The 57,407-nt window shown below is 69.3% G+C and carries 49 protein-coding genes, 1 tRNA gene and 4 pseudogenes (1 of these 54 running past the window's edge); 28 read left to right on the top strand and 26 right to left on the bottom strand.

The annotated features are described in order from the left end of the window. The 6 genes from BM228_RS05470 to BM228_RS05445 form a co-directional block, all read right to left on the bottom strand. Positions 1-784, bottom strand: the 5' portion of a protein-coding gene (locus BM228_RS05470) for an ABC transporter permease (protein ID WP_092037968.1). The gene continues 188 nt to the left of window position 1, outside the view; 784 of the gene's 972 nt are visible here — the first part of the coding sequence; the start codon lies at positions 782-784; its stop codon lies beyond the left edge, outside the window. A gap of 10 nt (positions 785-794) precedes the next feature. After that, complete coding sequence (locus BM228_RS05465) at positions 795-1,775, bottom strand: ABC transporter permease (protein WP_092037967.1); 981 nt, start codon at positions 1,773-1,775, stop codon at positions 795-797. 9 nt (positions 1,776-1,784) lie between these two features. Then, entirely contained in the window at positions 1,785-3,401 is a 1,617-nt protein-coding gene (locus tag BM228_RS05460; RefSeq protein ID WP_092037965.1) for an ABC transporter substrate-binding protein, read from the bottom strand. 343 nt (positions 3,402-3,744) lie between these two features. Continuing rightward, on the bottom strand, positions 3,745-6,915 hold the full coding sequence (locus BM228_RS05455) for a multidrug efflux RND transporter permease subunit (RefSeq protein WP_092037963.1): 3,171 nt from the start codon (positions 6,913-6,915) through the stop codon (positions 3,745-3,747). An 18-nt stretch (positions 6,916-6,933) separates the two neighbouring features. Next, positions 6,934-8,172, bottom strand: a complete 1,239-nt coding sequence (locus tag BM228_RS05450; RefSeq protein WP_208611992.1) for an efflux RND transporter periplasmic adaptor subunit — start codon at positions 8,170-8,172, stop codon at positions 6,934-6,936. Positions 8,173-8,454: 282 nt separating this feature from the next. Then, positions 8,455-8,922: a hypothetical protein gene (locus BM228_RS05445; protein WP_092037960.1), complete on the bottom strand. Its 468-nt coding sequence runs from the start codon at positions 8,920-8,922 to the stop codon at positions 8,455-8,457. A 71-nt stretch (positions 8,923-8,993) separates the two neighbouring features. Between BM228_RS05445 and BM228_RS05440 the strand changes: the two genes are divergently transcribed. From BM228_RS05440 to BM228_RS05415, 5 genes are all read left to right on the top strand, one after another. Further along, on the top strand, positions 8,994-9,239 hold the full coding sequence (locus tag BM228_RS05440) for a hypothetical protein (RefSeq protein WP_092037959.1): 246 nt from the start codon (positions 8,994-8,996) through the stop codon (positions 9,237-9,239). Continuing rightward, entirely contained in the window at positions 9,236-9,601 is a 366-nt protein-coding gene (locus BM228_RS05435) for a DUF6883 domain-containing protein (RefSeq protein ID WP_092037957.1), read from the top strand. Before BM228_RS05440 ends, BM228_RS05435 begins: the two co-directional genes overlap by 4 nt. Before the next feature lie 171 nt (positions 9,602-9,772). Further along, positions 9,773-10,333, top strand: coding sequence for a L,D-transpeptidase (locus tag BM228_RS05430; protein ID WP_092037955.1), 561 nt, complete (start codon positions 9,773-9,775; stop codon positions 10,331-10,333). 846 nt (positions 10,334-11,179) lie between these two features. Next, positions 11,180-12,136, top strand: a complete 957-nt coding sequence (locus tag BM228_RS05420; RefSeq protein ID WP_092037952.1) for an antibiotic biosynthesis monooxygenase — start codon at positions 11,180-11,182, stop codon at positions 12,134-12,136. Positions 12,137-12,321: 185 nt separating this feature from the next. Then, positions 12,322-13,491, top strand: coding sequence for a hypothetical protein (locus BM228_RS05415; protein WP_244537027.1), 1,170 nt, complete (start codon positions 12,322-12,324; stop codon positions 13,489-13,491). Here the strand turns inward: BM228_RS05415 and BM228_RS05410 are convergent. The 3 genes from BM228_RS05410 to BM228_RS05400 form a co-directional block, all read right to left on the bottom strand. Next, positions 13,484-14,461 (bottom strand): helix-turn-helix domain-containing protein, encoded by a 978-nt coding sequence (locus tag BM228_RS05410; RefSeq protein WP_092037950.1) that lies wholly within the window; start codon positions 14,459-14,461, stop codon positions 13,484-13,486. The two genes, BM228_RS05415 and BM228_RS05410, sit on opposite strands and share 8 nt — an antisense overlap. Positions 14,462-14,552: 91 nt before the next feature. After that, the gene (locus BM228_RS05405; RefSeq protein WP_092037948.1) at positions 14,553-14,807 is read right to left on the bottom strand and encodes a hypothetical protein; all 255 of its coding nucleotides are present in this window, start codon (positions 14,805-14,807) and stop codon (positions 14,553-14,555) included. A 57-nt stretch (positions 14,808-14,864) separates the two neighbouring features. Next, positions 14,865-16,265: an MFS transporter gene (locus tag BM228_RS05400; protein WP_244537026.1), complete on the bottom strand. Its 1,401-nt coding sequence runs from the start codon at positions 16,263-16,265 to the stop codon at positions 14,865-14,867. 284 nt (positions 16,266-16,549) lie between these two features. Between BM228_RS05400 and BM228_RS05395 the strand changes: the two genes are divergently transcribed. Beyond that, the gene (locus tag BM228_RS05395; protein WP_092037945.1) at positions 16,550-16,795 is read left to right on the top strand and encodes a DUF6894 family protein; all 246 of its coding nucleotides are present in this window, start codon (positions 16,550-16,552) and stop codon (positions 16,793-16,795) included. A 37-nt stretch (positions 16,796-16,832) separates the two neighbouring features. Continuing rightward, entirely contained in the window at positions 16,833-17,453 is a 621-nt protein-coding gene (locus BM228_RS05390) for an outer membrane protein (protein WP_092037943.1), read from the top strand. A gap of 135 nt (positions 17,454-17,588) precedes the next feature. Here BM228_RS05390 and BM228_RS05385 read toward each other — a convergent pair whose 3' ends face one another. The 3 genes from BM228_RS05385 to BM228_RS05375 form a co-directional block, all read right to left on the bottom strand. After that, a complete protein-coding gene (locus tag BM228_RS05385; protein WP_092037941.1) occupies positions 17,589-18,161 on the bottom strand; it encodes a GNAT family N-acetyltransferase in 573 nt (190 codons plus the stop codon). 316 nt (positions 18,162-18,477) lie between these two features. Then, positions 18,478-19,521: a MaoC family dehydratase gene (locus BM228_RS05380; RefSeq protein ID WP_092037940.1), complete on the bottom strand. Its 1,044-nt coding sequence runs from the start codon at positions 19,519-19,521 to the stop codon at positions 18,478-18,480. Positions 19,522-19,533: 12 nt separating this feature from the next. Then, positions 19,534-19,836 (bottom strand): YggT family protein, encoded by a 303-nt coding sequence (locus BM228_RS05375; RefSeq protein ID WP_007567711.1) that lies wholly within the window; start codon positions 19,834-19,836, stop codon positions 19,534-19,536. Between the two features lie 123 nt (positions 19,837-19,959). Between BM228_RS05375 and BM228_RS05370 the strand changes: the two genes are divergently transcribed. The 10 genes and pseudogenes from BM228_RS05370 (at position 19,960) to BM228_RS05330 (ending at position 30,882) form a co-directional block, all read left to right on the top strand. Next, positions 19,960-20,035 (top strand) — tRNA-Ala (locus BM228_RS05370). Between the two features lie 1,020 nt (positions 20,036-21,055). Then, positions 21,056-22,768: pseudogene (locus tag BM228_RS35990) on the top strand (TerB N-terminal domain-containing protein); the annotation flags it as partial. Then, positions 22,737-22,943: pseudogene (locus BM228_RS35790) on the top strand (hypothetical protein); the annotation flags it as partial. The pseudogenes BM228_RS35990 and BM228_RS35790, both read left to right, overlap by 32 nt. A gap of 9 nt (positions 22,944-22,952) precedes the next feature. Continuing rightward, positions 22,953-23,963: a tellurite resistance TerB family protein gene (locus BM228_RS35270; protein ID WP_244537043.1), complete on the top strand. Its 1,011-nt coding sequence runs from the start codon at positions 22,953-22,955 to the stop codon at positions 23,961-23,963. 54 nt (positions 23,964-24,017) lie between these two features. Next, entirely contained in the window at positions 24,018-24,575 is a 558-nt protein-coding gene (locus tag BM228_RS35265; protein WP_244537025.1) for a tellurite resistance TerB C-terminal domain-containing protein, read from the top strand. Next, positions 24,572-25,945: an ATP-binding protein gene (locus BM228_RS05355; RefSeq protein ID WP_208611989.1), complete on the top strand. Its 1,374-nt coding sequence runs from the start codon at positions 24,572-24,574 to the stop codon at positions 25,943-25,945. The genes BM228_RS35265 and BM228_RS05355 overlap by 4 nt, the downstream gene beginning before the upstream one ends. Beyond that, positions 25,942-28,197: a DEAD/DEAH box helicase gene (locus tag BM228_RS05350; protein ID WP_092037938.1), complete on the top strand. Its 2,256-nt coding sequence runs from the start codon at positions 25,942-25,944 to the stop codon at positions 28,195-28,197. The genes BM228_RS05355 and BM228_RS05350 overlap by 4 nt, the downstream gene beginning before the upstream one ends. A gap of 863 nt (positions 28,198-29,060) precedes the next feature. After that, complete coding sequence (locus BM228_RS05340) at positions 29,061-29,624, top strand: hypothetical protein (protein WP_092037934.1); 564 nt, start codon at positions 29,061-29,063, stop codon at positions 29,622-29,624. Between the two features lie 755 nt (positions 29,625-30,379). Beyond that, a complete protein-coding gene (locus BM228_RS05335; RefSeq protein WP_092037932.1) occupies positions 30,380-30,631 on the top strand; it encodes a hypothetical protein in 252 nt (83 codons plus the stop codon). A gap of 17 nt (positions 30,632-30,648) precedes the next feature. Further along, a complete protein-coding gene (locus tag BM228_RS05330; protein ID WP_092037931.1) occupies positions 30,649-30,882 on the top strand; it encodes a hypothetical protein in 234 nt (77 codons plus the stop codon). 113 nt (positions 30,883-30,995) lie between these two features. Here the strand turns inward: BM228_RS05330 and BM228_RS34505 are convergent, their stop codons facing one another. Further along, positions 30,996-31,145 carry a hypothetical protein gene (locus BM228_RS34505; RefSeq protein WP_167367663.1) on the bottom strand — a complete coding sequence of 50 codons (150 nt, stop codon included), beginning with the start codon at positions 31,143-31,145 and terminating at the stop codon, positions 30,996-30,998. A gap of 208 nt (positions 31,146-31,353) precedes the next feature. On the opposite strand from BM228_RS34505, the gene BM228_RS05325 reads away from it, so the two are divergent. From BM228_RS05325 to BM228_RS05290, 6 genes are all read left to right on the top strand, one after another. Then, positions 31,354-32,118, top strand: a complete 765-nt coding sequence (locus BM228_RS05325) for a Crp/Fnr family transcriptional regulator (RefSeq protein WP_092037929.1) — start codon at positions 31,354-31,356, stop codon at positions 32,116-32,118. A gap of 3 nt (positions 32,119-32,121) precedes the next feature. Next, entirely contained in the window at positions 32,122-32,388 is a 267-nt protein-coding gene (locus BM228_RS05320) for a hypothetical protein (protein ID WP_092037927.1), read from the top strand. Positions 32,389-33,227: 839 nt separating this feature from the next. After that, positions 33,228-33,710, top strand: a complete 483-nt coding sequence (locus tag BM228_RS05305; protein WP_092037921.1) for a PAS domain-containing protein — start codon at positions 33,228-33,230, stop codon at positions 33,708-33,710. Positions 33,711-33,961: 251 nt separating this feature from the next. Further along, positions 33,962-35,674, top strand: coding sequence for a putative bifunctional diguanylate cyclase/phosphodiesterase (locus BM228_RS05300; protein WP_425284905.1), 1,713 nt, complete (start codon positions 33,962-33,964; stop codon positions 35,672-35,674). Positions 35,675-35,705: 31 nt separating this feature from the next. Then, entirely contained in the window at positions 35,706-36,629 is a 924-nt protein-coding gene (locus BM228_RS05295) for a BLUF domain-containing protein (RefSeq protein ID WP_092037918.1), read from the top strand. Between the two features lie 70 nt (positions 36,630-36,699). Beyond that, positions 36,700-37,743, top strand: coding sequence for an HD-GYP domain-containing protein (locus BM228_RS05290; RefSeq protein ID WP_092037916.1), 1,044 nt, complete (start codon positions 36,700-36,702; stop codon positions 37,741-37,743). 99 nt (positions 37,744-37,842) lie between these two features. Here BM228_RS05290 and BM228_RS05285 read toward each other — a convergent pair whose 3' ends face one another. From BM228_RS05285 to BM228_RS05265, 5 genes and pseudogenes are all read right to left on the bottom strand, one after another. Continuing rightward, entirely contained in the window at positions 37,843-38,163 is a 321-nt protein-coding gene (locus tag BM228_RS05285; protein WP_092037915.1) for a hypothetical protein, read from the bottom strand. 33 nt (positions 38,164-38,196) lie between these two features. Next, entirely contained in the window at positions 38,197-38,841 is a 645-nt protein-coding gene (locus BM228_RS35115) for a methyl-accepting chemotaxis protein (protein ID WP_208611988.1), read from the bottom strand. A gap of 2 nt (positions 38,842-38,843) precedes the next feature. After that, positions 38,844-40,328 (bottom strand): methyl-accepting chemotaxis protein, encoded by a 1,485-nt coding sequence (locus BM228_RS05275; protein ID WP_092037913.1) that lies wholly within the window; start codon positions 40,326-40,328, stop codon positions 38,844-38,846. 777 nt (positions 40,329-41,105) lie between these two features. Continuing rightward, a pseudogene (locus BM228_RS05270) lies at positions 41,106-41,591 on the bottom strand (IS110 family transposase); the annotation flags it as partial. A 167-nt stretch (positions 41,592-41,758) separates the two neighbouring features. Beyond that, the gene (locus BM228_RS05265) at positions 41,759-42,676 is read right to left on the bottom strand and encodes a LysR family transcriptional regulator (protein WP_092037912.1); all 918 of its coding nucleotides are present in this window, start codon (positions 42,674-42,676) and stop codon (positions 41,759-41,761) included. Between the two features lie 156 nt (positions 42,677-42,832). Between BM228_RS05265 and BM228_RS05260 the strand changes: the two genes are divergently transcribed. From BM228_RS05260 to BM228_RS05250, 3 genes and pseudogenes are all read left to right on the top strand, one after another. Next, on the top strand, positions 42,833-43,555 hold the full coding sequence (locus BM228_RS05260; RefSeq protein WP_092038302.1) for an amino acid ABC transporter permease: 723 nt from the start codon (positions 42,833-42,835) through the stop codon (positions 43,553-43,555). Between the two features lie 46 nt (positions 43,556-43,601). After that, positions 43,602-44,294, top strand: a complete 693-nt coding sequence (locus tag BM228_RS05255; protein WP_092037910.1) for an amino acid ABC transporter permease — start codon at positions 43,602-43,604, stop codon at positions 44,292-44,294. A 159-nt stretch (positions 44,295-44,453) separates the two neighbouring features. Then, positions 44,454-45,179: pseudogene (locus BM228_RS05250) on the top strand (amino acid ABC transporter ATP-binding protein); the annotation flags it as partial. A gap of 226 nt (positions 45,180-45,405) precedes the next feature. Here BM228_RS05250 and BM228_RS05245 read toward each other — a convergent pair. From BM228_RS05245 to BM228_RS05215, 8 genes are all read right to left on the bottom strand, one after another. Further along, complete coding sequence (locus BM228_RS05245) at positions 45,406-46,839, bottom strand: tyrosine-type recombinase/integrase (protein ID WP_092037907.1); 1,434 nt, start codon at positions 46,837-46,839, stop codon at positions 45,406-45,408. Between the two features lie 443 nt (positions 46,840-47,282). After that, positions 47,283-48,230, bottom strand: a complete 948-nt coding sequence (locus tag BM228_RS05240; RefSeq protein ID WP_092037905.1) for a ribonuclease H-like domain-containing protein — start codon at positions 48,228-48,230, stop codon at positions 47,283-47,285. A gap of 55 nt (positions 48,231-48,285) precedes the next feature. Then, on the bottom strand, positions 48,286-48,603 hold the full coding sequence (locus tag BM228_RS05235) for a hypothetical protein (RefSeq protein ID WP_092037903.1): 318 nt from the start codon (positions 48,601-48,603) through the stop codon (positions 48,286-48,288). 45 nt (positions 48,604-48,648) lie between these two features. After that, a complete protein-coding gene (locus BM228_RS05230; RefSeq protein WP_092037900.1) occupies positions 48,649-49,530 on the bottom strand; it encodes a hypothetical protein in 882 nt (293 codons plus the stop codon). Between the two features lie 503 nt (positions 49,531-50,033). Then, positions 50,034-52,079 carry an AAA family ATPase gene (locus BM228_RS05225; RefSeq protein WP_092037895.1) on the bottom strand — a complete coding sequence of 682 codons (2,046 nt, stop codon included), beginning with the start codon at positions 52,077-52,079 and terminating at the stop codon, positions 50,034-50,036. 1,333 nt (positions 52,080-53,412) lie between these two features. Further along, the gene (locus BM228_RS34500) at positions 53,413-53,580 is read right to left on the bottom strand and encodes a hypothetical protein (protein ID WP_167367662.1); all 168 of its coding nucleotides are present in this window, start codon (positions 53,578-53,580) and stop codon (positions 53,413-53,415) included. 271 nt (positions 53,581-53,851) lie between these two features. Beyond that, a complete protein-coding gene (locus tag BM228_RS05220; RefSeq protein ID WP_167367661.1) occupies positions 53,852-54,739 on the bottom strand; it encodes a helix-turn-helix transcriptional regulator in 888 nt (295 codons plus the stop codon). A gap of 270 nt (positions 54,740-55,009) precedes the next feature. Beyond that, entirely contained in the window at positions 55,010-55,444 is a 435-nt protein-coding gene (locus BM228_RS05215; RefSeq protein WP_092037888.1) for a hypothetical protein, read from the bottom strand. 384 nt (positions 55,445-55,828) lie between these two features. Here BM228_RS05215 and BM228_RS33600 point away from each other — a divergent pair, with 384 nt between their 5' ends. Further along, positions 55,829-56,104, top strand: coding sequence for a hypothetical protein (locus BM228_RS33600; RefSeq protein WP_139234045.1), 276 nt, complete (start codon positions 55,829-55,831; stop codon positions 56,102-56,104). A 310-nt stretch (positions 56,105-56,414) separates the two neighbouring features. Beyond that, positions 56,415-57,407 carry an IS481 family transposase gene (locus tag BM228_RS05210; protein ID WP_092037876.1) on the top strand — a complete coding sequence of 331 codons (993 nt, stop codon included), beginning with the start codon at positions 56,415-56,417 and terminating at the stop codon, positions 57,405-57,407.

Raw genomic sequence — 57,407 nt, 5'->3', positions numbered from 1 at the left:
ACGACAGGGTCGCCTCGGTGATGATCGCCAGCGCCAGGTTGATCGTCGCGATGACGAAGACCGGGCCGGTGACGTTCGGCAGCACGTGGCGCACCAGGATCACCGGGGGCGTCAGGCCGATCAGCCGGGCCGCCTGAACGTAGTCCTTGCCCTTCTCGACCATCACGGAGGAGCGGACCGTGCGGGCGTACTGGACCCAGAAGGACAGGCCGATCGAGATCACGATCAGCCCGATCAGCGGCCCGACATCGAGGGCGCCGCCAAAACTCGCCCGGGCGACGCCGTCCACCACCAGGGCGATCAGGATCGCCGGGAAGGTGAGCTGCACGTCGGCGACGCGCATGATCAGCGTGTCGAGAGCCCCGCCCGCGTAGCCGGCAACCAATCCCAGGGCGATGCCGAGGACGCCTGAGGTGATCACCCCAAGCACCCCAACGATCAGCGACAGGCGCAGGCCGTAGAGCACCGCCGAGAGCACGTCCCGACCCTGGTCGTCGGTGCCGAGATAGAACGGCGCCTGCCCGTCCGCCTGCCAGATGGGCGGCAGGTTGGAGTTGATCAGGTCGAGCTGGGCCGGGTCGTAGGGGTTCTGGGGCGAGATTAGGGGGGCTGCGACCGCGAGCCCGACCATCAGGACCGTGGCCAGAAGCGCCGCCATCGCGGTCTTCGAGCCCAAAAAACTCGCCAGCAGGTCGGAGTCGCGCCAGCGCGCGAGCCGGCCGGGCGACGCCACCTGCAGCGGGACCGGCGGGGCGTCGCCGACGTCGATATCGCGTCCGCTCATCGGCTCACCCTTACGCGGTCCGGGGGGACGAGAGCCGCAGGCGCGGATCGACCACGGTGTAGAGGATGTCGACCACGAGATTGATGGTCACGAAGATCAGCGCGACGAGCAGCAGGTAGGCGGACATGATCGGGATATCGACGTTCTGCACGGCCTGGACGAACAGCAGGCCCATGCCGGGCCACTGGAACACCGTCTCGGTGATGATCGAGAAGGCGATGACCGAGCCGAGTTGGAGCCCGGCGATGGTGATCACCGGCACGAGGGTGTTCTTGAGGGCGTGGCGCAGGTGGACGGCGCGGGTGGAGAGGCCCCGCGCCCGGGCGAAGCGGATGTAGTCGGTGCGCAGCACCTCCAGCATCTCGGCGCGGACCAGCCGCATGATCAGCGTCATCTGGAACAGGCCGAGCGTGATGGAGGGCAGGATCAGCGCCTTCAGGCCGGACCAGGTGAGGAAGCCGGTGGTCCACCAGCCGAGCCGCACCGTGTCGCCGCGCCCGTAGGACGGCAGCCAGCCCAGCGTCACCGAGAACAGGTAGATCAGCAGGATGCCGATCAGGAAGGTCGGCAGGCTGATGCCGATGAGCGAGACCGCCTGGAACAGCCCGGCGAGCCAGGAATCCCGGCGCAGCGCGCAGAAGACCCCCATCAACACGCCGACCACCAGGGCGAAGACCGTGGCGCAGAAGGCGAGCTCCAGGGTCGCCGGCATGCGCTCGGCCAGGAGCTGCGAGACCGGCTGGCGGAACTGGTACGAGATCCCGAGCCGGCCCCGCACCACGTCGCCGGCATAGCGGGCGAACTGGACCAGCACCGGATCGTCGAGGCCGAGGCTCTTGCGGATCTCGGCCCGCTCGGAGGCGGGGGTGTCGGGCCCGACGATCTGGTTCACGGGGTCGCCCGCGAACCGGAACATCGAGAACGCGATGAGCCCAACGACCGCGAGCACCGCGGCCGCCTGGATCACCCGGCGCAGCAGGAAGGCGAGCACGCCCCGCCCCTACTGCGGGTCTTTCGAGACCCAGTAGAGCAGCAGCAGGTTATCGGCGCGCTGAGTCAGGTGGACCTTCTTCGAGACGCCCCAGGCTAGGGCCTGCTGGTGCAGCGGGATGTAGCCCCAGTCGGCGTTCAGGGTCTCGAAGCCCTCCTTGATCAGGGCATCGCGCTTGGTCTTGTCGGTCTCGCCCTCGACCTTGTCGGCGATCTCATCGATCTTCGGGTCACAGTAGCCGGCAAGGTTCCAGCTGCCGCGTCCCGACTTGTCGCCGGGCTTCCGGCAGCCGACGATCTCGAAGAGGATGTTGTGGCTGTCCAGCGAGGACGGCGTCCAGCCGAGCAGGTAGAACGAGGTGTCGTAGTTCGGCGCCAGCACCTTGGCGAAGTACTTGGCCTTGGGCTGGGCGTTCAGGTTCACCTTGACGTTGATGCGGGCGAGCATCGAGACCACCGCCTGGCAGATCGCCTCGTCGTTGACGTAGCGGTCGTTGGGGCAGTCCATGGTCAGTGTGAACCCGTCCGGGTAGCCGGCCTGGGCCATCAGCTCCTTGGCCTTCTTCAGATCGGTGGCCGGGCGCTTGATCTCGCTGGCGCGGTCGTAGAGCGCGGGGGCGATCATCAGGGCCGAGGGCACGGCCTGCCCGCGCATGACCCGCTTGGCGATCGTCTCCTCGTCGATGGCGAGGTAGAACGCCTCGCGCACCTTGATGTCCTTGAACGGGTTCTTGCCCTTGACGGAGGAATCCTTCAGCTCGTCTCGGTCCTGGTCCATGCCAAGGAAGATCGTGCGCAGCTCCGGCCCTGCCATCACGATGGCGGTGCCGCTGGCGTTCACCCGCTGCTGGTCCTGGAGCGGCACCGGGTCGATCCAGTCGACCTCGCCGGACAGGAGTGCGGCGACGCGGGTCGCCGGGTTGGCGATCGTGGTCAGCACCGCCTCGTCGAGGTTCGACTCGGCCTTGCCCCAATAGCCGTCAAACTTCTTGAACACCGTCTTCACGCCGGGCTGGTGCTCGGCGATCACGAACGGGCCGGTGCCGTTCTCGTGCAGGGTGGCGTAGCTCGGGCTGGTGGCGTTGGCCGGGGTGGGCTGGGCGGCGCCGTTCTTCTCGGACCACGCCTTCGACATGATCAGCCAGGTCGGGAACTGCGCGAGGGCGATGGGGTTCGGCTTCTTCAGCACCATGTCGACGGTGTAGTCGTCGACCTTCACGAATTCGGCGTCGGATGGGACGTTGGTGGTGAAGTTGGAGCCCGAGGCCCGGACGCGCTGAGCGGAGAAGAGCACATCGTCGGCGGTGAAGGGCGTGCCGTCATGGAACTTGACGTTCTTGCGCAGGTGGAAGCGCCAGCGGGTCGGCTCCGGCGTCTCCCAGGATTCGGCGAGTCCGGGGGCGAATTTCAGGTTCTTGTCGAGGGTGACCAGCGACTCGTAGGCCGCCTGCTGCATGCCCTCGGTAAAACTCTCCTTGAGGGAGTACGGGTCGAGGGATTTGAGATCACCCTGGAAGGCGAAGCGGAACACGTTGGCGGCCTGGGCGGGCAGGGCCGCCAGCGCGAAGGTCGCGACCGCGCCTGCGGCCACGCCGCGGGCGAGGATCTTCAGGGTCGAACGGGACAAGCGGATCTCCGGAGCCGTGGAAGTTGATGGCAGGCCGCCATCACCAGCGCAGGGGTTGAGCCTAGGCCGAGCGCCGCGCGCGAGCAAACCGCATCGGCCACACACCCACAGCAAGGTTCAGACCATCCGTATGCAAAATACGGGTTTGAGCGGGTGCCGTGTTCATACATCGGCCTGCTCAAGGCGCGCCGCGCTCTCCTCCCCCTTGTGGGGAGGAGTTGGAGGTGGAGGTGGTTCAGGAGGCACCGCCGCGCTCGACCCTGCAACACCCCCACCCCTGACCCCTCCCCGCAAGGGGGAGGGAAAACGCGTGGTGGTTCAGGCGCTTGTTGTCCCCTCGCTCCTACTCGGCCGCCGCCGCATGGTGAGGCTGCCGGGCTGACGCCTCGTCCGCCCCCCCCCCCCGCTCGCCCTCAGCCACGGCCTTGCGCCGGAACAGGCGCATCACGACGACGAAAAAGACCGGGACGAAGAACACCGCCAGCACGGTGGCGGTGATCATGCCGCCCATCACGCCGGTGCCGATGGCCTGCTGGCTCTTCGAGGCGGCGCCGGTGGCGATGGCCAGCGGCACCACGCCGAAGATGAAGGCCAGCGAGGTCATCACGATCGGCCGGAACCGCAGCGTTGCCGCATCGACCGCGGCGCGCACCACCGAGGTCCCGGGCTTCCAGAGGTCCTTGGCGAATTCCACGATCAGGATCGCGTTCTTGGCCGAGAGGCCGATGATCGTGATCAGGCCGATCTTGAAGTACACGTCGTTGGGCATGCCGCGCAGGTGCACCGCCGCCACCGCGCCGATCACGCCGAGCGGGATGACGAGCAGCACCGAGACCGGGATCGCCCAGCTCTCGTAGAGAGCGGCCAGGCACAGGAACACGATCAGCACCGAGAGCGCCAGCAACAGGGTCGCCTGGCTGCCGGCCTGCTTCTCCTGGAACGACTGCCCGGTCCAGGCATAGCCGAACCCCTTGGGCAGCTGGAGCATCAGCCGCTCCATCTCGGCGATGGCGTCGCCCGAGGTGTAGCCGGGATTGGGCTCACCGGTGATGCGCACCGACTGGTAGCCGTTGAAGCCGACGATCTGGCTCGGCCCCATGCCCCATTTCAGCTCCGCGAAGGACGACATCGGCACCATCGTGCCGGAGGCGTTCTTCACCGCGTAGTTGAGGATGTCGGAGGCGTTCATGCGCTGCAGCTGCTCGGCCTGCACGTAGACCCGCTGCATCTTGCCCCGGTTGGGGAAGTCGTTGGTGTAGACCGAGCCGAGGTTGAGCTGGATCGTGGCGTTGACGTCCTCGAACTTCACGCCGAGCGCCGCGGCCTTCTCGCGGTCGACGATCAGCTCCGCCTGCGGGGTCGGCGGCAGGCCCTCGATCTTCACCTTCTGCAGGATCGGGCTGCTTTGCGCGAGCTTGATCAGCTGATCCTGGGCCGAAAGCAGGGCCGCGTAGCCACGGTTCGCCCGGTCCTGGAGGCGGAACGAGAAGCCGGCGGCGTTGCCGAGGTTGTCCACCGGCGGCGGTTCCTGGGCGTCGACGGTGGCGTCGCGGTAGGTGCTGAGCGCCGCGTTGGTGCCGGCCACCAGGGCGGCGGCCGAGTTCTTCGCGTCGCGCTCGCTCCAGGGCTTGAGGGTCACGAAGGCCTGGCTGGTGCTCGGCGCCTGGCCGGAGAACGAGAAGCCGTTGAGCATGGTCACGGTGGCGACGCCCGGCTGCGCCAAGAGGTGCTCCTCGACCCGGCGGTTGGCCTCCTGGGTGCGGTTGTAGGAGGCGCCGGGCGGCGTCTGGATGTCGACCGTGAAGAAGCCCTGGTCCTCCACCGGCAGGAAGCCTTCCGGCAGGCTGATGAAGGCGTAGGCCGTGCCCGCCACCAGGGCGAGATAGACCAGCATGACCCGGCCGGATTTCCGGATGGCCCAGGCGGTGCCGCGGCCGTAGCGGGCGGTCTCCCGGTCCACGAAGCGGTTGAACATCCCGAACACGCCGCCCTTGGCGTGGCCGTGGCCCTTCTCCACCGGCTTCAGGAAGGTCGCGCAGAGCGCCGGCGTCAGCGACAGGGCGAGCAGCGCCGAGAACGCGATGGAGGTCACCATGGCGATCGAGAACTGCCGGTAGATGATGCCCACCGAGCCCGGGAAGAACGCCATCGGGATGAACACCGCCATCAGCACCAGGGTGATGCCGATGATCGCCCCGGTGATCTGCTCCATGGCCTTGCGGGTGGCCTCCTTGGGCGGAAGGCCCTCCTCGTTCATGATCCGCTCGACGTTCTCCACCACCACGATGGCGTCGTCGACCAGGATGCCGATGGCCAGCACCATGCCGAACATGGTGAGCACGTTCACCGAAAAGCCGGAGATCCACATCACCGTCACGGTGCCCATCAGGGCGATCGGGACGACGATGGTGGGAATCAGGGTGTAGCGGATGTTCTGCAGGAACAGGAACATCACCAGGAAGACCAGCACCACCGCCTCGACCAGGGTGTGCAGCACCTTCTCGATCGAGGCCTTCACGGCCGGGGTGATGTCGTAGGGGATGTCCCACTTCAGGTCCGGCGGGAAGAACTGCGACAGCTCCTCCATCTTGGCGCGGATCGCCTTGGCGGTCTCGAGCGCGTTGCCGTCAGGGGCCAGCGTCACCGAGATGCCGGCGGCCGGGCCGCCGTTGAGCCGGGTGGAGAACTGGTAGGCGTCGCCGCCGAGCTCGATCCGGGCGACGTCGCGCAGGCGCACGTTCGAGCCGTCGGAATTGGCGCGCAGCACGATCGCGCCGAAATCCTCGATAGTGCCGAGCTGGCCCTTCACGATGATCGGCACGGTCACCGCCTGCTTGGTCGGGCTCGGCTGGGCACCGACCGAGCCGGAGGCGACCTGGATGTTCTGGTTGCGGATCGCCTGGGTCACGTCCTCGGCGCTGAGCGACAGGCCGCGCAGCTTGTCGGGATCGACCCAGACCCGGAGCGAGCGCTCGGTGGAGTAGAGCGTCGCGCGCCCGACGCCGGGAATGCGCCGGATCTCGTTGATGACGTTGCGGATCAGGAAGTCGCCCAGACCCACCTCGTCCATCGACCCGTCCTTGGAGATCAGGGTGATGATGTTGAGGGTGGCGGCCGAGGCCTCCTCCACCAGGATGCCCTGCTGGCGGACTTCCGCGGGCAGGCGGGCCTCCACGCGCTTCAACCGATTCTGCACCTCCACGGAGGCCAGGGCCGGCTCGGTGCCGGGCAGGAAGGTCGCGGTGATGTTGACCGAGCCGAACGAGTCGGTGGTCGACTCGAAGTTCATGATGTTGGCCGCGCCGTTCAGCTCATCCTCGATGAGCCGGGTCGTGCCGACATAGAGGCTGTCCACCGAAGCGCCGGGATAGGCCGTGGACAGGGCGATCTGGGGCGGCGCGATGACCGGGTACTGCGCCACCGGCAGGTTCGGGATCGCCAGGGCGCCGCCCAGGCAGATGAACAGGGCCACCACCCAGGCGAAGACCGGGCGGTCGATGAAGAAGCGTGCCATGGTCGGGGTCTCCCGGGCTCAGTGGCGATTGACCGCGGCGGCGCGCGGGGCGGCGTCCGCCTTGTCGCCGGGCTTTTGGTCACCCGGAGCATCGGGGGCCTCGTCGGCATCGTGCTTCGGGCCCGCCTCGCCGTGGGCCGGAGTCTGGTCCACGGGCTTCACTTTCGCGCCCACGGTGATCTTCTGGACGCCGTCGATCACGACCTTCTCGCCGCCCTTGAGCCCGTCGCGGATCAGCCAGTTCTGCCCGACCACCGGCCCGACCTCGACGGGCTGGCGCATCACCGTGTCGTCGGCGCGCACCAGCCAGACCTCGGCGCGGCCGTCCTCGGTGCGCTGGATCGCCTGCTGGGGCACCGCGATGGCGTCGGAATCGATGCCCTGCTTGATCCGGGCGCGGACGTACATGCCGGGGAACAGCTCGTCATGCGGGTTGGGGAACTGCACCCGCAGGGTCACTTGGCCGGTGCTCGGATCGGCGGTGACGTCCGAGAACAGCAGCCGGCCGGCCAGCGGGTAGAGGGAATTGTCGTCCATGATCAGGTGGACGTTGGCGGTGTTGTCCTCCAGCCGGGCGAGCTCGCCGCTGGCGAGATCCCGGCGCAGGCGGTTCAGCTCGCCCACCGACTGGGTGATGTCGACGTAGATCGGGTCGAGCTGCTGGATCGTGGCGAGCGCCCCCGTGGAGCCCGGCTCGATCAAAGTCCCCTCGGTGAGCAGCGCCCGGCCGATCCGGCCGGTGATCGGCGCGCGCACGTCGGTCCAGCCGAGGTTGAGCTGCGCCCGGTCCCGAGCCGCCTTGGCGCCGGCGACCTCGGCCTCCGCCTGCTTCTTGCCCGCGAAGGCGGCGTCGTACTGGGCTTGGCTGGCGGTGGCCCGGGTCAGCAGCTGCTCGAGCCGGTCGGCCTGCTGCCGGGCCAGCACCAGGGCGGCCTCCTGACGGGCGAGCGCGGCCTCGGCGCTGGCGAGCTCGACCTCGTAGGGAGCCGGGTCGATCTTGTAGAGGATGTCGCCTTCCTTGACCTGGCTGCCCTGTTCGAACAGGCGCTTGACCACGAGGCCCGAGACCCGCGACCGGACCTCGGCGATGCGCATCGGCGCCACGCGGCCGGGCAGGTCGCGCAGGTAGGGAATCGCCTGCGGGGTCACCGTGACGAAGCCGACCTCCGGCACCGGCGGCGTCGGCGCGGCCGTCTGCTTCGGGTTGCAGGCCCCCAGCGCCAGGGCCAGCAGGGCGGCCGATCCCAGAAGGCGCACGCGGCGCCGGACGGGGAACGGGGTGGGGGCGGACGAGGTGCGGGTCACGGGTTCCGACGCTCCTGGAAAATCATGCGTCTGCAGAGGCCGGCGCGGAGCGAGGGCCGCGCGTCGTCGAGGCGGATCGCGCATCATCCCGAAAAGCGGTTTCCGGACCCCGGAACCCGAAGGATGCACGATCGAGACTTGAAGTCCTTGTCCCGGAAACGCGTCGGGGACGAGGCTGTTGCGCCTATACGGCGGCGTTCGGGGCGCCCAGCCGGACGGATCCGGCGGCGCGGATCAGGCCGCCCGGGGTGGCCGGTGCAGGGCCTCGTCCGGCCCGGAGGCCGGCGCGGCGACCGTCTGATAGAAGTAGGTTGCGGCAGCGGCGTGACGGGGCCGCTCCGCCTCGACCGGACGGCGCGGTAGCCCGAGCTCGCTGACGATCTCGATATCGGCCGGGCACAGGTCGGTGCCGTCGAACAGCGACCGGCGGGCCTCGGGGGCAGCTTTACGCGCATCGAGCTTGCGCGCATCCGACAGGACGGCCACAGCCTGGCTTACCACCGAACAGGCCGGACCCGCCGCGGGCGCGGCCCGAGCCGGCCGGGGCGCGGCCATCAGCGCAGCCGCCGCGACGACGAGCACCGCCAGCACGGCGAGGCTCCGGACGAGGCGGTCCGGCGAGCCCGCAACGCAGCGGGCCAGAAGGGCGGCGGATCGGATCACGAACCCGAGATAAGCATGGCTGTCCCCCGGCGCAATCACCCACGGCGTCGCGCCGGCTCCACCGGGTCCCGCGGCTTGCGGAAGATCAGGGCGCGGGCCAAATTACCGGCATGTCGGTCGAGACGATATATACCCTGCGTCGCGCCGAGCCCGTTTTCCGGGACCTCGATAGCGTCGTGCTGCGCGCGGAGGCCGTGACGGATGACGGCGACACGATGCCGGCCGGTGCCGCGGGCACGATCGTCTACGTGGCGCCGGACATGCAGACCCTCATCGTGGAATTCGCCGAGCCCGAGGGGGCGCTGGTGACCATCCCCGCCTCGGCAGTGATTCCCGCCGCCGTCCGCGCCAAGTGACCACGCGGCCGATTCCCGAGACGCTCGCCATCCCGGGCGAGAAGATCGGCGGCTATCTTCTGAAGCTCGATCACCCGAGTGGCGGGTCGAAGGCCAAGTTCTTCCTCGGCGTCGGCTTCAGCGCAGCCGATCCCGTCGGGTTCGCCGACGCCGTCTTCGCGCATGTCGACAATCCGGACACCGAAATGACGTTCATCGCAAGCGGCGGCCTGACCAAGATGGTCTGCCAGGGACCGCTCCGCACCCCGACAGGACGATGGACCCGCATCCGCAGCGTGTGGGTGGTGACCGGCCCCGACGAGGCGCAGCTCGTCACCGCGGTACCGTCGCGGCATCGCCCCAGGACGCCAGAAACCCGCTGACGGCCGATTCCCGGTGTTGCCCGGAGCCCACAGGGGCGGCCGGAATCGCGCCCATCACCCCACCGGCCTCAACCTTGCCGCGAAGTCCGGGCCGGTTCGCCGGAGGATCGCGGCCCACCCGCGACTACCGACGCCATCGGCAAGAACCGGCACGTGATGAGGATGAAGACCATGTCGAGACGGATCGCGATGCTCGCGCTGGCGGGCGCCCTGCTGGGGAGCGCGCCTGCGTCCGCCAGCCCGCTGGATAGCGGGCCGCTCGCGGATTTCCTGAACGTCTTCCGCAGCCAGGCGATCCCGCGCGAGACGATCGGCTGGAACAGCACCGAGAAGCCCGGCACCATCGTGATCTCGACCCGCCAGCGCCGGCTCTATTACATCCTTGGGAACAGCGAGGCGATCCGCTACGGCGTCGGCGTCGGCCGGCAGGGGTTTTCCTGGTCCGGCACTAAGACCGTGACGATGAAGAAGGAATGGCCGGCCTGGCGCCCGCCGCAGCAGATGCTGGCCCGCCGCCCCGACCTGCCGCGCTACATGGCCGGCGGCCAGGACAACCCGCTCGGCGCCCGCGCCCTCTATCTCGGCTCGTCGCTCTACCGAATCCACGGCTCGAACGAGCCCGAGACCATGGGCGCCGCGGTCTCCTCGGGCTGCATCCGCATGACCAACAAGGACGTGGTCGACCTCTACGACCGGGTCCGGGTCGGCACCAAGGTGGTGGTGCGCGACTGAGCGCGACGCCCGACGGCCGCGGCGGAAAGCCGGGTCTTCGGGCCGCTTCCTGCGCAGGTCGGGTTTCGGATCGCCCGAGGCCCGACCGGACCCTATCGGTCCGGCGATAACACACCTCTCTGGACGAGGCTGACGGATTGGCGCGGAACTGAGGGCATCTCGCCCCGCCCTCCGAAAACGATGCAGACGCTCCCTCGCAAAGCGTGGAGCTGGAGCGGCCTGCGTCCCCGGCTGCCGCCCTCATGCGAGGCGATATTCGCATCCCCGTACCGACCCGCGCGGGCGCCCCCCCGGTGGAGCGGCGGGGATTTTTGTTGTCGGTCCGTCTCACCGGCGCCCGTCGCGACCTCTCGCGTCACAGCATCGACGTCCAGGATCGCCCTAAACCCGCAGTTCGCAGTGCGTTTTATTTGTCGTTGCCGAGCATCATGATCTATTAGATTGTCTTATGGTGTATTTACATAATACAGTCCATAGTCCACAGATATTGCATTGACCGACATCAAATTCATATGCTTACTGCACGACAATTCCAGATCGCCGCTGGAAATTCGGCAGGGGCACGATGCACAACGATTCGCTCGATGTTTCGGCGTGGGCGAACGCCGAGCCCCAAGTCAGCGCAGATCGCATCGACGGCGGCGTGACCGGTCCCAACCGCGTGGCGCCGGCTGCGGCCTGGACTGGCAGCGCCAGGTTGATCTCCGAACCGCCGGGGGCGATGGAGAGGCGGATCGGCCGCGCGGGTCGCTGCCGGATCGCGGAACGAGTCGCCTTCGTGGGGCCGGCAGCCCGGCGGGTCCTGCCATTCGGCCCGGATCGCCAATCCGACAAGCGCGCCGCCCGATGAGCGCGCCCGCGGTGAGCGTCAGCATCGTCACCCAGACCACCGTCCGGCCGGAGAGCGCCGACGCCTTCGCCCGGTGGCAGGGCGATACCAGCGCGGTGGTAGCGACCTTTCCCGGTTTCATCGAGCAGCGGCTGATGCCGCCGCATCCGCCCCTGCAGGTCGATTGGGTGATCCTCCAGCGCTTCGACAGCCTGGACCATGCCCGGCGCTGGCTGACCTCGCCCGAGCGGCAATCCCGGATCGAGGGTACCGCCACGATGCTGGTCGGCCGCGACGACGTCCACATCGTCACCGACGATGCCAGCGCCGCCCGCACGGCCCCGGTCTCGGCGGTGATCAGCACCCGGGTGAAGCCCGGCCTGGAGGCCGCCTATCTCCGCTGGGAGCAGAAGGTCGCGGCGGCCCAGTCGAAGGCGCGCGGTCTGCAGGGCTACCGGTTCGAGCCGGCGGTGCCGGGGGTGCAGGAGGATTTCGTCGCGATCCTGCGCTTCGACTGCGACGCCAACCTGCAGGCCTGGCTCGATTCCCCCGAGCGCCAGGCCCTGATCGAGGAGGCGGCGCCGCTGACCGCGGAATTCCACACCCGGAAGGTGCAGAGCGGCTTCGAGCAATGGTTCCGGGACACGACCCCGGCGGGCGCGCCGCCGCCCCCGGCCTGGAAGATGAACATGATCGTCCTCCTGACGCTCTACCCGACGGTGTTCCTCTGGGGCCTGCTGATCGGCACGCCGCTGCTGACGCAGGTGCTGAAGCTCGATTTCCCCGTGGCCCTGTTCGTCGGCAACGTGGTCAGCGTGCTGATCACGTCGCGCCTGGTGCCCTGGGCGGCCAACCGGATGCGCTGGTGGCTGGACCCCGCCGAGGGCCAGCGGCGGGCGATCGACATCCAGGGCGCCGCGTTGCTGGCGGCGGCCTATGCCGGCCTGATCCTGGTGTTCTGGAAAGCGCTGTGACCGGCGCCGGCGCCTCGGGCGCGCGTCCGTCCTGCCCCGTGGACGACCGGATTCACCCGGCATTGCCGGAAGACAACAGCGGCCAGACCCACGCGCGTCTCCCTCCCCCCTCTGCGGGGGAGGGTGGGCCTCGCGTCAGCGAGGGTCGGGAGAGGGGAACCCGTCCTCCGGAAAAAGCAGAGCAGATGTGCAGGCCGGCGCTTCAATCTGCACCGCTGCGCCCCTCTCCCGACCCCCTTCAGGGGCCACCCTCCCCCGCAGAGGGGGGAGGGAGCGGCGCATCTCCCCGATCACTGCGGGCGGTTCTGCTGACCGCGGCCTCCCTGCTGGCGCAAGCGCATCTCGTCGGCCCCGCCCGGGCCATCGACGAGGCCGCCGCCCCGCCGAAGCCCCCGGAGGCCGGGGTGCCGCTGGCCGCCGCGACCGTGATGGCCGCGCCGCCGCCGTCATTCTTCTCCTTCTCGGACACAGTGGTCAGCTACCGCTTCCAAGGCCCCTCCGCGGAGCCCGGCCTCACCGTGCCGCGGCAGGACGGCACCGCGAAGGGCCGGCAGGTGGCCCGCGAGGTCCCCAAGAACGTGGTCAACCTATTCCACGCCAATTCCTGGGCCTACGGCACCAACCTGATCTCGCTGGACATCCTCCGGTCCGGATCCCAGGATCCGGCCGGCGACAAGCGCGTCCCGTTCAAGGATTACGGCGCCACGGAGGTCTACCTGATCTACCGGAGCGTGCTCAGCCCGAACAAGATCTTCGACACGACGGTCTTCGCCATCCCGGGCCTCGTGAAAGATATCGGACTGTCGTTCGGGGCCGACATCAACACCAAGGACACGAAGTTCGATTCCGAGAAGCGTGCCGGCACCTTCGGCCTCAGCTTGGCCTTCGACGTGCCGGCCGGGTTCGTGAACCTGAAGGTCCAGGGCTACAAGGAATTCTCCCGCAACGGCTTCGCCGGAACGGCCCCGAGCAAGGAGTCCGGCCTACCGGTCATTCTGGGCTTCGATTACGCGCATTTCCGCAGCGTCGAGTACAAGATGACGCCGGAATTCGAGTTGACCTACACGATCCCGCTGGCCTTCACCGGCCTGCCCCTGGCGCTGGCGGGCTTCAACACCCTGATCCTGCCCAAGGGCCGCTACGGCCAGATCAACGAGAACCGGACGCAGGTGGAATTCGTCTCGCAGACCAACCTCGTCCTGGATATCGGGCAGCTGATCGAGAACGCCCCCAACCGGGTCGAGGCGTTCGTCGGCTTCCAGTACTGGCACAACAAGTTCGGCGGCGATCCGCGGCGCACCCCGAACACCGAGGAGAAGGCGCTGATCGCCGGCGTCGCCTACCACCTCAAATAGGCGCGCCCGCAGGATCGCCCGCACCGGCACGCAGCGCCCGCGGCGAGAGGCCGAAGCGCTGGCGGAAGGCGCGGTTGAAGGTCGGCACGTCGGTGAAGCCGCAGGCATACGCGATGGTGGCGATCTTCATCCCATCGGTGCGCGGCGCCGCAAGGCGGCGATGGGCGAGATCGAGGCGGGCGTCGCGGATCGTCGCCGCGACGCCGTCGGTGCCGGCAAAGGCCCGGTACAGCTGGGCCCGCGAGACACCGAGCGCCGCGTGAATCTCGGCCGGGCCGAGCTGCGGGTCATGGAGCCGGCGCACGATATGGGCGCGGGCCAGGGACGCCACCGTCTCGCAGGAGATCGCCGCGCCCGGCCGCTCCGCCGGATCCCGGACGAGGGTGCCCAAGAGGTGCAGCACGCCCTCGAGCGCGCCCCACGCCTCCTCCTCCGTCATCCAGGCCGCCGCGGCGGCGAAGGCGTGGAACGCCGCCTTGAACGCGGCATGCTCCGGCCGGTCGGCGATGCAGCGCCCCGCGAAGGCGTCGACCGTGCCGATCCAGGCCTCGAAGGTCGCCCGCGGCAGCGCCAGCCGGAGCTCCGCGTAGTCGCTCTGGGTGCCGGCCACGAGGGGATGCTGGCGCGACAGGAAGCTGATGTCGCCGGCCCCGAGGCGGCCGCCGCGCTCTCCCTGCTGCTGGTAGCCGATCCCGTCGAGGCCCAGGCCGATCACCACCGTCTCGGGGCCGCTCCGGTCGACCTGACGGGCTCCGATGGTCAGGCCGACCGGGCTGCTGACTGTATGGGTCAGGCCCCAGCCCGCCCCCGCCACGACGAGACGCTTGGCCCGGAACGCGTCGCGGGCATGCACGCGCCCGACATCGCCGAACGGCGCTAGCGCGGTGGCGCGCCAGAACTCGAAGGCGCGCTTCGGCTCGATGTGGCGGGTCGTCTGGATAGAACTGGGGACGAGCGCCGGACGAGACACGCAGTGGACTCCGGTGCGGAACCATCCCGCCAGCCCCTGCGATCGCCGTCCGTCACCGCAAAATCAAGGGCCGCCCGACCACAGGTGAGGATCATTCGCCCCGGGCCGGCCGAGCCGGATTGCGCGGGAGCCGCCGCTCGACCGCGGCGGGGCGGGTTCCGGGCGGGACGCCGACCACGTCGCCGTTCCGGATCGCCTCGCGGATGTTGCGGCGGGCGGCGCGCCCCTCGGTGCCGCCGGGCTGCGTCACCGCCGAATCGCCGGACGGGACCAGCACGGTCTGCGCCTGCGCCGCCGCGGCGAGGGCGATCAGCAGGGCCGCAATCGGGATCCGGAGGGCGGGCATAAAGAATCCTTCGCGCAGGCCGTATCGCTGTCTCATCAAGATAGAGCCCCAGCGGCGCTAGCGCACCACCGGCCTGCCGGAGCGGCCGCGCGGACCGCCGAGCACGAGGGCGCCGCTGGCGACCAGGGTGGCGGTGAGCACGGCGAACATGGCGTGGATCCCGTAGCCTGCGAGCACCGGCAGCAGGACGATCGGCGTCAGGGCGGCGGCGACCCGGCCGCCGGCCCAGGCGCAGGTGAGGGCCGAGGCCCGCAGGGCGGTCGACAGCAGCTCCGTCGCGTAGACCGCCAGGAGGCCGCCATAGATCGCTGCGGCGGTGTTGAACGCCAGGCCGATCAGGACCAGGGTCTCAAAGGTCTCGCCGATGGCGAAGGCGGTGCCGAGGATCACCATCGCGGCGGCCAGGGCGACCAGGCAGGCCCGCCGCTCCAGACGGTCGATCACCGTGGCGGTGAGCAGGGTCCCGAGCGGCGGCCCGAGCATCGACAGGCCGGCGAAGACCAGGGATTGGTCGACCCGAAACCCCTTCTGCAGCATCACCACCGCGCTAAGCAGGGGGAAGCCCACCGTCGCCCAGGGCGCGAGCCCGTAGAGGCCGACGAACAGGGCGGTGCGGCGCAGCTGCCGCGGCTCGGCGAGGAGCGCCCGCAGCCCCGCCCGCACCGGGTGCCGCGGATCCGGGGCCGGCTCCGCGAAAACCGCCGGCGGGACCATGCCGGCCGCCACCTCGAAGCGGCGGCAGGCGCGCTCGGCCGCGGCGGCGCGCCCGACCGAGGCGAGCCAGCGCGGCGATTCCGGCAGCCGAGCGAACAGGATCGCCCCGGCGAATGCCAGGACCGCGCCCAGCACCAGGGCCCAGCGCCACGCCGCGATCCCGAGCAACCCCGGCGCCAGCGCCTGGACCAGCAGGATCACCGCGGAGCCGCCGAGAAAGCCGATTCCGGCACAGACCAGCAGCATCGCGCCACGCCGCCGGGGCGGCATCACGTCGGCGAGGTAGGTGGCGGCCAGCGGTGGGAAGCCGCCGATGGCGAAGCCGGACACGACCCGGGCGACGGTGAGCGCGGTGAGGCCCGAACTCAAGGCGGCGGCCATCGACCCGATGGCCATCAGCCCGAGGGTGGCCTGGAGCGCCTTCCGCCGTCCGAACCGGTCGCCGATCAGGCCGAAGACCGGCGCCCCCACCGCACCCCCGGCGAAGACCGAGGCCAGCAGCAGGGACAGGCTGCCCCGCGGCATGTTGTGGGGCGGCGCCAGGAAGATCGCCGCCAGGGCGTTGCTGAGGGCGACTTCGGCCACGTCGGTGAACAGGCCGAGGGTGCAGACCGCCAGGATCGCCAGATGGAGCCGCGTGAGCGGCAGGCGGTCGAGCCGCAGGGCGACCGCATCCAGGGACGCACCCGCGCCGTCGTGCGGGGTGCCCCCGGGGGCGACAGGGCGTCCGGATGTCTCGATCACCAGGGCAGTTCCGTTCCGGACCGACAGGCGATCGCGGCCGGTGACCGGGGGGTGATAGCGGCGTGCTGGGCGCTTAGAAATCGAAATTCTTCCCCGAGGAGCCATCATGCCCTTCGGGATCCGGCCCACGACGACGGCGCGGGACGAGAGGCCGGCGGTTGAAGTCGAAATCCTGTGAAACACCCTCGGCAGACCTGCGGCCGATCGTACCCGTGGGATGTCCCTCTAATTCGGGAACATATATAGAACATTAACACCTCCGGCAGGACGAGACAGGAGCCCCGATGGCCCGCTACCGGTTCCACTGCACCAACGGCCTGGAATGCGTCTTCGACGCCCGCGGCGCCGAGATCCGCGCGGCCGGGCGCCTGAGCGTGCGGGCGCGCCGGGTCGCCGCCGACGTGATGCAGGCCTTGTCCGATCGGACCGACTGGTCCGAATGGCGGGTCAGCGTCCACGACCTCAGCGGCCGGCGCGTCCTGGTGCAGCCCTTCGGGCAATTGGTCGGAGACCGATCCCTGGCGGCCTGACCTGTTTCACCCAGGTGCGTTTCGCTATCCTGCCGGCATGACCCGATCCGCCGGTTCCCGCCCCCGCCGATTCGCAGCCTGCCTCGGGCTCGGCGCCATCCTGCTCCCGGCCGGCCCCGCCGCCGCCCAGGCGCTGCTGCCGTTCACGGGCTTTGCGCCGCTGCCGGCCTTCGCCTGGGAGCCGGTTGCGGATGCGGGCCGCTGGACCGGTTCCTACGCGAGCCTGTCCACCGGCTACGCGGTCAGCGCCTCCCGGCATTTCGGCAGCTATTCAGGCCCGACCCTCGGGTTCGAGGGCGGCCGGATGTGGCAGGAGGGGCCGATCCTCTACGGGATCAGCGGTGGCCTGGATTACCTCGCCGGCCTCGACGGCACGCTCACCCCGGGCTTCGGGCGCCTCGCCTATAGCCGCGACTTCGCCGGCGCGCTGGAGGTGAAGGTCGGGACCCTGCTGGCGCCGGACGTGCTGCTCTACGCCAAGGCCGGGGCCGGCGCCGTCCACGACACCCTGCGGGTCGGGCCGACCCCGTTCACCCCGCCCCTGACCCGCCAGGACATCGCGATCCTGCCGAACGCCCGCGTCGGGGTCGAATGGGCGGTCACGGACCGCCTCTCCGTGGCGGTCGAAGCCGGCGTGGTACGCAACGGCCTGCGCTGATTTTTTCATTTTTTGGGTCGCCCGCGCTCCACCGTCATTGCGAGCGCAGCGAAGCAAGCCAGGGCAGCGCGCGATCCCCGAAGGTGGCGTTTCCCTGGGTTGCTTCGCTGCGCTCGCAATGACGGAGGATGTGCGTCAGCCGGAAACCGGACTCCGCTGGAGCGCCGCAAGATCCCGCCACCCATAGGCGACCTCCATGAGCGTGGCCTGCTCCCGCCGTTCCGCCCGCTCACCGACCACGGAGCCGCCGAGGCGTTCGTAGAATTGCCGGGCGGAAACATTGTCGTGCAGCACCCACAGGCTGGCGGCTCGATGACCACTCTGTCGCAGGTGCGCCGCCAGCGCGGCCATCAGGGCGCTGCCGGTCCCACGCCGCTGCGCGGCTCTCAGGACGTAGATCGCACTGACCTCACCGTCGAAGCCGTCCGCCGCCAGCTCGGCCGAGCGCTGGGCGCCGCAGGACCCGAACCCGACCAGCCCCGCAGGTCCCTCGGCGACCGCGACCGTCGTGCCGGAAGCCGGATCGCCGAGGATCCGCGTCCAGGCCGCCAGCCGCATCTCGACCGTCAGAGCCGCGATCATCGCGGCGGGCAGGAGCCCGGCATAGGTTTCCAGCCAAGCGGCAACATGGATCGCCGCGATGGCCGGCGCATCGTCCAGGCCCGCCGGCCGGATCGTCACGGCCTCCATCGACGGCACGGGATCCATCGGGCGGCTCCTGCAAGGGTCGAATAGCGCGCCCGCTGCCGGGCGGGCGATGGCGTTCCTACACATCGGCGCCGAACGAGGGCAGCGGAGATCAACACACCCGCGCACCCCCTCCCCCCTCTGCGGGGGAGGGTGGCCCCTGCGTCAGCAGGGGTCGGGAGAGGGGAGCGGCGTGTCCGAAAAGGTTGCGACGGGAGCCACGAGCTGCACCGTCGCGCTGCCCCTCTCCCGACCCGCTTCGCGGGCCACCCTCCCCCCGCAGAGGGGGGAGGGAAAGCGCGCCATATCCGGACCGATCAGCCTATCGAGCCCAACTCTACTTCGGCACGAACGCCCAGTAATCCAGATCGAGGATCACGGCCGGGTCGTAGCCCTCGCCGGTCCGGTCCGGGAAGGCACCGCAGGGCTGGTTCTTGGTGGCCACCGTGCGCAGGCGCAGGAGGCCGACATCGTCGCGGCCGACATCGGCTGCGTCCAGAACCTCGCTCCAGGCATAGACCGTGTCGCCGGCAAAGAGCGGCGCCACGTGGCGACCCGCATTGATGCCGGCGAGCGCGAAGGCGTTGCCCAAGCCGTTGAAGCTGAGCGCCCGGGCCAGCGAGATCACGTGCCCGCCATAGATCAGCCGCCGGCCGAACCGGGTGTCCTTGGCGGCCAGGCCGTCGAAATGGACCTTGGCGGTGTTCTGGAACAGGCGCGTGGCGATCTGGTGCTCGGCCTCCTCGACGGTCATGCCGTCGACGTGGTCGATCTTCTCCCCGACCGCATAATCGGCGAAGCGATGCGAGCTGCCGGCGAGCTCCGAATCGTAGGCGGCGGCGGACAGCTTCGGCAGGGCGCCCGCGAGGTCCCGCGGATCGACCACCTTGGCCAGCGTCGGCACGTGCTCTTCGGCGATCGCGGCGTCCGGGTCGCGCTTGCGCACCAGAACCCAGCGGCAATAGCTCAGCACGGTCTCGCCGGCCTCGTCGGAGCCCACGGAGCGGACATAGACCACGCCGGTCTGGCGGTTCGAGCTCTCCTTGAGGCCGATCACCTCGGAGACGGTCGACAGGGTCTCGCCCGGATAGACCGGCCGGCGGAACCCGCCCTCCGCGTAGCCGAGATTGGCGAGCGCGTTGAGCGAGACGTCCGGCACGGTCTTGCCGAACACCATGTGGAAGGTCAGCAGGTCGTCGAGCGGGCTTTTGGGGTAGCCGAAGGCCCGCGCGAAGGCGTCCGACGATTGCACGGCGAAGCGCGGGCCGTAGAGGCCGGTGTAGAGGGCCACGTCGCCCACCGTGACGGTGCGGGGCGTGGCGTGGCGGATGGTCTCGCCGAGGCGGAAATCCTCGAAGAACCGGCCTGGATTTGTCTTCACGGTCGCTCGATCCTACTGCGCGTAGATATACGCCTGGGGCACGGCATATTCGTGCAGAAGGCGGCTGATGAACAGCAGCAGCAGGATCAGGATGATCGGCGAGATGTCGACGCCGCCGAGATTGGGCAGCAGGTTGCGGATCGGCCGCAGCACCGGCTCGGTGATCCGGTAGAGCACCTCGCCGATCTGGGCGACGATCGGATTGCGGACATTCACCACGTTGAACGCCACGAGCCAGCTCAGGACCGCGCTGGCGATGAGGACGTAGATGAAGAGCTGGACGACCGTGTCGAAGAGCCAGATCAGGGCGTTCATGCAGGTCCGCGCGTATCCTCGGGGCGCCCGCGCGGCGGCACCGGGATCGGCGCATTGGCGGGCGGCGGTGAAACAGGAATTGACAGGCTGAGCCGCCCGCGCCTACAAGGCCGGCGCCTCGACGGGGCTGTAGCTCAGATGGGAGAGCGCCGCAATCGCACTGCGGAGGTCAGGGGTTCGATTCCCCTCAGCTCCACCACTTATTTTTCGCGAAAAATAAGCGTGTGGTACGAACAGGTTACCGGGGTCATCTTCCCGGATAAATCCCAATTCATCCCGGGACGGCATCCCGAAAATCCCTCGGTCGCCACCCAGGTCAGGCAATGCCCGAAGGCGGCCCGCCACTCCTGAACACGGGGCGCCCAAGCCTATCTGGACGCCACGTGGGACCCTGACGAGCGAGGCGCCCCCGCCGGGGCGGGAGCCTCCCACGGCCGCGCGCCGCTGACGGCCAGAGCATCCGAACGGTCGCCGCCACTGGCGGAAGGGGCCGGCGGCGCGGGCAGGCCACCAACCACGAAAGCGGCGGAGGATCCGTCGCCGGCTCGCGGGAGAAGGGACACGAAAGTCCAGGAGGCAATCGCCAGCCCACAACCTGCGAGCGGGAACACGGCATTCGGCCGCCCTCGTGGAGCGGCGGCGACGCGCGGATGTCGCCGCGTCGGGCGCAACTCCGAAGCACCGTCCGGGACGGACCCGTCCCAAGCCCCGGCCCAACACCGCCCATGTTCCGGGCGGTCAGAGGACATCGCGTCATTGGCGAGGCCGGAACGACCATGTCCGTCCTGCCGGCGTCAGCCATCTCGGAGAGACCCTGGCCACGCACGCCCCGACGGCGGCCCATCGGCGCTCGGAGGCGAGGCGACCGCCGCGCACCCGGGCCGCATCACCGGCGCCCGCGAGGCGGCACGCGGCGCCCTGCGAGCCGCCGTGGGAGCCTTGGGCGCAGCGCGGACGGTCGGCGTCCTGCCGGGGAGCGCTCAAGTACGCCCGGGTTCGGCTGGCGCGGGCGAAGGCGACGCACGAGGACGGCGCCCTCCGCCTCGGCGACGCCTGCGGCGCGCGGCCGCCCGAGGCCGTGGCAGCCCTGCCGGCGGTGGCCCCGAAAGTCCGCGAAGCCTTGCTCACCCGCCTGCGGGACCTGCAGCAGGCCTGCGTCGCCTCGTCGGTCACGGCCGCGACGCGCAGGGCGGACCTCGATACCTTCCGCTCCATCACGATGGTCGACGTCGGAGCGACGGAAGCCGCGGTCGCGGGGATCGTTGCGCGCATGGACGCGCATCGGCACCGCGGCGGCGGCGTCGCGGAACTGGCCCGCGACGATGCGGTCAGGCGGGATGCCGCTTGCAAGCTGACCGAATCGCCGCACGCGGCCCAGGACGGCGCACGGCGATCCATGCGGCAGGCCGCGGAAGTCAGTTCCGTCAACCTGTGGGATCTCCCTTGGTTTGGCAGATCAACCTGGAATACAGTGGAAGCTGGACGGCGGAGAAGGACCGGAAGTCGAAGCACTCCGGCGTGGAGCGGCCCCCTGGTGGCGAACAGAATTCGGACCGAGCCTCGATGGACGCTTCTGATGGGGGTGGCCTTGGCCGGCGCCGTCCCCCCGGTCCATGCGTTCGCCCAACAGGTCGCCACGACCGACGCCCGGTCCATCCAGGCCGACCTGAAGGCGCTGGGTTTCGATCCGGGCGCCCCCGACGGCCGCTGGGGACGCCAATCCCTGATGGCGCTCCGCCGCTTCCAACGCGACGAGGGCTTGGCCGAAACCGGCCGTGCCGATCGGGAGACGGTGGCCCGGCTGCAGCGTCGCCGCCGGCCGAGCCCGACGGCCGCCGCCGCGCCCGCCGAGCAGCGCACGAGGGCCGGGGCGCAGGACACGCCCTCGGCCCCCGCGTCCGGCCGGGCCGTCCCGCCGGCGTTGCCGGACGCATCCCGCCCTCGCCCCCCGTATCTGGAGGCAGAAACGCCCTGGCCCGCCGCGGCCACGGCCGTCGCGCGCGACGATGCCGGTACGGCGGCCACCGCATCGACCGGCGGGGGAGCCGCGGTCCCGGCGGGCATGCCCGCGCCGACGCCCCCTCCCTCGATCGAGTACGGGTCCGGCCGAGGGTCCCCATGGGCCTGGGCCCTGGCTCCCGGTGGCCTGTTCGCCCTCTGGGCGGCCTGGCGCCGCAGGCGCGGGCGGTCGCTCGCCCGGGGCTCGGCCGCACCACCCGCGATCGTCGCGGCCGAGGCGCCGCCGCCGGGATCGGACGGAGGCCGGATCCCGGCCGCCTCACCGGGTTCCACGGCCCACGCCCTTCCGATCGCGCCGCCCGTGGTTCGCGTCGACCTCGCCCCCCCGTCGGGCATGGCCCCTCCCGGGGGGGCCGCCGTCCCGGCGAGGGCGTGGCCACCAGCGGCCGGGACCGGCTTCGGCGCCACGACGACGGGCGGCTGGGGCGGCATCGACGCGCCCCAGGCCCCGTCCGATCCATCCGCCATGGCGCCTGCGCCGACCGCCCCGTCGAAGGCCGCGGCGTCGCCGCATCGGTCGGCCGGCGATCGGGTCTGGGTACCCGCCGGCCGCCGGGCGACGGTCGCCGAATTCGAGCTGCCCGGCCTCGTCTACGTCGGGCGCACGCTGCCTCCGGCCAGGGGATACGGACGCAACGACCATTGCCTGATCGATCCGGGACTGTCCGTCGCCAAGGGCAACGGCGACGGTTCCGGGCAGCACATGGACTACTGGCCGGCGTACGAGACCATGCGGCCCTCCTCGCGGCGCGCCCTCCTCGAATGGCTGTCGGGCGACCGGTCGGATCCCGGGACATACATCGGCTACGTCTTCGTCTACCTCTACGGCCTGGAGCGCAGGGCGATCCTGGACGGGTCCGCCGAGGACCGTCCCGCCATCCGTGCGGAGGTGGAGCGTCTGCTGGCGGCCTACGGGGACAACGGCTCGTTCCGCCGCTACGCGACCGACCTCCTCTCCGCCATCGACGCCCTCGGCCTCACCCCGGGGGCGCGACCCCGAGCCAGTCTTCGCCGCGTGCGGCGCGGACCTGCCCGCCCCGGTCCGCATCGCAGTCGGGCGGCGGGTCCGGGATGGCCGGCCTGTCGAGGCCGACTGGTTGCTCGCCTGGACGATGTCGCACCCGGAGACGCAGGTCAGGACCCCGGCGCGCCGCGCCTTCGACCACCTCAGGGACGCGTTCGCCGCCGAGTTCGATGGCCGGCGGCCGGCCGGCGGCCTGGTCCTGGCGGCCGAACCCGGGAGGACCTCGCCCCTCCGCTACCGGGGGGCGAGCGGCACGTTCGAGGTCGACGTCGCGCCCGACGTGATCGGGACGCTGCCGGACCTCGCCCAGTTTCCGGAGACCCTGGCCTTCGGGCGCGAGATCCTGGGCCGATGCACCGACCGGCTCGACGCCTACAGCCGGCATGTCGGCAGGCACCCGTCCCGGGCTTCGACGCTCCAGGCCCTGGCCCTGCTGCCTCCTGACGAGCGCCAGCGCGCGCTGGGGGCGGCCGGCCGGGGGGACCTGGAGTGGCTCGCCGCCCGCGCCGACGCCGGGGCCTCCGTCCCGTTCGCGGACGTCTTCGGCCGCCTGTCCGGCCAGGCCGCGGACAAGGCGACGCCGGCGCGGCTGCGCGAGCTCGGCGACACCCTCTGCAGGCTCGGGCTGGGCCTGATCCCGGACCCGCGCTTTCCCGCCCGTCACGCCGGCGCGTCGTCCGTGGTGCTGTTCCCTCTCGAAGGTCCCGCCGAGGCGGTCGAGCCGCCCACGGACGCCTATAGGGCCGCGTTCCTGACCCTGTCCGTGGGCATGCTGGTGGCCATGGCCGACGGGGAGGTCACCGACGACGAGCGTGCGGTGCTGCGCGAGATGGCCGCCGTGTCGCCCGGGCTGGCCCCGGACGAGCGTCGCCGCCTGGCCGCGGACTCGTCCTGGCTGGAGGCGACCCCCGCCGAGCTGCCGTCGCTGCGCGCCCGCCTCGTCGAGCTCGGCGCCGAGCGCAGGCAGGCGGTCGGCGACATGCTCGTCCGGGTCGCCTCCAGCGACGGACGGCACGACCGGGCGGAGATCGCCCTCCTCGAGAAGGTGTTCCGTCATATGGGGATCGAACGGGATCGGCTCTAATCGGCGCTGCACCGATCGGAAACGTCGATCGTCGGCGGCGGGACCTCGGACGGGTTGGTCCGCGTCGCGCTCGCCGAGGCCGGGGAGCGGGTCTTCGCCATCCCCGGCGCGCCCATCCCGGATCGGCGGGCGCTCGCCTCGCCCCGGGGCCGCGAGGCTCAGGCCGCACCGCCATCAAGCGTTTCCGGAACGGCCACGGCGGCCGGCGCGGGGGCCTCGATGGTCGACGCCGCGCGCCTGGCGGCCATCCGTGCGGAGACGGCGGCGGTGAGCTCCGTCCTCGCCGACGTGTTCGACGACGCCGAGGCCCCCGCGCCGGCCGCCGCGGCATCCGAGGGCGTGTCCCCCGCCGCGGCCGCGGAAGCCCCCGAACGATACGCGGGGCTCGACCCTCGCCACGGGCAGTTCCTGCACGAACTCGCCGCGCGCGAATCGTGGCCGCGCGCCGAGTTCGACCGCTTGGCGCGCGAGTTCGGGCTGATGCCGGGCGCCGCGATGGAGAACCTCAACGCGTGGGCCTTCGAGCGCTTCGACGAGCCCCTCGTCGAGGAGGGCGATCCCGTACAGCTCAACCTGCACCTGCTTCCCGAACCGCTGCCTGAAGCCGCATGACCGCCAACACGACCGCCGCGTCCGCCCCCGGGGCGAAGGTTCCGCCGCCGATCAGGGCGCGCGACCGGGACACCGTCATCAACGCCTTGCGGGCGGGCGTCGTCCCGCGCCTCGGCCTCCAGCACATCCAGGTCGGCCGCCGCCGGGAGATCGAGGCGCTGCTCGCCGACGTCGGCCGGGTCGCCGACGGCGGGGCGTCGATGCGCTTCGTCGTCGGGGAGTACGGGGCGGGCAAGACCTTCTTCCTGTTCCTGGTGCGCCAGCTCGCGCTCGCCAAGAACCTCGTCGTGCTCCAGGCCGACCTCGCGCCCGACCGCCGCCTCCACGCAACCGGGGGTCAGGCGCGGCTCCTCTACGCGGAGCTTGCGCGCAACCTCGCCACCCGCACCGCGCCGGACGGCGGTGCCCTGCGGAACGTCCTGGAGCGCTTCGTCGCCCAGGCCATCGAGGACGCCAGGCGGGAGGGCCGCGGCACGGAGGCCCAGATCCGGGCCCGGCTCGTCGACTTGCAAGAGCAGGTCGGCGGCTACGACTTCGCCACCGTGGTCGCGGCCTACGCCGCCGCCCACGAGGCGGGCGACGAGACCCGTCAGGCGAACGCCCTGCGCTGGCTGCGCGGCGAGTACACGACGCGGACGGAGGCGCGCCAGGACCTCGGGGTCCGCAGCGTCATCGACGACGCCAACATCTACGATAGCCTCAAGCTGCTCGCCCGGTTCGTGCGGCTGTCGGGCTACGCCGGGCTGTTCGTCTGCCTCGACGAGCTGGTCAACCTATACAAGCTCCAGAGCGCGCAGGCTCGCAACCAGAACTACGAGCAGGTCCTGCGCATCCTCAACGATGTCCTGCAGGGCACGGTCGAGGGTCTCGGCTTCGTGCTCGGCGGCACGCCCGAGTTCATGCTCGACACCCGCCGCGGCCTCTACTCGTACGAGGCGCTGCAGTCCCGGCTCGCGGGAAACACCTTCGCCACCGACGGGCTCGTCGACCTGTCGGGCCCCGTCGTCCGGCTCCAGAACCTGACGCCCGAGGAGATGCTGGTCCTGCTTGAGCGGCTGAGGACCGTGTTCGCGGCGGGCGACCCGGCCCGTCACCTCGTTCCCGACGAGGCGCTGGGCGCCTTCCTGGAACACTACCGGGCGCGGGTGGGCGACGCCTACTTCCGCACGCCGCGCAACACGGTGAAGGCCTTCGTCGACCTGCTCGCCGTGCTGGAGCAGAACCCGGGCGCGGACTGGCGCGAGCGCCTCGGCGTCCTCGCGGTGGCCGAGGATCGCGGGGCCGCGGACGAGCTGGCGATCCCGGGCGGCTCCGAGGGCCCCGGGGGCGAGGCCGGCACCGGCGACGAACTCGCCCGCCTGCGGCTGTGAGCGCCGGACGCGCCGACACGGACGACGGCGCGTCCCGCGCGTTCGAGCTGCTCGCGGAGCCGGTCCGGCGGTGGATCTGGCAGCAGGGCTGGTCCGAGCTGCGGGACGTGCAGGAGCGGGCGGTGCCTGCGATCCTCGGCGGGGGGGACGTGATCCTCGCCGCCCGCACCGCGGCGGGCAAGACCGAGGCCGCCTTCCTGCCACTGCTGTCGCAGGCGCTCCCACGGCTGGACGGCCGCCGCCCGGGGTTCTGCGTCGTCTACGTCAGCCCCCTGAAGGCGCTCATCAACGACCAGTTCAGGCGCCTGGAGGGCCTGCTGGAGGCCTGCGGCATGCCCCTGCACCGGTGGCACGGCGACGTCTCCGCGGACGCGAAGCGCAAGGCCAGGGAGCGGCCGCAGGGCGTGGTGCTGATCACGCCGGAATCCCTGGAGGCGACCCTCGTGCGACGGGGCGGGGAAGCGGCGCGCCTGTTCGGGAACCTCGACGCCGTCGTCGTCGACGAGCTTCACGCGTTCGTCGGGACCGAGCGGGGGCGCCAGCTCCAGTCCGTCCTATCCCGCATCGAGGTGGCCGCGGGCCGGGATCGCATCGACCGGATCGGGCTCTCGGCGACGCTGGGCGACATGGCGCTCGCCCGCGAGGCCTTGCGTCCCGGCGAGCCCGATTCCGTCCGGCTCGTCGAGAGCGCGGAAGGCGGGGCCGACCTGCTGCTGCAGGTGCGCGGCTACGAGTGCCCGCGCCGACCGGAGCCGCCGCCCGGCGGGGGCGGAACGGACGTGGCGGCCGTCGGCGTGGCGGCGGCCGAACCCGTGGCGGCCCACCTCTTCGAGGTCCTGCGCGGCCGGCGCAACCTCCTGTTCGCCGGCTCGCGGCAGAACGTCGAGGTCTACACGGACCACCTCCGGGCCATGTCCGAGGCGGCGCGCCTGCCCAACGAGTTCTTCGCCCATCACGGCAACCTGGCGCGGGCCGAGCGCGAGGCCGTCGAGGCGCGGCTGCGCGAGGACGGGCGCCCGACGACCGCCGTGGCCACGACCACGCTGGAGCTCGGCATCGACATCGGCGACGTCGAAAGCGTGGCGCAGATCGGGCCGGGCTGGTCCGTGTCGTCGCTGCGCCAGAGGCTGGGTCGGTCCGGACGCCGGCGCGGCGTGCCGTCCGTCCTCCGCATCTACGTTTCCGAGGACGCCTTCGCGCCGACGCTCCATCCCGCCGATCGCCTGAGGCTGGACGTGGTGCAGGCCGTGGCGATGATCGGGCTCCTGCTCGATCGCTGGTGCGAGCCGCCGCGCGTGGGTGGCCTGCATCTCTCCACGCTGGTCCAGCAAACGCTCGCGCTGATCGCCCAGACGGGAGGCCTGCGCCCGGATACGGCCTGGCAGGTCCTGTGTCGCCACGGCCCCTTCCGCAACGTCGGCCGCGACCTGTTCGTGGAAGTGCTCCGGGCCGTCGCGCGCCGCGAGGCGGCGCTCGTCGAGATGTCCCCGGACGGCCTGCTGATGCTGGGGCCGGCCGGGGAACGCCTCGTCGCCGGACACGATTTCTACGCCGTGTTCCAGGTCGACGAGGAGTACCGGGTCCTGGCCGAAGGCGGGAAGCTCCTGGGCACGCTGCCGCTCGATTCGACGCTCGCCACGGGGCAGACCATCATCTTCAACGGGCGCCGGTGGCGCGTCGAATCGATCGACGCCCGCGCCAGGGCGCTGCTGGTGAGCCCAACGAACGCGGCGCTTCCTCCGCGGTTCGGCGGAGGCTGGGCCGGCGTCCACGACCGGGTCGCGGCGGCGATGCGGGACACCCTGATCGGCGCGGGCGTCCCGGCCTTCCTGGACGCGGGCGCCCGTGCGCTGCTGGAGCAGGCGAGGCACGCGTTCCGTGAGTACGGCCTCGCCCACGACGCGATCGTGGCGGTCGGGCGCGACTGCGTGATCTTTCCCTGGGTGGGCGGCCCGAAGCTCGACACGTTCGCGCTCGCGCTGCTCGCCCGGAATTTCCAGGCCTCTCCGGTACGCCACGCGATCGAGGTTCGCGACTGCTCGGCGCCCGGCTTGCGCGCGATCGTGTCGGAGCTGGCGCGTTCGCCCCCACCCGACGGCGAGGCCCTCGCACGCCTGGCTGCCAAGCCGATGCGCGAGAGGTACGACCCGTACCTGACCGAAGCCCTGCTGGCGCGGGTCGCGGCCGCCGAGCGGCTCGAGGCGCACGAGGTACCGAACGTCGCGCGTCGCATCCTCGGGCGCTCGGCCTGATCGAAGCCTCTCGCGGCCGCCGCCTCCCGGACGCACCCGGCCGGCGGATCCCGCGTCGGCGCGGGACCACCCGCATGGCGGCCCGGCCGGGACGGAACGCTCGATCGCATGGTGGGCGGCGTCGGCATGGCGTCGCGTCGGACGAACAGGGTCGGTGACGGTCCGCCAGGGCGACCACGCGTCGACCCAGGCCCGTCGTCGCAGCGATGGCCTTGCCGACGTGGCTACGTCCGCCCCGGACGACGGCGACCGCATCGACAGGGTCGATCGGCCTCGGAGCGGGGTTCTGCCCCACTCTGGCCGATCGGCGCGGCGCGAGGCCAACCCGGCGGCCATGGAGTAGGTCAATCCTGCAGCCGCCGCACGTCCGGCGCAACGAGCCTTGGCTTCGCTATCCGCCCCTCGGTCCGGCCGTTCGACCAGGGCAGCCCGATCACGGCCCGGATCGCGGATCGGCCCTGACCGATCCCATTCGCGAAGGGCACCCTCGTTCCGTACCTCCTCCGTGACTTCGACGTGCGCCTCTCGCACGCCACACGCAACGTCCGGTTCGGTTTCCGGCAGCGGTCGATCCCGGATCGTGCGCACGAGGGCGCCGAGAGCCTCCCGCCGCGTTGCCGATCGGCCCCCGCTGGGATTGAAGAGCAACGAACATCCCACGCCGGCATCGTGCCGTTCGGCCTCGCCGGCCGATCTGAGGCGCTTCATGTCGCCGAGGCGTCGCCTTGAGCCTGGACGGCAACGCGGCTTCCAAGCGTCGAACAAGTTCGTCCAGGCGGCGGTCCAAGTCGCGGCGGAGTTCGCCTCATGACACGGGATCCCGAATCGGCGAGCATGCCGTCGCGAGCCTGACAGGATAGAGCATGCCCTGGGTGAACCGCACCGTACGGCCCTACGTCCACTACTTGGCGCAACGGCAGGCCAGGCGCACTCCGGGACGGCCGGCCCGCGAATGGCCGGCGCGTCGCTTCGAGACGCTGAAGGCGACGGATCCGCTCGCGCTCGCGACAAATCCGATCTGGCTCCTCGCCCCGCTGACCGCGGAGGCACGGACCGCCTTCTCGCGATGCGACCTGGAGTTCTGGGCGGTCCGCAATCCCGCCGACGAAGACCCGTTCGCGCTCGTGATCCGGCCTGACAGGTACCTTCACGCCCGCGGCTTCCGCGGCGACATCGACGTGTCCGAGGCGCCGGTGCACGTCCGGATGACGCGCTACGACTCGACGCTCGTCGTCGCCCGCGACCTCGTGTTCACCTGTGGCGGCGGCACGGGGGTCGAGGGCCTGCGATGGCTCTGCCACGCCCTCGACGACACGCACATCTCCGGGGACCCCAACCTGGACTTCTGGAGGCAACCGCGCCGCCCCGTCCCGCCGGCGCCGATTCCCGACGAGGACATCGAGCAGTTGGGATCGCTAGCGCCCTGACACACGACTGCCTCGCCGTGCGACGGTCTGCGGTGCCCTCGCGAAGCTCCGCCTCGCATCGCCGTCCACGGTGGCGCGGGATCATGGATGCCCGCCGCCGTAGGAGCGTCAAATCTCATTGCCAGCGGTCCGAATCCGGCACTTGGTACCCGTCGCGGAGCGCCGCTTCCGGCCCTCTGCAGAAGGCCGAAAGGCCCGCTTCAAGGCAGTACGGCGGGCCAGCTTTGGCAGCCCCTGGCCGATAGCCGTGGGCTGCTTTCTGGCGAGCGGTGGCTCAACGCCGACATTGCCGTTCGATGCAGCGTCTTACCGACACTTGAAGCGCTGACATGCTTTTCCAACGGAAGGGAATATGTTTCGAGGGTCTTCAAATTCGCGCGGAGTTCGGTCGGCGAAGCCTTCGGACGGCCGACAGGGCAGGCGATAGGACAACTGTCTTGATCCATATGGCGACGCCGCGAGATGCACCCGCTCTGTAATCGTCATCCCCTGAAGAATGTGAATAATCTGAGCTACTGCTTCGCTTGGCAGGCCCTGAACATGCCGCGATCAAACGTCCTCAACAGATTCAGCCTGTCGAAAATCCTAGTCCGGCCCAACCGGCATCAGCCCCTTAATTGGATACGCTCATCATTGACATTTGCCATTGAGTTTTAATTCATATCTGTAATCGAATGCCGTCAGAATGTTGAAAACAACCGATTGCTCTCGACACCAGCAAATGCTAGGTAATCCGTCAAACGAGGGCCAGGATAATGGCCGATTTGAGGACGGACGCGGCTCGCGAGCCGATGCTCATCTTGATGAGCGCGCTCAATGCGAGGATCATCGCCACGAACGTGCTGGCTGACGAGTTGATCCAGGCAGCGGATACGACTGCTGGCCCCCCGCTTGCCGCGGCGATGCTGGATCGCGCTCGGCGTTACCGGATCGAGGTGCCGGAGCTGCAGGGCCGGCTCGCAGTCCTGAGCGATCAGTATACCGAACGTTTTCAAGGGGATCTGTAGCCAGAGCAGGAGGCTTCATGCCGGCCTACTTCTACACCGTGTTCGCTCGCCGGTTCGAACCCGCTATCCACTGCGCCGTCCTCCAATGCAAGCCGATCCCCACTTTCATCCATGCCGATGACTGGGAGTTTGCCGGCACCGTCCGGCCGTCGGATCGGCCCCCGGAAGGCTTCCGACATGCGAAGGCGGAGGATGCGATGCGGTTTGTCGGCTACTACGTTTTCCACTCCGAACCGGCCCAGCGCCCCTGACTCAGTTCGTGCGCCCGCGACGCTCGCTTCGGCGGAGGCTCCACGCCTTGGCTCCCGGTCGGGATGCGCACGAGGCTGCGATGCAGTCCGGCTCCTGGTCCCGGTCGTTCGCCTCAGCCGTCCGTCTCGGCAGCTGGCAGCTCCGGGAACGAGATCGTCCCGGTCACACCGGCCTCTCTGCGGACGTCGATCTCGCCATCGAGCCGCTTCAGCAACGAGCGCACCAGCCCAAAACCAAGGGAGCCCTCGCACACGCTCCCCATGCGGATTCCGCCATCCTGGATCGTCAGGGCGATCCGGTCCGGGTGGCGGGGTGTTTCTTGGTGCGGGCCACCTGTTTCCGGTCAGCGGCCGGGCGTCCGAAATCGTACCGGCGATGCCTCCTCAGGATCGGCGCGGCTCGGCGCGGCGTTCCTTCAAGGAACATCTTCCGGTCGATCAGCAGGTTTTCTCAATCATGATAGCAGTCCGATGCAGCAGGCGCTGACACGGAAGCTTGAGAGCTTCGAACCCTTGTCCGACCAGGCGCGCTGGGCCCTGAACCGCTTGGTCCTCAAGGTCCGGCAGGTCGGTGCGCGCCAGAATCTGATCCAGGAAGGCGACAAGCCGGACAACGTCCTCCTGATTCTCGACGGCTTCGCCTGCCGCTACAAGATGCTGCCGGACGGCCAGCGCCAGATCATGGCCCTGTTGGTGCCGGGCGATTTCTGCGACCTCAACGTGTTCATCCTCGACGAGATGGATCACAGCATCGGCACGATCTCGGCGTGTAAGGTCGTGGATGTTCCGCGCCAGGCCATCGACGAGATCACAGCCCACCATCCCAGCATCGCGCGCGCCTTCTGGTGGTGCACCCTGGTCGATGGCGCCGTCCTGCGCGAGTGGCTCGTGAACATGGGCGGTCGGGCTCCGGATCAGCGCATCGCGCATCTCCTGTGCGAACTCCTCATGCGTTTGGAAGCGGTGGGACGCGTCACCGACAATAGCTACGCGTTCCCGCTGACGCAGACCGAGATCGCCGACACGATGGGCCTGTCCGACGTGCACGTGAACCGGACCCTGCGGGAGCTGCGCACCCTTGGCCTGATTCATCTCAAGCATCGGGTATTGACCATTCTCGATGTCGAGCGCCTGAAGGCTTTCTGTAGCTTCGCACCGAACTACCTGCACCTGCGCAACACCCGCTGGGGCGAGCGCCGCGACCTGAGTTGGCCAGGCACCGCCAAGGAGGGCTAGCGGATGTCCGAACAGGGCAACGTCGAGACGCTGATCGTGCTGCAACCGATCGCGGTCGACACGGCCAGCCCTGATCGCGAAGGCCGGCTGGTGATCGCCAACGGCCTGCTCGTGGCGGTGCTGGTGCGGCTCGACTACCCAGAGCACGACAATATCGGAAACTGGTTTCTGGAGGTGGGCTTCGGCCGTTTGCAGGGGAAAAACGCCCCGACCTTCCCCGATCTGGAAGACGCGACGCGTTGGCTCAGACGGCATCTGGAGGCCGCTTGAACTATCCGCTGGTATCGGACAGGCAGTGCCCATGCGTAGGTCCCGAGGCTGATGCTGTGAAGCAGGCGGGCGAGGCCAAGCTTGAGCGACCCCGAACAGGGCAGCGCCGAAGCCGTCTACGTCTCGGCCAGCCGACCCATCTCGTCGTAGGGCATCGTTGTCTTCGATCTGGGCTACGGCACCCGCGTATCTCCCGCCTCCAATCCGCTTACAGGTGCGCGTATGAGAACGCGCAATCGTGTGGCCCGAGCATCTGTCGGTCTCCGAGGAGTCTACGCCCGGATGCGATGATTTGGACCGTCTGGCGGCTATCACACGCGGTCCGTGCCATGACCTCTAAATCGCGCAGATATGAGATCAGTAATTCGCGTGGAATTTCATCTGTGTTAAGAGCATCGCCCACTTTCGAGGAGACGGTACGCTCAAGCTCGGACCAGAAATGCTCCGGGATTTCCATTTTCTGGGTCATGGACATCACTTAATCTGAAGGCGAAGATCATACTTGGATACCCGTGGCTCGGGCGCCCCATCTAATGTTGGATTCGGATCGTTTTACGGTCTGCGTCGGCGCGCGAGAATGCGTCGCCCATACCCTCAGGATCGAGGCGATCCGCTGTAAGACCTTCATCATGATGACCGGACAGCGGTGCCGCCACTTGCGTAAGCTCGTCCAAAGGAGCCTTGGTGGCGAAGATTTCCCCCGCGCGGACGTCCATTGACTCGCGAACAGCCCACGAGCCCTCCGCTTGCAGGGCTTTGTTCCCCGGTTTCGCCCCAAGGTCAGGCAAACGCCCGGCTGCCAACGGAAGCCTTTTCAGCCGTTTCGACGTTATCCATTCATGATGGTTCTCGACCTGATCCGCGCGCTCGCCGAGGACGCGTCCATTGGGGTCGTCGTCACCGACATGGCGATCGATTCACCTGGCCCGATCATCCTCTATGCCAATCCCGCCTTTGGGCGACTGGTCGGACGCGACCTCGACCGGATCGTCGGTCAAAGCCCTCGCTTCATGCAGGGCAAGGAGACGAGGCGGGAAACCCTCGACGCCTTCCATCGCGCCCTTGCGGCCGGTGAACGGTTCCACGGCTACCTGACCAACTACCGCGGCGACGGCATCAAGTATCGCGCTGAGATCGACTGTCGGCCTCTGCGCAACGTGCGCGGTGAACTCGACGGCTTCGTTGCGTTCGAGCGCGAGGTCGTGCGGCGGCTCGGTCGTCCCGCCGGGGGCAGTGGCGGGCGGTACGAGGCCAGCCCGATAAGTAACGATCCGTTAGGAAACGGCTTGCGCAGCTTGAGCGTGTTCGACGTCGAAAATTGAAAGCGCGATACTTTGAAATCGCCAACATCACCTCGATCGAGGATTTGATTGCTATCAAAACCGTCATTTGTTGCGTTTCCGCTCGATCAGGTCCGGATCTTTTAACGGACAATCAAATATTTATCGCTAAATCCAACATCACAGACGGTCAAACAGTGAATCACGACCGTCATCGCGCGTGAACGACTGCACGCCCGCGGGCTTCGACGCCATTCCGAAGCAGGACAGGTCAGGACGCCATGTCGAGTGCCTTGCGTATCACCCCAACCCAGCTAACGCCGGCTGTCGGCGTACCGAGCTGGATCGAGACCGGGTCGGAATCGCTGATCCAATGCCTGGCCTCGATCCGCTACGGCCTCCTGCTCGTCGACGAGACCGGACGACAGATCCTTTGCACCGAACCGGCATACCGCCTCCTCGACGCACTCGGGCTGTCGCGCGACGCAGCCCCTCCCTTGCGAGGGCGCTTGCGTGCGCTCCTAGCGCTCGCACAGTCCTCCCGCCGTGAGGTCTTCCGGAACCTGCGCCGTTCACGCGTCGATGGGGTCAGCACCGTGTTCGAGCTGATCGACGGCGCCCGAGCGATCCAGATCGAGTTGCAGCCCGTGCCGGGCACCGGTTGGGCCGCGATCATCGAGGACGTCAGCGTGCGTCGGACCGCCGAGGCCGAGGCCGCGGCGATGGCCAGCCTCGATCCACTGACAGGCCTGCCGAACCGGCTGATGCTGCGCGATCGCCTGGACGAGGCGCTCGCCCGCCTCGACAGGACGGGTGAGGGTTGCGCCCTGCTGTTGATCGACCTCGACCGGTTCAAGCCGGTCAACGACACGCTGGGCCATCCCGTCGGCGACGCCCTGCTGCGCATGGTCGCCGACCGGCTGCGCTCGGCCGTGCGCCCGACCGATACCGTCGCCCGGATCGGCGGGGACGAGTTCGTCGTGTTGCAGACCGGTGTGAGGACGTCGGCCGACACGCTGCCCCTGGCGCGGCGCGTGGTCGATCTGATCGGGCGAACCTACATGCTCGATGGTCACCTGCTCACGATCGGGGCCAGCGTCGGTGCCGCACTGGCGCCGGCCGACGGCGTCGACGCCGACCGGCTGCTCAAGGTCGCCGACCTGGCGCTGTACAGGGCGAAGCTCGACGGCCGCGGCACCTTCCGCTTCTTCGAGCCCGAGATGGACGCGCGGATGCAGGCGCGCCGCCGTCTCGAACTCGATCTCCGCCAAGCCCTCGCCCGCCGCGAGTTCCAGCTGCACTACCAGCCGCAGCTCAACCTGGAGAGCAATCGTCTCACCGGGTGCGAGGCCTTGCTGCGCTGGCGCCATCCCGAGCGCGGGATGATCTCGCCGCTCGACTTCATTCCGCTCGCCGAGGAGATCGGCTTGATCGTGCCGATCGGGGAATGGGTGATCCGGCAAGCCTGTCGCGATGCCGTGACTTGGCCGGCACCGATCTCCATCGCGGTGAACGTCTCGCCCGCACAGTTCAAGAGCGAACGCCTGGTCGAGACGATCATGTCCGCGCTGGCCGGTTCCGGCCTACCGGCGCACAGGCTGGAGATCGAGATCACCGAGGGCGTGCTGCTCCACGAGAGCGAGCGGACCTTGCAGATCCTGCAACGGCTGCGAGCGCTCGGCGTGCGCGTGTCGATGGACGACTTCGGCACCGGATACTCGTCGCTGAGCTATCTGCGCTCGTTCCCGTTCGACAAGATCAAGATCGACCGATCGTTCGTGAGCGACCTGTCGGTCAAGCCGGGCGGGGACGCGATCATCCGGGCCATCGCAGGCCTGGGTAAAAGCCTCGGGATGACCACCGTCGCCGAGGGCGTCGAGACGGCCGACCAGATGCAGCGCATCCGCTCGGAGGGCTGCACCGACGTGCAGGGCTACCTGATCAGCCGGCCCGTCCCGGCTGACGATCTCATGAAGCTGCTCACCGAGCACACCGCCCAGGCCTGATCGCACATAAACGTTTCCCGGAGCCGCCCCGATGAGTGAGCTGTACCGTTTGGTCTATGCCAGCAAGAACCTCCTGGAGATGAGCGAGGCCGAGGCGAGCGCCGCCATCGCGCAGATCCTGGAGACGTCCCGGCGCAACAACGCCAAGGTCGAGGTGACCGGGGCGCTGCTGTTCAACGGCGGTGCGTTCGCCCAGGTCCTGGAGGGCCCCCGCCGCGCGGTCGAGAGCACCTTCGAGCGCATCCAGCGCGACGAGCGCCATGGCGAGGTCACGGTGCTGCAATGTGGCCCGGCCGAGCGCCGCGGCTTCCCGAACTGGTCGATGGGTTTCGTCGGACACTCGGCCCGGGGCCGCGCCCTGTGGGGCAGCCTCGCGGACGAGAGCGGCTTCGACCTCGGCCGGCTCGACGGCGACGCCGTGTTCACGACGCTCCACAGCCTGGTCCTGGACGACGAGGGCGTGCCCGCGTCCGCTCTGGACCATCCCGCCGTCGAGGCGTCCCCGCAACAGACCGTTCCGGAGCTGGACGTCGCGCGGATCCGCGCCGAGCTGCCGCGCCCGGGCCAAACCCTGCAGTCGAGGCAGGCCGAGATTGATACGCCGGCGATCGATCCCGTTCCCTCACACCCCTACCCCGAGCCGAGCATCGCGGCATCGTCCTCGGCGATCGCGCTGACCGTGCTGAGGGAAGCGCTGGCCGCGGAGCGCGAGCGCACGACCGAGCTGCGCAACACCTTGGACGGGATGCAGATTGCCTTGGCGACCAGCCAGGACCGCGCGAGCCAGATCGCAAGGGAGCGGGACCTCTGGGCGCGACGCGCACGGTTGCTCGCCATGGCCCTGGGACAGGAAGCGACGGCGGCCGGTGCAGACGCAGGCGTGGGCGATCCGGCAGGAGAGCCGGTCGGTGTGCCCGCCCGCCAGGTGCGCGAGGCCGCGCGTGCGGTCGGCTGAACCGTGTCGGATGCCATCGACACACCGGGGACCTGACGGCGGTCCCGACGATATTCCTTGAGATCGCGGTATGGGCGAGCTTCTCCTGATCTCGGACGACCTGCGCCGCGCCGAGCGACTCGCGCGCGACTTCGGCGCCTCTACGGCGAGCCGCATCCACGACCTCTATGACGACGAGCCGTTCGCTGCCCATCCCGGGGCGATCGTCAGCGATGTCGAGCGGCTCACATCCGATGCCATCATCCGTCTCCGCAGGATCCTGGGGCAGGTGCGGGGCAAGGGTGTGCCGTACCTGTTCCTCGTCCACGGCAACGCGGCCCGCGCCGAGGCGCAGGCCCAGGTGTTGGGCGCGGACGGCTTACTCAGCGCGAGCGCGAGCGCGCGGCAGCTCCTCGACACGTTGGGACGCATGCGGGCACCGCTGCGATCGGTCCCGGTCGCCGTGCAGGCGCACGCCTGCGAGGCCGGGCAATTCCTCAAGCAGGTTCTCCTATCCGGCAAACCGATCACGCCCGTCGTCGCCGAGATCGGCACCGACCTCGTCGTGCGTGCCGTCAGCGACAGCGGCATCCACGACTGGATCCGCGCTGTCCAACGGTTCGATGACGCTACGCACCAGCACTGCCTGCTGGTGGCATCTCTCGCCGCCGCCTTCTCGGCTGTGCTGGGTCTTCGCGCGGCGGACCGCCATCGCCTGACGAAGGCCGCGCTGCTGCACGATGTCGGCAAGATCCACGTTCCGACCGAGATCCTGAACAAGCCGGGCAAGCTCACCGAGTCGGAGACGGCGGTGATGCGCACGCATCCGGCGCGCGGTTACCACATGTTGGTGGGTGCCGGCTTCGAGGACGGGATGCTGGCGGCCGTGCGCTCGCACCACGAGATGCTCGACGGCTCGGGATACCCGGATCAACTCCCGGCACGGGAGATCCCAGACCTCGTGCGGTTGGTGACGATCTGCGACGTCTACGGGGCCTTGATCGAGCGCCGTCCGTATCGCGCGCCGATGCCCGGCGAACGGGCCTACGGCGTCCTGAAGGGCATGGCGGGTCGCCTCGATGCCGACTTCGTGCGCGCGTTCCAGCCCGTGGCGGCAGCCAAGGCCGGTGCGTGATTGATCGAGGGAGGTGCCTGACGATCGATCGCCGTCGATACGCCACGGGGTGCACCGTGAGCGGCACGAGCCCCGGTCGCGACGGGCCGGAGCATCGGCTCATGGGGTCACAACACACGTCTCGGCATGCTCGATGAGTCGGTCGATCTGAGCGAGCCCCTTGCTCGCCTCGATGCGCAGGTTCGCGTTGACCATGTCGATCCGGATATCGCCGCTCGGTGGTCGCACCTGCAAATCGGCGATCACCGCGGCCAGTTCGCTGCGCTGCGCCCGCAGCTTCAGCAGGATCGCTTCGATCCGTGCCGTCGTGAGACTGAACGCGCGCCCCTCGGACAGCAACGTTGTCGCGACCCCGTCGAAGTCGCCGATGGCGGATGCCTCGTCGCCCTTGCGGCGGAACGCGATGATTGCGCTGGACACCTGGTTTGGTCCTCAACCGACCGTGCGCGCCACTTACGGCACCTGGAGCGTCGCCGCATCGACCTGCTCGCTCGCCGGAGCGATCGCCTCGATGCCACCGGCGATCGTCGTCACGCCATGCGCCGGGTGCAGGCTGTCCGACATCGCTCGCGTCACCGCAGACTGTTCATCCACCGCCGCAGCGATCGGGGCCAAGACATCGTCCAGCCCCCGGATCGTGCCCTGGACCGAACCGATCGCATCGACTGCCTCCCGGGTCGCCCCATGCGTCGTCACGACCTGGCCACGGATCTGATCCGTCGCCGCAGCGGTCTGATCGGCCAGCGCCTTCACTTCGGTGGCCACCACGGGGAAACCCATGTCTGCTGCGCCAGCACGCATAGACCCCTTGCCGGATCGATATGATAGATGGCGCAACCCCTCCTTCAGCGCATGCTGCAGCGTTGCGGCTTGGTCCATCGCCCAGCTTAGGCTCCGATACGGAGCCATCCGGTCATCGAACGCCCGGTCGATGCGGGCGCAACTCGCCGCGTAGGACTCAGTCGGATTCTCGATCGCCGCGCGCACCAGTTCCTCGAGCGCATCGTCGAGGCTACGCCGCACGGCAACGCCGACTTCCGACAAACGTGCCCAGTCATGCGCAAGGGCGGCGGTGGCCGAATCAGGGGTCTGGGCCATCGTCAGGCGACCGCCCGCGAAGCTTCCCGCACCTGCCGCGTCGCAGCATCGACCTGCTCGCTCGCCCGGGCGATCGCCTCCATGCCGCGGGCGATCGTAGTCACGCCGTGCGCGGCTGTGTGCATGCTGCCCGACATCTCCCGCGTCACGGCAGACTGCTCCTCCACGGCCGCCGCGATCGCGGATGAGACCTCGTCTAGACCCCGGATCGTGACCTGGATCGAGCCGATCGCATCGACCGCCTCCCGGGTCGCCGTCTGCGTCGCCGCGATCTGCCCGCGGATCTGATCCGTCGCCTTGGCGGTCTGCTCGGCCAGGGCCTTCACCTCGGTGGCGACCACCGCGAAGCCCTTGCCCGCTGCACCCGCGCGTGCCGCCTCGATGGTAGCGTTCAAGGCGAGCAGGTTGGTCTGTGAGGCGATGCCCTGGATCAGCGCGACCACATCGCCGATCTGCGACGCCTGCCCGCTCAGCCCTGCCACGATACTCCCCGTATGCCGAGCCTGTTCGACCGCCTCGCCGGCCATGCGCGCGGCGTGGCTGACCTGCTGGCTGATTTCGCCGACCGAGGCCGACAGCTCCTCCGCCCCCGAGGCCACGCACTGGATGTCGTTCGAGACCTGTCCGACGGTGCCGGCGGCCTCCGCTGTCTGCCGGGTGACGTCCTCGACGGCGCTACCGATCGCGTCGAGGTCCGCGCCGATCGTGTGCTGCGCATCGGCACGGCGCTGACGTTCCTGTACCTGGGCGGTGACATCGGTGGCGAACTTCACGACTTTCAACACCGTCCCGTCCGCATCGGTGATCGGATTGTAGGTCGCCTGCATCCAGGTCTCACGGCCGCCTTTGGCCAAGCGCCGGAACTCACCCGCCGCGAACTCGCCCCGCGCGAGCCTGGCCCAGAACCCGCGATAGGCCTCGCCCGCCTGCTCGGCGGCGTCCACGAACAGGCTGTGATGCCGCCCCCGGATCTCGTCGAGGCGATAGCCCGTCGCGTCGAGGAAGTTGCGGTTGGCATCGAGGATCGTGCCGGCGGGATCGAAGGCGATCACCGCCTGCGAGCGGTGCAGTGCCGCGATCTGGCCGTCGAGATCGACAGCCTGCATCTTCCGCGCGGTGATGTCGGCGGCGAACTTCACGACTTTCACGACGGATCCGGTACGGTCGAGCACAGGGTTGTAGCTCGCCTGGATCCACACGGGCCGGCCACCCTTGGCGATGCGCTTGAACTCCGCCGATTGGAAAGTACCCCGCCGCAGGGCGTCCCAGAACGCGCGGTACTCGGCGCTGTCGCGTTGCGCCGCCTCGACGAACATCGCGTGGTGCTGCCCCCGCACCTCGGGCAGGGTGTAGCCCATCGCCGTCAGGAAGTTGGCGTTGGCGGTGAGGATGGTTCCGTCAGGTTGGAACTCGATGACCGCCTGCGACCGGTCGAGCGCATCGAGCTTGGCCGCGTGATCGGCGTGCGTGCGTGTTCCACCGAACATGACCATCGACTCCAGAAATTGCAGGGGTGCTCGACAGCGGGGCGACGTTTGGCCCCGCGAACTCAGCGGACAGGCTTCAGATGACACGAACGCCTAAGCAAATACTGTATATAGACCCTTAATTAATGTTTAATCGCACAAACACATCAAATGATAGAAGTTATATCCGCCAAGGAGGGAGCATTTTGTCGTCGATCACACGGGCGTGATCAGCAACGACCGGAACGAGAAATGCCTCAATATGACGGCTTCACACATCATGCCGTTTCATACGGTGCTGCCGGCGGCGACGGCTTCCGCGCCCGCTGTCGCACTGGGAGCACGGACGCCGGCGCCCCGACAGGCTACACCCCCCACCATACGCCCGGGCGCAGCAATCAGGAGCGAACGGGAGGTCCGGTCGAAGTGTCCGTCTTCGGTACGGGCGCGGCGCCGGAGCCGCTCACTGCGACCGTCCCGCACTCCACCGCATCGTTCCTGGCCTGGACGCGCCCAGTCCGATTCGGCCAAATAACGGACGCCGATTCAGTCCGGACGGACCCTGGCCACGAAGTTCAAACCCTTGGCCGGGTCGGGCTTATCCTCGGACGACAAGCCGTCCCGGCGAGCGAACGCCCCGTGCTGGTCGGCGGTGGTGGGCCGTCAACCGTGGCCAGCGACCTGATCTTCCCAGCCGGAGAGATCGGGGCGGAACTGACGCAATTCGTGATCGAGGGGGAGCCGGATAGGCTTGCCCTCGTCACCATCGGAGTCCGGAAAGCCATCCACGCGATCAACGAGCCGGGACGCCAGTTCGAGCGCATGGCGCAGGCCCCGCGCCATCCCGAAATCGGCGAGCAGGCCGTAGGTCATGTTCTCCAACTGCGTACGTTGCTTGACCGGCAGGTCGCGCGTACGGTGCAGCGCCAGCGCGGCCTGCCGCTCGGTCGACTTGACCTGCACGAACCGCATGGTCGGGCGCGTCACCGCCGCGCGGATGGCGGCGGCAACGTTCGCAGCGGTTTTGCCGCGCTGCGCGTGTGGCTTCACATAAGCCGGCCGCATCAACCTCCCATCATGGACGAGATGCGCCGGTTCCCGGGCCCAGCGGTGCGCCGTGCCGCACGCCTCCATGCCGACCCGGCGTCGCGACGGCTTCGCGGAGAACGGCGCGACCTACGCTCGCCCCGAGGCCTCGGGAACGACGACGTGGGCGGCTGCGTCGACGGCTTGAATCCGGAAGATGCTGTTGGCTGGATCAAGGCCGGTGGCGGCAATCCCCAAGGGGGCGGCCAACGCGTCCGCGTGGCAGCTTCGGCAGCGACCACATCTCGTCACTCACATCCCGTCAGTGGGAGGGGCAGCCAGCCATTTCATTTCCTTCGAGCGATGAGCGACCGACCGTTTTCCATCTCCGGCAGACCAGCGGCCCCGGTATCGAACATCGGACCTCAACCGCCGGGGCCGCCCGAAGTGATGCCTGGGCCCGAGACGATCCGGACGATCTCCTCGACGAGTGGATTGTGCCTCGCCGATGACCAGACCAATGCCATCGAGATGATCCTGATGGTCTCGGCCAAGGGACGAAAGGCCACGTTGGCGGTGGCGAGCGGCTCGAAGCTCGACGGCACGATGGCGATGCCCTGCCCGCAACCGACCAGGGCGATCTGCGAGGTGACCGAACGGACCTCGTACATGATGCGTGGCGAGAACCCATGGGCGCGGCAGGCGGCCATGATGTGGTCGAAGTAGACCGGGCTGCCGCGGCGCGCGGCCATCGTGAGGTCCTCATGCGCCAGCTTGCGTAGCGGCACCTGCGGGAGTCCCGCCAACGGGTGACCTTGCGGGAGGACCACGGCCAGGCAATCCTCGGCCATCAGATGGGTGTGGATGTCCGGCCCGAGGTCGCCGTCCAACCGGGCGAACGCGATATCGATGTCCCCGGCCACCAACGCCGGCACAGCCTCGACGCTATCGATCTCCCGTACCGAGATGGTGAGCTGCGGGTAGGCGCCGCGCAGGTGCTGGATCAACGGGGGCAGCTCGTTGACGATCGCCGCGTTGATCGCCCCGATGGTCAGCGTCCCGGTCTGACCGGCGACGGCCTCGTGCACCGCGAATTCCAAACGTTCCAGCTGTTCGGCGAGCTTGCGGATCGCCGGCAGGATGGCCGATCCGACCGGGGTCAGCTGCGCACCGCGGCGGTTGCGCTCGAAAAGCCTGACCTTGAGCGCCTGCTCAAGCGCCTGGATCTGTTCGGTCAAGGGTGGCTGAGACATCCCCAGGCGCTTGGCCGCGCGCCCGAAATGCTCCTCCTCGGCAACCGCCTGAAACAACCAAAGGTGCCGGATCAGGCGGAAATTGATCATCTGACCGATACTGCTCGCCTATCACAGCCTTCCTGTCTTCGTATTTTACCTATGGACGTATGAATGGGAAGAGCGATCGACCATCGGCGGTCGACCACGGACGCCGCGAACGATGGCGCCCACCGCGGCCACCGGGTCATCCAGCAGGGCGGGGCCATGAACTACAATTGGAACTCGGCCATCTTCTTCGACCTCTCGCCCGAAGGCGGTGTCACCTACACCCAGACCCTGCTGACGGGCCTCAAGTGGACCATCCTGACCGCGCTGTGCGCGTGGGCCATCGGGTTCAGCGTCGGCTTGGTGATCGGCGTGCTGCGCACGCTGCCGAGCAAGACCGCCAACCTGGTCGGCACCGTCTACGTCGAGTTGTTCCGCAACGTCCCGCTGCTCGTGCAGATGTTCCTCTGGTACTTCGTGCTGCCGGAGGTCCTGCCGACTGCGACGGGCGACTGGCTCGAGCAGCTTCCGTATGCGCCGTTCTACACCGGCGTGCTCTGCCTGGGTCTGTTCACGGCCTCGCGCGTGGCCGAGCAGGTGCGCGCCGGCATCCAGGCCCTGCCGCGCGGGCAGCGGATGGCTGGCACGCCCATGGGGTTCACCACGGCCCAAACCTATCGCTACGTGTTGCTGCCCAATGCCGACCGGATCATCCTGCCGCCGCTGACCTCCGAGTTCCTGAGCAACCTGAAGAACACCTCCGTCATGCTGACGATCGGCGTGGTCGAGCTCACCGCCGCCGCCCGCTCGATGCAGGAATTCTCATTCCAGGTCTTCGAGGCGTTCACCGCCGCGACCGTTCTCTACATCATCATCAACCTCGCCGTCGTCGCCCTGGCGACCCTCCTGGAACGCTTCATCGCGATCCCCGGGCAGCGCTGAGCCGATCTTCCCTCCGACCCGCCAACGGCGACCGCGCAGGCCTCCCATGCTCTCGAACTTCGACTTCGGCGTCATCCTGACCTCGCTGCCCTACCTGTTCGGCCAGGGCATGGTCTTCACCTTATCCCTGACGGTGATGGCGGCGGTCGGCGGCACGGTGATCGGCACGCTGATCGCATTGGCGCGGCTCTCGGGCATCCCCGGACTGTGGCACCTCGCGAAGGCTTACGTCGAGCTGTGCCGCTCGGTGCCCTTCGTGCTGGTGATCTTCTGGTTCTACTTCCTGGTACCGTACATCGGCGCCTATGCCATCGGCTCCAAGACCCCGATCCAGGTCGGGGCGTTCTCCTCGGCGCTGATCACGTTCACGGCGTTTGAGGCAGCGTCTTTCGCCGAGATCATGCGCGCCGGCATCCAGTCGATCCCCAAGGGACAGACGGCGGCGGCCCAGGCGCTCGGCATGACCTACTGGCAGACGATGACCAGCGTCATCCTGCCCCAGGCATTCCGCAACATGCCGCCGCTACTACTGACCCAGAAGATCATACTTTTTCAGGACACCTCGCTGGTCTACGTGTTGTCGCTCACCGACTTCATGGGAGCTCCATCGAAAATTGCCCAGCGCGATGGCCGACTGGTGGAGATGTACCTGTTTGCTGCGGTCGTCTACTTCACGATCTGCTTCCTGGCGTCCTTCCTAGTACGCCGCCTGCAAGGCAGGTTCGCCGTTATCCGCTAGTCGAACATGCCCACGGGAGGCCACGCCATGACCGCGACGCCGATGCCAGAGACCGCCGTCACCACGCCGATCGCCGATGCGGACCACGCCCCCGAGGATGCTGGCCTGCGGCCCGGCGGCCTCGTCTACGGCGCACCCGCGGCGGCGCCCGGCGAGACGATGATCGCCATCGACGGCATCAGCAAATGGTACGGCGACTTCCAGGTGCTGACGAACTGCACCACGAAGGTCGCCAAGGGCGAGTTCGTGGTGGTCTGCGGCCCCTCGGGCTCGGGCAAGTCGACCCTGATCAAGTGCGTCAACGCCCTCGAGCCGTTCCAGAAGGGCCAGATCACGGTCGCCGGCACCAAGGTCATCGACAAGTCGACCAACCTGCCAAAACTCCGCTCCCGGGTCGGTATGGTGTTCCAGCATTTCGAGCTGTTCCCGCACCTGTCGATCACCGACAACCTCACCATCGCCCAGCGCAAGGTGCTGGGGCGCAGCGCCGAGGATGCCAAGAAGCGCGGCCTCGACCTGCTGGCCCGGGTGGGCCTGAGCGCCCATGCCGACAAGTTCCCGGGCCAGCTCTCGGGCGGTCAGCAGCAGCGCGTGGCCATCGCCCGGGCGCTCGCCATGAACCCGGTGGTGATGCTGTTCGACGAGCCGACCTCGGCGCTGGACCCCGAGATGGTCGGCGAGGTGCTCGACGTGATGGTCGAGCTCGCCAAGGAGGGCATGACCATGATGGTCGTGACCCACGAGATGGGCTTCGCCCGCAAGGTCGCCGACCGGGTGATCTTCATGGATCGCGGCGAGATCGTCGAGGACGCCCGGAAGGAGGACTTCTTCGGCAGCCCCCGCTCCGAGCGCGCCCAGACCTTCCTGTCGAAGATCCTCCAGCACCGACGGTACGGCGATCCGATCGATACGGCCGCCCTATCACAGCCATCTCGAATTCGTATTTTACCTATGCCCTCGCGGTGAGAAGACTCGGGGGTCACGTTCGCGAGGCCCCATGCCCGGACGAGCCGGTGCGCGAGTTCCCTCGCTCGATCCACGATGGCGTGGGGAACATGGATCATCCCGGCCCGACATCCGAGACCGGATGCCGAGTGTCAGATTCGAACCGCTAGGGTGCGCGCAAGCCCATCTCCTCCTTGATCGCGCTTCCGTCGAGGGGGGGCAGCTTGATGCGCGCGACCGCCCGGCGGGCCGCGCGCATCGTCGGCCCCTCGCTGTAGACGTCGAGGGTGATGGATCCCCGCTTGTGGCCGACGATCGCCGCGATCATGTTCTCGGCCACGCCGGCCTGCTCCATGCGGGAGATGAACCAGCGCCGGAAGGAATGGAAGTTCACGAGCGAACGCCGCTTGCCGTCCACCTTCTCTTCCACCCCGACCGTCCGACGGTAGGCCGTGAAATGGTTCGACGTCTTGAAGCTGCGCTCCCGCATGGAGCCCGCCTTCCTCACTGGCGGCCACTCGGGGAACAGGTCGGCGTCCCGCCCCCTGCCGGCGACACGCCTCGCGACCACCTCGCGCAGGTCCGGATGGACGGGGACGTACCGCGCGTGGGTCTCGCGCTTCTGGGCCTTGAACCGAAGGCAGTCGTGGTCGGTGTCGGCGACCTTGAGGTCGACGATCGCGTCGAGGCGCGCGCCGGTCAACGCACCGATCATCATCAGGTCGAGCATGTGCGGCGTGGCGGGGCCGAGCAGGAGGTCGGCGACCTCCCGGTCGGTGAACGCCCGCTCCTTGGCCTTGGACTTCTGCCTCGAGCCGCGGATGACGATCTTGGCGAACACGTTCCCGCTCGCGGCAGCTGGAAGCCGCGGCGCCATCCATTGCCAATAGCTTGACAGCCGGCCGACGTATTTCTTGCAGGTCACGCGATCGAGGCCCGAGCCCAGCACGAGCTCGTCCACGAACGCGTGCGCCGCGGCGATGTCGATGGCCTCCACCGTGGCCGGGGTCTGGTGGCGCTCGCACCAGGCCTTCAGCATTCTGAGGGCCCGCGTGTCGTCCGCCAGCGTCCGGTCCTTGACGTCGAGGCTCCTGAGGTACTCCTCATGCTTCATGTCGATGGGCGTGACGCGCCCATGGGCGACCGCCGAGAACAGCCTGGCCTTCTCGGTCTGCTCGGGCAGCGCCCGCTCGACCTCGGTCGGCCCCAGCTCGGGATCGACGACCGGGATCCAGCGGGAGTCCTTCCAGCGGATCTGGGCATGCCGCTCGTAGACGGCCGCGTCGAAGTCATTCCACTCCTCCGCCGTGCCGTCGCGCTTGAGCTCGCGCGCCACCTTCGCGAGCTCGGCCGCCAAGTGAAGGTCGTCCGCGCCCGGCTTCCCGACGTTCGCCAGCGCCGCCGCGATCCGACGCTTGAAGCGGTCGACGTGCGGCCGCTTCAGGACGTTGGCCTCGCGCAGGCTGTCGGTCCCCAGGTTGTGCACCAGCTTCGTCGCCCCGATCGCCGCCCGGACGGAGGCCGGCACGAACACGACCACCCGCCAGCTCGCCGCGTGCAGTTCGAGGTATGCCTTCCGGGGGTCGGCTTGGCGCGGCATGGCAACTCCTGTGGCGGGCGGTCGATCATCGGCAGGGGCGGCCTCCGCGGAAGAATGCCATGCCGGTCGGAAAGAATCGGTTGAGCGCCCTCGCGCTGGACCCGGCGGGATCCGTCGCTCCGTGGGCATCCGGGCGGCCGGAGCGGGACGCGGCCGGCGGCGCCGACGCCAAGCACCCCGCCGGTGTCGGGCGCCCGCCCGACGGGCGTTCGGCCAGCCGGGAAGAGCCGATTAGACGCGAGGCCTGGGGGAGCATGGCGGGGCCCGCATCGGAGCCCGCGCGCCTGGCCCGCGATCGTCCTTTTGCCCACCCCGAGGCGATCCGAGCCGGAGCGGACATCCTCAGCGGCATCCCCGGCACGGGGGCGCCTGGCCGGAGGCGGGGCGGCCGCAGGCCTGGAAGGGCGTCGCGCGTTTCACTGCCGACCAGCCGCGCCGGACCGTCAGCGATCGATCGCGTCACCTTCCGTCACGGGCGGACCGCCCCTCGCCGAGGCGAGCGGTCCGATCATGGCCCTCCCGTCGGCCATGGCCGTCCAGGCATCCCTGAAGCGCCCGAGGTGCGGCCGCGCCCCGCGCTCGCGCCCGAGGTAGTCCGCGAGGTCCAGGATCGCCCGATCGTGGGAGGCCGCATCCGCCCGCCCGGTGAGGTGGGCCCAGCGCAGGTAGAGCGCGAAGAGGTTGATGCAGTCCGTCTCGCAGTACGCCCGGACCCTGTCGGCCTCGCCCGCCGCCATCATCGCCGCGACCTCGGACCCGTGTTCCCCGAGCTTGCCGGGCAGGCCGAGGGCGGCCGCCGCCTCGCCCAACGTCATCCGCGGGGCAGCGCCGTGCTCGGACGTCGCATCCATCAAGTCCGTATGCCAGTCGAGGGCGAACCGATGCCGGTAGCCATCCCATTTCGTGCCGCGGCGGAACCAGGCCGGCGCGTCGATCCCGTGAATCATCGACCGGGCGAGGATCGTCGGCATGTCGAAGGCCCGGCCGTTCCAGGTGACCACCCTGTAACGGCCGGCCTCGAAGAAGCGCCAGAAGGCGTCGAGCAGGCGCGCCTCGCCCCAGTCCTTCCTCCCGCCGCTGCGGCACGCGGTGACGGCGTAACCCTCGCGGCCATCGCCGCACCGCAGGATGTCGGCCGTGACGGAGGAGATCGCGACGATCCGATGCCAGGCGTTCTTGGGAAACCGGTCGGCCGGCCATTCGGGGGGGAGCAGCGCGGCGTCGGGGACCGTCTCGATGTCCAAGACCAGGAGCGCGTCCGGCTCCCCCACGCCCCCGGCAGCGCGTCCTCGGGTCCCGCCGCGGGACGGCGTCCGCGACGGCGGGCGCCGGGCCGCGTCCCCGTGAGCGAGGGGCGCGGAGGACGGGCCGAAGGCGAAGCGGGTCTGCATGCGGTCTCTCCCGGTCGTGTGCGTCCGGCCTGTGAGCCGTTCCCCGTCGCCTCCCTCAATCGAGGTCCGTCCCGGACTCGGCCAGGGCGTGATGCGCCAGGACGTCCCGCATGTGGACGGCCAACCCGTCGACGTGCTCGGCGAGGTCGCCGAACTCGTCGAACGCGGGATCGAGCTCGGAGTCGTCGAACTCGCGGATCGAACCGGCCCGGAGCCTGGCCGGGGCTCGCGACGACCGGGCGACGGACCGCGGGTCGACCGGCCTCCGCCGTGCCGTCCCCCCGACGCGCCGACGGTCCGGGGCGTTCCGCGCCGTCCCGCCGGTCGCTCCGGCGCGCTCCGCGGTCCGGGTCATGGTCTTGCCGATGCTCATGTCGATCCTCCGTCGCTGGTCGATGTGGTGGTCGCTCGTTCGCCCTCAGTACCGGTACACCCGCCCCGGGCGGGGCGCGGGGGCCCGGGCGTCGCCGGACGTGGCCGATGCCGGGCGCGTCGGCCGGAGCCGCCGGTCGCGCGACGCTCCGCGCGACCGGTCCGGCCCGACTTCGTCCGGGCCGTCGGCCGTCCGGCCGTACGCCTCGGCGAGGGAGACCAGCCGCCCGGCCAGCCTTCGATCCTCCGGCGTCGTCCCGGCGGCCATCAGGGCGGCCAGGTCGGCGGCCTCGATCCGCGCGGCCGCGGGGTCGGCGGCGACGGCCAGCGCCAGGGCGGCGAGCAACGCGGCCGTGGCGCGCACGGGGTCGCCCGGCCGCCAGGACAGCAGCCCCTCGCGGCCGCAACGCGTTCCGCGCGGGAGGACCATCGGCAAGGCGCGGGTCGCGAACGGGAGGCGCGGTCCGTGCGCGCTCGACAGCCTCGCCTTGGTCGCGAGGATCGACTGGTCCGATCCGGCGAGGAACCACGCTGGGACCGCCGGGGTACGCCCGGGCCCCGGGCTCGCCTCGTAGCGCGCCGCCCTCAGGGCGCGCGCGGCCTGGACCTGGCCGCCGCCGACCGTGACCGCGACGTCGAACAGGCAGCGCACGGCGCCGTCGGCGAGGCGGTCGAGGGGCAGGGCCGCGACCACGTCGATGCCGGACCGACCGGTTTCGGCGACGAGCCGCCCGAGGCCCCGCCCATCGGCATGTGGCACGAGGCCGACGACCGACACGCCGCGCGGGGGTGCGGCGTCGGCCGGTCCCACGGCCGCCTCCGGCACCGCCAGGATCGCGCTTCCGGCGGTCCCGGCCAAGCCGAGGCAGGTCAGCCGGGCGCAGAGCTCGCCCGTTTCATCGTCCGAGAAGAATCCGACCTTCGCCATCCGATGTCATCCTTCCTTGTTTCTTTAGTTCCGCAATAATCGAACTATAGCAGCCAAGCTTGAGCAGGTCTCGCGGCGCGCGCCGCCGCCGTCGGGGCGCGCCCAAAACGGCGTAACCGGACAGGCACGCATTCGAGGGAAGTCCCCAACGGTCCGGTAACCCTTCGGATCCGCGGCCATGTAGAATCTAGGACACGTCCCCCCGGCGGGACCGCGCACCGGCGCCGGGCCGAACACGTGAAAGCAGATCGCGCGCGCCGGGACATCGAACTCTCCGCGCGGCCCTGGTCTATCCGCGCGCAGCATACCGTCATCTACTTGCCGAGAAGATCGAAAAGATGGCGCGATACGAAAGACGATTTGAACGGAATCCGTTCACTCGGGGCCATGACTGGGATGGCGGAGCCTTCGGACGCGGATGCGGCATCCGCATCGGAGGGGGCCCCATCCCCGGTATCCACAAGCCGCGGCTGCACGGCCGAACGGGTGCCGGCCCGGCCCGGTCACCGATGCCGTCCGCCGACCCAACCCGCGGCGCGCCCGAACCGCCGGCCGAGCAGGCGACGGATCTCGGCGTCGCCGATGTTCCCGCTGCGAAACAGGCGGTCCGAGACGCGCTCCAGCTCGCGCCGGTGCGTGCGCATCAGGTCGAGCGCGCGGTCGTAGGCCGCCGTCAGCCGTTCGTGCACCGCGGCCGCCACCCACGGCATCCGCAGCGCCTCCGCGGGCCCCGCGGCGGCGAACGCGACCAGCGGCGTCCGCGGCGAGAAGCCGAGGCGCGTCTCCATCAGCACGGCGAGCTCCGTCGCGCCCTCGAGATCCGAGGCGGAGCCGGCGCTGACGTCGCCCAGGACGACTTCCTCGGCCGCACGCCCCGCCAGCATCACGGCCAGGCGAGAATCGAACCACGGCTCGCCGGCGGCGCCCTGGGGCTCGCCGATGCCGACCCACGCTGCGCCGCCGTCGGCGTCGATGCAGGCGGACAGCGGCCCGGGGGCGCCCGTCGCCGCCGCGGCCACGATGTGGCCAGCCTCGTGGATGGCGACCCGACGCCTGAGCTGCCGCGGCAGTTCAGGCCGCGCCGCCGCGACCATCCCGACGAGGTCGGACGGGGCGAGCGGCCGGCCTTCGCGCCGCGCGGCGCCGCGCGCGCGGCGCACGACGCATTCGACGGCCGCGCCGGTCATGCCGATCAGCCGTGCGGCCAGGCCGGCCAGGTCGGCGTCGGCGAGCGCCTCGCCGAGGTGCAGGCGCAGGATCGCCGCGATCGCGTCCGCGTCGGGCAGGCCGATCCGGACGTGGCGCTCGAGGCGGCCCGGGCGCAGCAGCGCCGGATCGAGCCGGTCGGGAAGGTTCGTGGCCGCCACGACGACCACGCCTTCCCTTGCCGTGGCCCCGTCCAAGTGCTCGAGCAGGGCGTTGACGACCTGGACGCCGTAGTCGCGGTGGCCCCCCCTGAACGCGTCCCTGGACCCGAAGGAGTCCGCCTCGTCGATCAGCACCACGCAAGGGGCCTGCCGGGCGCGTTCGAAGAAGGTGCGCATGGCGCCGAGCGTGTGCCCGAGGTGGCCGTCGCGCGCCGACTGCCATTGCCCCAGCGAGCCCGCCAGCAGGGGGACGCCGGCGCTGCGCGCCAGGGCCGCCGCGAAGACCGTCTTCCCGACCCCCGGGGGCCCCGAGAGCAGGATCGCGGATTCGAGGTCCGACCACCGGGGGCTTCCCGGGCCCCCCGCCTTCCAGGCCCGGAGATCCGCCAGGAGGGCGAGCCCCCATTCCCGCGCGTCCCCGAAGCCGTGCAGGTCCTCCAGGCGCGGTCCGTGGCCGGCCGTCGCGAGCTTGTCGGACAGGAGCCGCTCCAGGCGCGCCATCGATCCGTCAGCGCCGCGGAGGGCATGGACGGCGAGGAGCAGGTCCTCCGGTTCGCAGGACCCGGCGAGGCGTTCCGGGATCGCGCATCGCGTGGCCTCCCCCGTCGCGGATTCGACCGCGAGGCGGATGCCATCCGGATCGAGGGGGGCGAGCGCTATCCGGCGCTCCGCGCCACGCACCAGGTTCCCGGGCAGCAGCCGCGCCGGGTCCTGGGACACGCCCACCACCAGGCGCCCGAGGCGGAGCGCCTCGGCCACCTCCGCCGCGCGATCGTCGGGCGTGGGATGCTTCGTCGCGCCATCGCCGGGGACGCATGCGGGCGAGCCGTCGTCCCCCATGCCCCGGCGCCGGCCACGCCGGGCCGCGGCGACGTGGCAGCGCACGACCCTGGTGACGGGAGCGACCCACGCCGCCGACGGCACCGTCACGAGGACCAGCGCCGGGCCGTCGACCGGGAAGACGTGAGGCCCCCCGATCGCATCGACCGCCTCGCCGAGGGCGACCGCCGCGCCGGCGAGGTCGGCGTGCGGCAGCGCCGGATCCTGTAGGAGCGCGTCGATGGCCGAACCGAAATCCTCCGCCCGCGCCGAATCCGCCAGCGCGGCCAGGAACGCCGACGCGGCCGACCCACGCGCCGCACGCCGCCGGGGTGGACGGCCTCGGCCGGATCCCTTCGTCATGGGCGGCTCCCGCGCCCAAGCGAGGCCGACGGCGGACCGGCCCGCCCGGGAAGCCGCGGCGGGATGGCGCGGGTCGCGTGGGCGCGGGCGACAAAAGCCGTGGCGCCCGCGCTGCGTGCAAGGCGGACGGCATCGCCCGTGACGACGCTCGCGAGGGACGCGCCGACGTTCCCGCATGGGGTTCGGTCGCACGTCGCGATGGCGGCGGCGAGGTGTCCGTGCAGCCCGACGGCCCGGTCTCGATCGCCCGGGATCGTGATCGGCGCCGGCGCGACCCGGGACGGAGCCCGGCCCCGCCAGGATACCATGCCGGGGCAAGCGCGGCCCGGCGGGGGCGCCGCCCCGCGTCGGCGTGCCGGCGACGCGTCGGATCCAGGCTTCATGTGACCCTCCCGGTGATCGATCGTGGACGCCGGGCCCGGCGCGGTGGGACGCCCGGATCGCAGCGGCAAGCGGCAGTGGGTTCGCCGGCGAGACGGACGCGCTGGGACAGGTTTCGCGGCCGCGCCGGTCTGGCCGAACCGACCGCCGTCGCGACGGGCCGCCGTCGCGGTCGCGGTCGGACGCGACCGGATCGCCCCCGTGGTCGGCCGGCGCCAACATGGATGGAGCGGAATGCCGGCCCGGCGGACCGCAGCGTCACGGTCTCCTCCGGGCACGCCCGCGGGCGCGAGACGGCGGCCCTGGTTGGGTCGCGTCGGGGACGCCGGGCTTCGACGGGACCGTCGTGGTTGACTTCGTAAGGCGTTCCCGGAAAACGTGGCCTTCGGATCCGGGTGGGATGCCCTAGAGCATCCTCGATGCTGGTCGGCCCTGCCGCGCGGACGTGCCATGGGCCGCCAGACCCCGGGCCCCCTTCCGGCCCGGCGGTCGACCGACCCGGACGGTCGCGCGGCGGACCTGGACGCGAGATGGCCCGAGCGTGGCGAATGGGCGTGCCATGCCGCCGACGGGCGCCGGAGGAACTGATGAAACCATAATCCTCGAATATTGGAATTATAGGGGATAAGCGCTTCCTGGTCCAGCGCGCTGGTGGCTGGACGCGTGCGGCTGTGGACGGCTGTGGACGGCTTTGGATAACCGATGGCCGTGCGGGGGGGCCGAACCCAAGTTCTTACCCCGAGAATGCGTAGGGAATCTCGTCGAGGCCAGCAGCATTATTGCAAACAACAATAATGTTGACGTCATGAAGCGCATTGGGCGTGAATATGATTGCGATAGATCCGCTATCGGTGCGGATTATTGGGCTTGTATTAAATGTCTGCGTGCGACCGCATCCGGCCTTAGATGTGGAGATACAACGCAAAAGATCAATACAACATCTTCTAGTCTGTCAGTTTTTCATTCTTCGAAACAGATTCAATATTTCGGCATCCTCGATCTCGGATGGACCGCTTTCAGCGCTGGCGCTTGAATTAAAGAAGACATAGATCGGTACGTTCAGAGACTCCGCGATCTCTGCGAGCAGCTGCATCCGCGATTGATTCTCTTGGCTGGGCATTTAATCCGCCGTAATGCTGGTCAACACCGGGCGCCTTCGGCTGACAGCAGCTTAATCGACGCGTTATCGACGCGTTTTTGTTGAAACATAGGCGAAATCAGCTCGATTGACACAGCGCAGGATGTGACTTCCAGGATCGCGATTTTAAATTGTCCTGGACACCAAGCCTATCTCATGAACGCAGATCTCGACATGGCTTATCATATATGCGGCGTCGCGCTTTCACGATCGGGAACGGATTTATGGAAACGGGAACCCGACGTCCCTGCGATCAGGCCTGTCCCCACCGCCTGTTGCGGAAGTGCGACGGTGGTATCCCGAGAACCTGCCGGAAAGTAGCGGTCATCTGGCTGTGGTGACCAAAGCCCGCCGCAAAGGCGACTTCGGTCAGCGATAGCTCGCTTCCTTCGATGAGCGCGCGCGCCAGGCTCACCCGACGCTTGATGATGAATTGATGCGGCGACAGGCCCGTCGAGCGTCGGAATGCGCGGCAGAAATAGCGCGTGCTGACGTTCAGCGCGGACGCGAGTTCGACGTGGCTAGGCCGACCGAGAAGCCGGGCCTCGATCATGTCGATGGCCATGGCGAGTTGATGTCGGGAAAGACCACCGCGCGAGGCGGCGAACTCTGCCCTGGTCCACGGAGCGGGCAAGGCATGATGGACCAGCGCGAGCACGATCGTCTGCATGAAGACGGCTTCGCCCGGATTCCCGTCGCGGATGTGGATGGACATAGCTCCGAGCAGGTTGCGGATGATCGTATCCGCGCCGTCACACTCCCGCTGGTAGGCGAAGCGCCGCCTGGGAACGGCCGTGGCATCCACATCGCGCTCGAAGGCGGCCGCGACGAATATCGGTGAGACCATGACGTGCTGGCCGCGTCCACGCCCCTCCCAAGCGCCCGTCAGATGATCGCCGGGTGCGCTTATCGCCGCGCTCGGGGCGACGGTTCGAAAAGGGGTCCGCGCCGATCCGAGGCGCTGACGGATCGGATCTGGATGAGACGCGATGTGCAGGCACGTGGTGACGACGTCCCACGCACCCCCTGGACCGTACTCGACCTCGGAAAACTGCCATTCAGGTTCCTCATGGTGCAGCAGCGTAGCTGGGCGAACGCTCCAGTGCTCCCATTCCTTGGCGGGACGCAGGATATTCGCCATCGCATCGCATCCGCAGACTAACTCAATGCGCCCCGCGCCGGACACTGCCGAGCGACACATCACTCGGTGGATGTGTTGTCCATCGCGGATTGGGCTGACGTGCGCAACCGCGCGCCATGCATATAATCGACCGAACCTCATCGCATGCAGCATCGGACCGAAAAATGGCGCACCAGAGCTCCGGCACGGGGCCCGATCGTCGACGCCGGATCCGATGACGGTCCGCGCCCGTCCGCCCCCGACACGCGCGCGGAAGCGCCGACCGAGGGCTCAACCCCGGGGCTGGCCCAGTCTGTAGAAGCCTCGCCTATCCCGAGCCCAGGTGAAGCCGTCGTCGACGGCCAAGACCTGCATCGTACATAGGGTCTCACCCTCCGCGACGCTCGGGAGGTCGCGCCCCGTGTCGCGCGGATCGCCCATGAGACGCCAGAGCAGCTCGCCTTCGCGGAAGATTATGCCCCATCCCTCGAGGCGGGGAGCACCGGCCAGGTCGTCCCGGGCCAGGGACCACCCGCTTTCCAGACGCTCGAGGTCGTCGCGCAGCCCCCCCATCTCGTCTCCCGCAGTCATGGCGTTGCCGTTGCCCGACGGCGCCCGCCAGTAGCGATTCGCCGGGTCGGCTCGAACCTCCCGGGCCAGCATGAACAAGTGGACGCCCTGCGCCGTCGTCGCGAGGCGGTGTTCGAACAGGTCGAAATCGGACATGAATGCTCCGGGGATGCCAGCACGCCACGGGACTGCCGGCGAATCGCTTGGCCGTGATTTTCCGGCGCGCCGCACCGATCCGCAAGCGCGTTAGACGCCGGGTCGAACGCCGCGTCCCGGGGCGTTAAGGCCGGCGGTCGGCACGACGCGAAAGGCGCGAGCAGCCAAGGTCGATCCCCGCGCGGTGTCAGCGACCGGCGGCGATCGATGGACGGTTGGCAGACATGCGACCCGTCCTCGACATCGGAGCGGCCGCGTACGGCACCTTGTTCGACGCGAACCGTCGCCTGGGTACGGATTGCCGCCATCGTACGCTTTGCGCCCCCAAGTGGCCGGCCCGGGCAGACCCGCGAAAGGGGTCGATCAAGCGGAGGTGAGGCATGGGTGACCAACGACGCGGCTGTCGGCGCAGCTGTCTCGCCGCTCGGTCCGGCCCCGGTCGCCGATGCGTCGCGGAGCGCCGGCTCAAGGCTGGCAGGTCGCAAGCTGCCGGGAAAACGCCTCGCTCGCCTCCTGCCAATCAGGAAGCGCCTCGTCGTGTTGGGTTCCGTAGGCATGACGATGCAGGACCTCCACGCCGACAGCCCGCTCCAGGAGTACGGCACCATCTCGCTCCACGTGACGCCGCACGCGGCATCGCGTGGACGTTCGCCTTCGTGAGGACGTGCGACCGCATTCGCATCTCGGTCGCGGGGCACCGACCTGACCTGCTGGTCGACGAGGCAGAGCTGGCGAGGCGGCGGGATATCATGCCCCCCCCGCGACCGTGGTGCCGCCGCGCGGCTACGCACGCCAGGTCCATCGAGAGGTCCTCTGCGCCCGCAAGGGATGCGATTTCGACGGCCTGACGGCCCAACCCTCGCGGAACTGACGACGATGGGGAGCTGGGTTTCTACGTCCGCCGACGAGCTAGATGTTTGATCCCAGGGTTTGATGGTGCACTCTTCACGTCGGAGTGGAGGGACGCACTATGGGCCAGGTTCTTCACGGCAGCGCCACGACGACTGAGGCAATCCGTCGAGCGATCCAGCATAGTCAAGCGAGCCTGAGGGCGCTCTCGAAGCGCTACGGGATCAATCAGAAGACGGTCGCCAAGTGGAGGAGTCGGGCCTCGGTCGCCGACCAACGCACGGGTCCCAAAAATCCGCGGTCGACGGTGCTGTCACCTGAGGACGAAGCGGTCGTGGTCGCCTTTCGCCGTCATACGCTCCTGCCGCTCGATGACTGCCTCTACGCGCTCCAGGCGACAATCCCGCACCTGACCCGCTCGTCGCTTCATCGCTGTCTACAGCGCCACAGCATCAGTCGACTGCCTGAGGTCGATGGAGACAAGCCTAAGCGGTCGCGCTTCAAGGCCTACCCACTCGGTTACTTCCACATTGATCTGGCTGAGGTCCACACGGCCGAAGATCGGCTTTATCTACTCGTCGCCATCGATCGCACGACCAAGTTCGCTTTCGTGGAGCTGCATGAAAAAGCCACCCGGCGTGTTGCCGGTGATTTCCTTCGGCATTTGATCGAGGCCGTGCCCTACAAGGTGCACACAGTGCTCACCGACAACGGCACCCACTTCACCACGCCCGGCAACGTCGCCTCGGCCGCCTCCATCATCAAGGAGGCGATCGCAGCCGGCGAGACCTTCCGAGCCCACAGCTTCGAGTCCGCCTGCGCCCGCAACGATATCGACCATCGGCTGACCAAGCCGCGTCACCCCTGGACCAACGGTCAGGTCGAGCGGATGAACCGCACGATTAAAGACGCCACGGTCAAGCGCTACCACTACGACAGCCATGCACAGCTCCGCGCTCACTTGGCCGACTTCGTCAGCGCCTACAACTTCGCGCGCCGTCTGAAGACCCTGCGTGGCCTCACGCCCTACGAGGCCATCTGCAAGGCATGGTCCGCCGAGCCAAGCCGCTTCAGGTCAAACCCGCTCCACCAAATGCCGGGACCAAACATCTAG

Origin of the sequence: Methylobacterium pseudosasicola, from assembly GCF_900114535.1 — a bacterium.
Taxonomy (GTDB): Bacteria; Pseudomonadota; Alphaproteobacteria; order Rhizobiales; family Beijerinckiaceae; genus Methylobacterium; species Methylobacterium pseudosasicola.
This window is presented reverse-complemented; position numbering and strand designations above follow the sequence as displayed.

Coding starts and splice junctions, on each gene's coding strand:
- BM228_RS05455 (WP_092037963.1), bottom strand. CDS start 6,915: ATGGCACGCTTCTTCATCGACCGCCCGGTCTTCGCCTGGGTGGTGGCC.
- BM228_RS05440 (WP_092037959.1), top strand. CDS start 8,994: ATGTCGGTCGAGACGATATATACCCTGCGTCGCGCCGAGCCCGTTTTC.
- BM228_RS05430 (WP_092037955.1), top strand. CDS start 9,773: ATGTCGAGACGGATCGCGATGCTCGCGCTGGCGGGCGCCCTGCTGGGG.
- BM228_RS05420 (WP_092037952.1), top strand. CDS start 11,180: ATGAGCGCGCCCGCGGTGAGCGTCAGCATCGTCACCCAGACCACCGTC.
- BM228_RS05415 (WP_244537027.1), top strand. CDS start 12,322: ATGTGCAGGCCGGCGCTTCAATCTGCACCGCTGCGCCCCTCTCCCGAC.
- BM228_RS05405 (WP_092037948.1), bottom strand. CDS start 14,807: ATGCCCGCCCTCCGGATCCCGATTGCGGCCCTGCTGATCGCCCTCGCC.
- BM228_RS05395 (WP_092037945.1), top strand. CDS start 16,550: ATGGCCCGCTACCGGTTCCACTGCACCAACGGCCTGGAATGCGTCTTC.
- BM228_RS05390 (WP_092037943.1), top strand. CDS start 16,833: ATGACCCGATCCGCCGGTTCCCGCCCCCGCCGATTCGCAGCCTGCCTC.
- BM228_RS05385 (WP_092037941.1), bottom strand. CDS start 18,161: ATGGATCCCGTGCCGTCGATGGAGGCCGTGACGATCCGGCCGGCGGGC.
- BM228_RS05375 (WP_007567711.1), bottom strand. CDS start 19,836: ATGAACGCCCTGATCTGGCTCTTCGACACGGTCGTCCAGCTCTTCATC.
- BM228_RS05355 (WP_208611989.1), top strand. CDS start 24,572: ATGACCGCCAACACGACCGCCGCGTCCGCCCCCGGGGCGAAGGTTCCG.
- BM228_RS05340 (WP_092037934.1), top strand. CDS start 29,061: ATGCCCTGGGTGAACCGCACCGTACGGCCCTACGTCCACTACTTGGCG.
- BM228_RS05335 (WP_092037932.1), top strand. CDS start 30,380: ATGGCCGATTTGAGGACGGACGCGGCTCGCGAGCCGATGCTCATCTTG.
- BM228_RS05330 (WP_092037931.1), top strand. CDS start 30,649: ATGCCGGCCTACTTCTACACCGTGTTCGCTCGCCGGTTCGAACCCGCT.
- BM228_RS34505 (WP_167367663.1), bottom strand. CDS start 31,145: ATGGGGAGCGTGTGCGAGGGCTCCCTTGGTTTTGGGCTGGTGCGCTCG.
- BM228_RS05325 (WP_092037929.1), top strand. CDS start 31,354: ATGCAGCAGGCGCTGACACGGAAGCTTGAGAGCTTCGAACCCTTGTCC.
- BM228_RS05320 (WP_092037927.1), top strand. CDS start 32,122: ATGTCCGAACAGGGCAACGTCGAGACGCTGATCGTGCTGCAACCGATC.
- BM228_RS05305 (WP_092037921.1), top strand. CDS start 33,228: ATGATGGTTCTCGACCTGATCCGCGCGCTCGCCGAGGACGCGTCCATT.
- BM228_RS05295 (WP_092037918.1), top strand. CDS start 35,706: ATGAGTGAGCTGTACCGTTTGGTCTATGCCAGCAAGAACCTCCTGGAG.
- BM228_RS05290 (WP_092037916.1), top strand. CDS start 36,700: ATGGGCGAGCTTCTCCTGATCTCGGACGACCTGCGCCGCGCCGAGCGA.
- BM228_RS35115 (WP_208611988.1), bottom strand. CDS start 38,841: ATGGCCCAGACCCCTGATTCGGCCACCGCCGCCCTTGCGCATGACTGG.
- BM228_RS05275 (WP_092037913.1), bottom strand. CDS start 40,328: ATGTTCGGTGGAACACGCACGCACGCCGATCACGCGGCCAAGCTCGAT.
- BM228_RS05265 (WP_092037912.1), bottom strand. CDS start 42,676: ATGATCAATTTCCGCCTGATCCGGCACCTTTGGTTGTTTCAGGCGGTT.
- BM228_RS05260 (WP_092038302.1), top strand. CDS start 42,833: ATGAACTACAATTGGAACTCGGCCATCTTCTTCGACCTCTCGCCCGAA.
- BM228_RS05255 (WP_092037910.1), top strand. CDS start 43,602: ATGCTCTCGAACTTCGACTTCGGCGTCATCCTGACCTCGCTGCCCTAC.
- BM228_RS05245 (WP_092037907.1), bottom strand. CDS start 46,839: ATGCCGCGCCAAGCCGACCCCCGGAAGGCATACCTCGAACTGCACGCG.
- BM228_RS05240 (WP_092037905.1), bottom strand. CDS start 48,230: ATGCAGACCCGCTTCGCCTTCGGCCCGTCCTCCGCGCCCCTCGCTCAC.
- BM228_RS05235 (WP_092037903.1), bottom strand. CDS start 48,603: ATGAGCATCGGCAAGACCATGACCCGGACCGCGGAGCGCGCCGGAGCG.
- BM228_RS05230 (WP_092037900.1), bottom strand. CDS start 49,530: ATGGCGAAGGTCGGATTCTTCTCGGACGATGAAACGGGCGAGCTCTGC.
- BM228_RS05225 (WP_092037895.1), bottom strand. CDS start 52,079: ATGACGAAGGGATCCGGCCGAGGCCGTCCACCCCGGCGGCGTGCGGCG.
- BM228_RS34500 (WP_167367662.1), bottom strand. CDS start 53,580: ATGCCCAGCCAAGAGAATCAATCGCGGATGCAGCTGCTCGCAGAGATC.
- BM228_RS05220 (WP_167367661.1), bottom strand. CDS start 54,739: ATGGCGAATATCCTGCGTCCCGCCAAGGAATGGGAGCACTGGAGCGTT.
- BM228_RS05215 (WP_092037888.1), bottom strand. CDS start 55,444: ATGTCCGATTTCGACCTGTTCGAACACCGCCTCGCGACGACGGCGCAG.
- BM228_RS05210 (WP_092037876.1), top strand. CDS start 56,415: ATGGGCCAGGTTCTTCACGGCAGCGCCACGACGACTGAGGCAATCCGT.